The 57,671-nt window shown below is 72.1% G+C and carries 50 protein-coding genes (2 of these 50 running past the window's edge); 30 read left to right on the forward strand and 20 right to left on the reverse strand.

The window, feature by feature from the left end; translation table 11 throughout:
* Positions 1 to 1,153, reverse strand: the 5' portion of a protein-coding gene (locus tag O7629_RS12245; protein ID WP_278169276.1) for a D-arabinono-1,4-lactone oxidase. It extends 62 nt beyond the left edge of the window; the window shows 1,153 of its 1,215 coding nt (coding positions 1-1,153); its start codon is at positions 1,151 to 1,153; its stop codon lies beyond the left edge, outside the window.
* Positions 1,150 to 3,633: a glycogen debranching N-terminal domain-containing protein gene (locus O7629_RS12250; protein ID WP_278169277.1), complete on the reverse strand. Its 2,484-nt coding sequence runs from the start codon at positions 3,631 to 3,633 to the stop codon at positions 1,150 to 1,152. Before O7629_RS12250 ends, O7629_RS12245 begins: the two co-directional genes overlap by 4 nt.
* A gap of 204 nt (positions 3,634 to 3,837) precedes the next feature.
* Between O7629_RS12250 and O7629_RS12255 the strand changes: the two genes are divergently transcribed.
* Positions 3,838 to 4,629: an alpha/beta fold hydrolase gene (locus O7629_RS12255; protein WP_278169278.1), complete on the forward strand. Its 792-nt coding sequence runs from the start codon at positions 3,838 to 3,840 to the stop codon at positions 4,627 to 4,629.
* On the opposite strand, the gene O7629_RS12260 is transcribed toward O7629_RS12255, so the two are convergent.
* Together O7629_RS12260 and O7629_RS12265 are read right to left on the reverse strand one after the other, a co-directional pair.
* Positions 4,596 to 5,504, reverse strand: coding sequence for an NAD(P)-dependent oxidoreductase (locus tag O7629_RS12260; RefSeq protein WP_278169280.1), 909 nt, complete (start codon positions 5,502 to 5,504; stop codon positions 4,596 to 4,598). The two genes, O7629_RS12255 and O7629_RS12260, sit on opposite strands and share 34 nt — an antisense overlap.
* Positions 5,501 to 6,271 (reverse strand): sugar transferase, encoded by a 771-nt coding sequence (locus O7629_RS12265; protein ID WP_278169282.1) that lies wholly within the window; start codon positions 6,269 to 6,271, stop codon positions 5,501 to 5,503. The genes O7629_RS12260 and O7629_RS12265 overlap by 4 nt, the downstream gene beginning before the upstream one ends.
* Before the next feature lie 216 nt (positions 6,272 to 6,487).
* Between O7629_RS12265 and O7629_RS12270 the strand changes: the two genes are divergently transcribed.
* The 11 genes from O7629_RS12270 to ptsP all read left to right on the forward strand — a co-directional run bounded on the left by O7629_RS12270 (position 6,488) and on the right by ptsP (position 16,840).
* A complete protein-coding gene (locus O7629_RS12270; RefSeq protein ID WP_278169283.1) occupies positions 6,488 to 7,471 on the forward strand; it encodes an AraC family transcriptional regulator in 984 nt (327 codons plus the stop codon).
* A gap of 59 nt (positions 7,472 to 7,530) precedes the next feature.
* Positions 7,531 to 8,244: an alpha/beta hydrolase gene (locus O7629_RS12275; RefSeq protein ID WP_278169284.1), complete on the forward strand. Its 714-nt coding sequence runs from the start codon at positions 7,531 to 7,533 to the stop codon at positions 8,242 to 8,244.
* Positions 8,245 to 8,285: 41 nt separating this feature from the next.
* The gene (locus O7629_RS12280) at positions 8,286 to 9,734 is read left to right on the forward strand and encodes an amidase (RefSeq protein ID WP_278169285.1); all 1,449 of its coding nucleotides are present in this window, start codon (positions 8,286 to 8,288) and stop codon (positions 9,732 to 9,734) included.
* 350 nt (positions 9,735 to 10,084) lie between these two features.
* Positions 10,085 to 10,846 carry a DeoR/GlpR family DNA-binding transcription regulator gene (locus tag O7629_RS12285; RefSeq protein ID WP_278169287.1) on the forward strand — a complete coding sequence of 254 codons (762 nt, stop codon included), beginning with the start codon at positions 10,085 to 10,087 and terminating at the stop codon, positions 10,844 to 10,846.
* Positions 10,843 to 11,787, forward strand: coding sequence for a 1-phosphofructokinase (pfkB, locus tag O7629_RS12290; RefSeq protein WP_278169289.1), 945 nt, complete (start codon positions 10,843 to 10,845; stop codon positions 11,785 to 11,787). Before O7629_RS12285 ends, pfkB begins: the two co-directional genes overlap by 4 nt.
* A gap of 68 nt (positions 11,788 to 11,855) precedes the next feature.
* On the forward strand, positions 11,856 to 13,028 hold the full coding sequence (locus O7629_RS12295) for a PTS mannitol transporter subunit IICB (protein WP_278169290.1): 1,173 nt from the start codon (positions 11,856 to 11,858) through the stop codon (positions 13,026 to 13,028).
* 2 nt (positions 13,029 to 13,030) lie between these two features.
* The gene (locus O7629_RS12300; protein WP_278169291.1) at positions 13,031 to 13,339 is read left to right on the forward strand and encodes a PTS lactose transporter subunit IIB; all 309 of its coding nucleotides are present in this window, start codon (positions 13,031 to 13,033) and stop codon (positions 13,337 to 13,339) included.
* Entirely contained in the window at positions 13,332 to 13,799 is a 468-nt protein-coding gene (locus O7629_RS12305) for a PTS sugar transporter subunit IIA (protein WP_278169292.1), read from the forward strand. The genes O7629_RS12300 and O7629_RS12305 overlap by 8 nt, the downstream gene beginning before the upstream one ends.
* The gene (locus O7629_RS12310; protein WP_278169294.1) at positions 13,796 to 14,836 is read left to right on the forward strand and encodes a zinc-dependent dehydrogenase; all 1,041 of its coding nucleotides are present in this window, start codon (positions 13,796 to 13,798) and stop codon (positions 14,834 to 14,836) included. The genes O7629_RS12305 and O7629_RS12310 overlap by 4 nt, the downstream gene beginning before the upstream one ends.
* A 50-nt stretch (positions 14,837 to 14,886) precedes the next feature.
* On the forward strand, positions 14,887 to 15,198 hold the full coding sequence (locus tag O7629_RS12315; RefSeq protein WP_123601684.1) for an HPr family phosphocarrier protein: 312 nt from the start codon (positions 14,887 to 14,889) through the stop codon (positions 15,196 to 15,198).
* The gene (gene ptsP, locus O7629_RS12320) at positions 15,191 to 16,840 is read left to right on the forward strand and encodes a phosphoenolpyruvate--protein phosphotransferase (RefSeq protein WP_278169297.1); all 1,650 of its coding nucleotides are present in this window, start codon (positions 15,191 to 15,193) and stop codon (positions 16,838 to 16,840) included. The genes O7629_RS12315 and ptsP overlap by 8 nt, the downstream gene beginning before the upstream one ends.
* Positions 16,841 to 16,885: 45 nt before the next feature.
* Here ptsP and yidD read toward each other — a convergent pair whose 3' ends face one another.
* Entirely contained in the window at positions 16,886 to 17,110 is a 225-nt protein-coding gene (yidD, locus tag O7629_RS33635; RefSeq protein WP_347403726.1) for a membrane protein insertion efficiency factor YidD, read from the reverse strand.
* A gap of 258 nt (positions 17,111 to 17,368) precedes the next feature.
* Here yidD and O7629_RS12330 point away from each other — a divergent pair, with 258 nt between their 5' ends.
* Both O7629_RS12330 and O7629_RS12335 read left to right on the forward strand, forming a co-directional pair.
* Positions 17,369 to 18,115 (forward strand): SDR family oxidoreductase, encoded by a 747-nt coding sequence (locus O7629_RS12330; RefSeq protein WP_278169301.1) that lies wholly within the window; start codon positions 17,369 to 17,371, stop codon positions 18,113 to 18,115.
* A 106-nt stretch (positions 18,116 to 18,221) separates the two neighbouring features.
* Positions 18,222 to 20,045, forward strand: coding sequence for a metallophosphoesterase (locus tag O7629_RS12335; RefSeq protein WP_278169302.1), 1,824 nt, complete (start codon positions 18,222 to 18,224; stop codon positions 20,043 to 20,045).
* Between the two features lie 53 nt (positions 20,046 to 20,098).
* On the opposite strand, the gene O7629_RS12340 is transcribed toward O7629_RS12335, so the two are convergent.
* Positions 20,099 to 20,653 (reverse strand): snapalysin family zinc-dependent metalloprotease, encoded by a 555-nt coding sequence (locus O7629_RS12340; RefSeq protein ID WP_278169303.1) that lies wholly within the window; start codon positions 20,651 to 20,653, stop codon positions 20,099 to 20,101.
* Positions 20,654 to 20,874: 221 nt separating this feature from the next.
* Here O7629_RS12340 and O7629_RS12345 point away from each other — a divergent pair, with 221 nt between their 5' ends.
* From O7629_RS12345 to O7629_RS12355, 3 genes are all read left to right on the forward strand, one after another.
* Positions 20,875 to 21,228 carry a metalloregulator ArsR/SmtB family transcription factor gene (locus tag O7629_RS12345; RefSeq protein ID WP_278169305.1) on the forward strand — a complete coding sequence of 118 codons (354 nt, stop codon included), beginning with the start codon at positions 20,875 to 20,877 and terminating at the stop codon, positions 21,226 to 21,228.
* Positions 21,225 to 22,871, forward strand: coding sequence for a SulP family inorganic anion transporter (locus O7629_RS12350; RefSeq protein ID WP_278169306.1), 1,647 nt, complete (start codon positions 21,225 to 21,227; stop codon positions 22,869 to 22,871). The genes O7629_RS12345 and O7629_RS12350 overlap by 4 nt, the downstream gene beginning before the upstream one ends.
* A gap of 331 nt (positions 22,872 to 23,202) precedes the next feature.
* Positions 23,203 to 23,415: a hypothetical protein gene (locus O7629_RS12355; protein ID WP_278169308.1), complete on the forward strand. Its 213-nt coding sequence runs from the start codon at positions 23,203 to 23,205 to the stop codon at positions 23,413 to 23,415.
* Between the two features lie 46 nt (positions 23,416 to 23,461).
* Here the strand turns inward: O7629_RS12355 and O7629_RS12360 are convergent, their stop codons facing one another.
* Genes O7629_RS12360 through O7629_RS12380 form a run of 5 tightly spaced genes read right to left on the reverse strand, consistent with a single transcriptional unit; the run spans position 23,462 to position 29,136 of the window.
* A complete protein-coding gene (locus tag O7629_RS12360) occupies positions 23,462 to 24,304 on the reverse strand; it encodes a carbohydrate ABC transporter permease (RefSeq protein WP_278169309.1) in 843 nt (280 codons plus the stop codon).
* Entirely contained in the window at positions 24,294 to 25,211 is a 918-nt protein-coding gene (locus O7629_RS12365) for a sugar ABC transporter permease (protein ID WP_278169310.1), read from the reverse strand. Before O7629_RS12365 ends, O7629_RS12360 begins: the two co-directional genes overlap by 11 nt.
* Complete coding sequence (locus O7629_RS12370) at positions 25,211 to 26,470, reverse strand: sugar ABC transporter substrate-binding protein (protein WP_278169312.1); 1,260 nt, start codon at positions 26,468 to 26,470, stop codon at positions 25,211 to 25,213. Before O7629_RS12370 ends, O7629_RS12365 begins: the two co-directional genes overlap by 1 nt.
* Before the next feature lie 33 nt (positions 26,471 to 26,503).
* A complete protein-coding gene (locus tag O7629_RS12375; protein WP_278169314.1) occupies positions 26,504 to 28,108 on the reverse strand; it encodes an FAD-dependent oxidoreductase in 1,605 nt (534 codons plus the stop codon).
* The gene (locus O7629_RS12380; RefSeq protein WP_278169316.1) at positions 28,105 to 29,136 is read right to left on the reverse strand and encodes a LacI family DNA-binding transcriptional regulator; all 1,032 of its coding nucleotides are present in this window, start codon (positions 29,134 to 29,136) and stop codon (positions 28,105 to 28,107) included. The genes O7629_RS12375 and O7629_RS12380 overlap by 4 nt, the downstream gene beginning before the upstream one ends.
* 296 nt (positions 29,137 to 29,432) lie before the next feature.
* Between O7629_RS12380 and O7629_RS12385 the strand changes: the two genes are divergently transcribed.
* The 8 genes from O7629_RS12385 to meaB all read left to right on the forward strand — a co-directional run bounded on the left by O7629_RS12385 (position 29,433) and on the right by meaB (position 39,191).
* Positions 29,433 to 30,488 carry a hypothetical protein gene (locus O7629_RS12385; protein WP_278169318.1) on the forward strand — a complete coding sequence of 352 codons (1,056 nt, stop codon included), beginning with the start codon at positions 29,433 to 29,435 and terminating at the stop codon, positions 30,486 to 30,488.
* A 255-nt stretch (positions 30,489 to 30,743) separates the two neighbouring features.
* Positions 30,744 to 31,211 (forward strand): XRE family transcriptional regulator, encoded by a 468-nt coding sequence (locus tag O7629_RS12390; RefSeq protein ID WP_278169319.1) that lies wholly within the window; start codon positions 30,744 to 30,746, stop codon positions 31,209 to 31,211.
* A gap of 47 nt (positions 31,212 to 31,258) precedes the next feature.
* On the forward strand, positions 31,259 to 31,813 hold the full coding sequence (locus O7629_RS12395) for a hypothetical protein (protein ID WP_278169321.1): 555 nt from the start codon (positions 31,259 to 31,261) through the stop codon (positions 31,811 to 31,813).
* Positions 31,814 to 31,819: 6 nt separating this feature from the next.
* Complete coding sequence (locus tag O7629_RS12400; protein ID WP_278169322.1) at positions 31,820 to 33,052, forward strand: MAB_1171c family putative transporter; 1,233 nt, start codon at positions 31,820 to 31,822, stop codon at positions 33,050 to 33,052.
* A complete protein-coding gene (locus O7629_RS12405; protein WP_278169323.1) occupies positions 33,049 to 33,969 on the forward strand; it encodes an oxygenase MpaB family protein in 921 nt (306 codons plus the stop codon). Before O7629_RS12400 ends, O7629_RS12405 begins: the two co-directional genes overlap by 4 nt.
* Before the next feature lie 97 nt (positions 33,970 to 34,066).
* Positions 34,067 to 35,959 carry a methylmalonyl-CoA mutase subunit beta gene (locus O7629_RS12410; RefSeq protein WP_278169325.1) on the forward strand — a complete coding sequence of 631 codons (1,893 nt, stop codon included), beginning with the start codon at positions 34,067 to 34,069 and terminating at the stop codon, positions 35,957 to 35,959.
* Positions 35,956 to 38,160: a methylmalonyl-CoA mutase gene (gene scpA, locus O7629_RS12415; RefSeq protein WP_278169327.1), complete on the forward strand. Its 2,205-nt coding sequence runs from the start codon at positions 35,956 to 35,958 to the stop codon at positions 38,158 to 38,160. Before O7629_RS12410 ends, scpA begins: the two co-directional genes overlap by 4 nt.
* Positions 38,157 to 39,191, forward strand: a complete 1,035-nt coding sequence (gene meaB / locus O7629_RS12420; protein ID WP_278169328.1) for a methylmalonyl Co-A mutase-associated GTPase MeaB — start codon at positions 38,157 to 38,159, stop codon at positions 39,189 to 39,191. Before scpA ends, meaB begins: the two co-directional genes overlap by 4 nt.
* Positions 39,192 to 39,228: 37 nt before the next feature.
* On the opposite strand, the gene O7629_RS12425 is transcribed toward meaB, so the two are convergent.
* The 5 genes from O7629_RS12425 to O7629_RS12445 all read right to left on the reverse strand — a co-directional run bounded on the left by O7629_RS12425 (position 39,229) and on the right by O7629_RS12445 (position 47,448).
* Entirely contained in the window at positions 39,229 to 40,110 is an 882-nt protein-coding gene (locus tag O7629_RS12425; RefSeq protein ID WP_278169330.1) for a metallophosphoesterase, read from the reverse strand.
* A 109-nt stretch (positions 40,111 to 40,219) separates the two neighbouring features.
* On the reverse strand, positions 40,220 to 42,181 hold the full coding sequence (locus O7629_RS12430) for an AMP-binding protein (RefSeq protein ID WP_278169331.1): 1,962 nt from the start codon (positions 42,179 to 42,181) through the stop codon (positions 40,220 to 40,222).
* A gap of 290 nt (positions 42,182 to 42,471) precedes the next feature.
* The gene (locus tag O7629_RS12435) at positions 42,472 to 43,803 is read right to left on the reverse strand and encodes a cellulase family glycosylhydrolase (protein WP_278174511.1); all 1,332 of its coding nucleotides are present in this window, start codon (positions 43,801 to 43,803) and stop codon (positions 42,472 to 42,474) included.
* A gap of 106 nt (positions 43,804 to 43,909) precedes the next feature.
* Positions 43,910 to 45,709: an ABC transporter ATP-binding protein gene (locus O7629_RS12440; protein WP_278169333.1), complete on the reverse strand. Its 1,800-nt coding sequence runs from the start codon at positions 45,707 to 45,709 to the stop codon at positions 43,910 to 43,912.
* Complete coding sequence (locus O7629_RS12445) at positions 45,706 to 47,448, reverse strand: ABC transporter ATP-binding protein (RefSeq protein ID WP_278169334.1); 1,743 nt, start codon at positions 47,446 to 47,448, stop codon at positions 45,706 to 45,708. Before O7629_RS12445 ends, O7629_RS12440 begins: the two co-directional genes overlap by 4 nt.
* A 221-nt stretch (positions 47,449 to 47,669) precedes the next feature.
* Here O7629_RS12445 and O7629_RS12450 point away from each other — a divergent pair, with 221 nt between their 5' ends.
* From O7629_RS12450 to O7629_RS12465, 4 genes are all read left to right on the forward strand, one after another.
* Entirely contained in the window at positions 47,670 to 48,488 is an 819-nt protein-coding gene (locus tag O7629_RS12450; RefSeq protein ID WP_278169335.1) for an NUDIX hydrolase, read from the forward strand.
* On the forward strand, positions 48,485 to 49,492 hold the full coding sequence (locus O7629_RS12455) for a serine/threonine protein kinase (protein ID WP_278169336.1): 1,008 nt from the start codon (positions 48,485 to 48,487) through the stop codon (positions 49,490 to 49,492). The genes O7629_RS12450 and O7629_RS12455 overlap by 4 nt, the downstream gene beginning before the upstream one ends.
* Before the next feature lie 68 nt (positions 49,493 to 49,560).
* Entirely contained in the window at positions 49,561 to 50,529 is a 969-nt protein-coding gene (locus O7629_RS12460) for a hypothetical protein (protein ID WP_278169337.1), read from the forward strand.
* A gap of 17 nt (positions 50,530 to 50,546) precedes the next feature.
* On the forward strand, positions 50,547 to 51,821 hold the full coding sequence (locus O7629_RS12465) for an adenylosuccinate synthetase (protein WP_278169338.1): 1,275 nt from the start codon (positions 50,547 to 50,549) through the stop codon (positions 51,819 to 51,821).
* On the opposite strand, the gene O7629_RS12470 is transcribed toward O7629_RS12465, so the two are convergent.
* Both O7629_RS12470 and O7629_RS12475 read right to left on the reverse strand, forming a co-directional pair.
* Complete coding sequence (locus O7629_RS12470) at positions 51,799 to 52,767, reverse strand: hypothetical protein (RefSeq protein WP_278169339.1); 969 nt, start codon at positions 52,765 to 52,767, stop codon at positions 51,799 to 51,801. The genes O7629_RS12465 and O7629_RS12470 overlap by 23 nt on opposite strands.
* Before the next feature lie 93 nt (positions 52,768 to 52,860).
* On the reverse strand, positions 52,861 to 53,889 hold the full coding sequence (locus O7629_RS12475; RefSeq protein WP_278169340.1) for a hypothetical protein: 1,029 nt from the start codon (positions 53,887 to 53,889) through the stop codon (positions 52,861 to 52,863).
* Between the two features lie 193 nt (positions 53,890 to 54,082).
* Between O7629_RS12475 and O7629_RS12480 the strand changes: the two genes are divergently transcribed.
* On the forward strand, positions 54,083 to 55,510 hold the full coding sequence (locus tag O7629_RS12480) for an Nramp family divalent metal transporter (RefSeq protein ID WP_278169341.1): 1,428 nt from the start codon (positions 54,083 to 54,085) through the stop codon (positions 55,508 to 55,510).
* A 63-nt stretch (positions 55,511 to 55,573) separates the two neighbouring features.
* Here O7629_RS12480 and O7629_RS12485 read toward each other — a convergent pair whose 3' ends face one another.
* Positions 55,574 to 56,422: a hypothetical protein gene (locus O7629_RS12485; RefSeq protein ID WP_278169342.1), complete on the reverse strand. Its 849-nt coding sequence runs from the start codon at positions 56,420 to 56,422 to the stop codon at positions 55,574 to 55,576.
* Between the two features lie 322 nt (positions 56,423 to 56,744).
* On the reverse strand, positions 56,745 to 57,671 hold the 3' end of the coding sequence (locus O7629_RS12490; protein WP_278169343.1) for a DEAD/DEAH box helicase. Its footprint extends 1,221 nt past the window's final position; 927 of the gene's 2,148 nt are visible here — the last part of the coding sequence; the start codon falls outside the window, past its right edge; the stop codon is at positions 56,745 to 56,747.

The following is a 57,671-nucleotide window of genomic DNA, read 5'->3' on the forward strand; positions in this document are numbered from 1 at the left end:
CACGGACGGCGAGGAACCGGTCCGCCTGCGGGTAGCGGGCAAGCAGATCCCGGCCTTCCAGCCGGTGGATCTTCGCCCAGTGCGGCCGCCCATCATGGGCCAGGAAGATCGGTTCCACGTCGGCGAAGAACTCGCGGTACGGCAGCGTCGCGTTCTGGTGCACCGAGATGGTGATGCTGTCCCGACCGTACGCCGGGCTGAGGAACGCCTGATCGGCAGCCACATACCGGTAGAGCACCCGCCAGGCGGCGTGCTCCCGGTGCCGGGTCCGGATCCGGTGCCGGACCTCTCGGAAGCAGGCCGGACCGGCCGCGGCCGGAACGAAGTACTCGATCTCGTGGAAACGCAGGGACCGCCGCTTGATCAGCGCGGCGTCGCTGGAGCCGATCCGTTCCTCGGTGCAGCCGCTGCCGGGCAGCGTGTCCGGGCCGGGATCGTCGGTAACCGGGTTCACTGTCCGCAGGTGCGCGTCGTCACGCCGCGGATACCAGTAGAAGTCGACGTTGCGGTTGATTTTCAGCAGCTCGTCGAACGTGGTCAGGCACGCCTCCACCGGCAGGCCCCACTCCCGCCGCCGGGCCTGGAACGCGGGGACCAGCCGGGTCCGCAGCGCGGTGAACACACCCAGCACGCCGAGCGACACCTGGGCGGCCGGCAAGAGGTCGGGGTCGCTGTCGGCGTCGATCTGCACCGGTTGTCCGGCCGCGGTGACCAGTCGGACCCCGGTCACCTGGGCGGACAGGTTCGGCAGGCCCAGGCCGCTGCCGTGGGTACCGGTCGAGACGGCACCGGCGAACGCCTGGGTGTCGACGTCGCCGAGGTTCGGCATCGCGAGTCCGTGGTGGCGCAACTGGCGGCCCAGGTCGTGCAGCCGGGTGCCGGCACCGACCCAGATCTGCCGGTTGTGCGGCGGTTCGAGTACCCCGGCGGGCAGCCGGTCCAGGCTAAGCAGGACGTCCCCGGTCTGCACGAGCGGCGCGGACGAATGCCCGGCGCCAACCGGCCGTACCGTCACCGCCTGCTCGGCGGCGGCGCGCAGGACGCGGCACAGCGCGGCGACCGACTCCGGCCGGGCCACCGTGGCCGGCTCGAAGGTCAACCCACCGGACCAGTTGCGCCAGGTCGTGGTAGCGGTGACGGGCGGCGAGGTCATAGCGCCGCCCGCAGCGGATCACCGGGACGGCGGGTGCGGCGACGCGGCCGGGCCAGGTCACGCCGGCCCCGACCCAAGGCGTCGAGCAGGCCCCAGCGTCCCGGGATGTCGTGCAGCTCGATGTGCCCCATCCCCTCCGGAACGGCCGGGTCGATGATCAGGTCGCCGTCGTACGGGTCGAGACCGAGCAGCACCCGCAGGAACAGCAGCGTCGCGCCGGCCGAGGTGGCGTGCGGGCTGCCCGCGGCGGAGTACGGGACGGGGTACTTGGTCAACGACCGGTCGTAGCCGGCGAAGCACTCGGGCAGCCGGGCCCCGAAGTACTGCGACGCCTCCAGCACCGCCCCGGCCACCCGGGCCGCCTCCTCCCGGTAGCCGTACCGCCACAGTCCCCAGGCGATCAGCGAGTTGTCGAACGGCCAGACCGAGCCGGTGTGGTAGCCGACCGGGTTGAACCGCCGCGCCTCGGTGGCGAGGGTGCGGATCCCCCAGCCGCCGAACAGTTGCGGACTCATCAGATGCCGTACGACCGACCGTGCCTTGGTGGGTTCGGCGATGCCGCTCCACAGCAGATGACCGATGTTGGAGGTGAGCGCGTCGACCCGGCTGCCGTCGGCCTGCAGCGCGTGGGCGTAGTAGCCGCGGTCGGCGATCCAGAAGTCCCGGTTGAACCGGTCCCGCAGCTCGGCCGCCTGCTGTTCGAGCCGGTCCGCGAAGGCGTGGTCACCCCAGCAGGTCCGGGCCAGCCGGGCGCCACGCAACCGCGCGTCGTACACGTAGCCCTGGATCTCGCAGGTCGCCTGGGGGAAGGTCGCCTCCCGCCCGTCCTGGAAGCTGACCGCGCCCGGCGAGCACTTCCAGCTCTGGTTCAGCTCCCCGGTGCGGGCCGGCCGGGGCCCGTACCAGACGTATCCGGTGCCGACCAGATCCGCGTGCCGGTCGATCCAGTCCAGTGCCGCGCGGGCCTCGAATTCCATGTCACGTACCAGTGCGGTGTCGCCGGTCCACCGTTCGTACTCGTCGAGCAGCACGATGAACAACGGGGTGGTGTCGGCGGCGGAGAAGTCCGAGGCGTGCGAGACCTCGTTGAACAGCGCGGCCTCCGCGTACCGGCTCTCCTGGGGGATCTTGCCGGGCTGTTCGGCCCGAAACGGATCCTCGCGGGTGCCCTGCGCCAGCGCCATGATCGCTAACGCGGGCACGGTGGTGGCGGGCAGGAACGGTAGCGCCTGCAGGCAGCTGATCAGGCTGTCCCGGCCGAAGAACGTCATGAACCAGGGCATCCCCGCCGCCGGCAGCATGTCACGGAAGTTGACGCCCTTGTAGCGCAGCGCCGCCAGATCGACGACGCTCTGCTGGTACGCCTCCCGCAGCGGTTCATGGTCGCAGGTCAGTTTCGGTGCCCGGGCCATCCACTCGTCGAGTTCCCGGTGCACTTCGGGCTTGGGCCGCTCGGCGTAGCTGCGCAGGCTCTCGCGCAGATCGCGGTTCCCGGCCCCACGGACGAAGGTCTTCACCGTCAGATCGGTGCACCAGGTGTCGTGGGCGTCGAGGGCCAGCTCGAAGGTCAAGCCGCCGGGATCGATGCTGGCCGGCACACTGCTGGACAGGATCGTCTCACGGAAGTAGGTGCCCCGCTCGTAGCGGAACCGCAGCGCGTCAGGCTCGGCCGTAACCTCGATTTCGCGCTCGGTGTGGTAACCGTCCTTGACCTCCAGCACCTCGGCGAAGTCGGCCCCCGCGTCGATGCGCAGGCTCAGCCGGACGGGCTCCTCCCGGTGGTTGAACACGGCGATCTGCTCGGTGAACGCGTCGCCGATCCAGCGGTGCCGGAACACCGAGATGGTGGCGTCCACGTAGTGCGTCGGCTCGCCCGGCACCTGGAAGAACCGCGACTCGAAGTACTGCAGGTCGTCGATGGACAGGGTGTTCATCCGTTGTCCGTCGACGGTCAGCCGCCAGTAGGACAGGAAGCGGGTGTCGTAGAAGAACAAGCCGAACGGTGCGGACGGCACCGGTTCGATGTCGCCCCGGCGGTCGCTGACCATGAACAGGTTTCCGTAGAGGATGCTGACCGGCTTCGCGGTGGCCGGGCGGGCGCCGACCGGCTCGGCGACCGGCCGGGCCCTCGACTCCGCCCCGGCGCTGTCCGCGTGCAGCGGCAGCAGTCGGCGGAAGGTCAGGAACAGCGGCAGGTCGCCCCGGACCGACACGCCGTTGCGCAGCAGCAACGAGATGCTGTTCTCCCGGCCCTCGATCAGTGCCTGGAAGGTCTCCTCCGAGGTGTCGATGGTGCAGTCGACCTGCTCCGGGTCACGCTCGAGCACGGCATGGCCGTCCCGATACGTCACCGACCAGCTGCGGATACCGCCGTCCGGGGCGGTGAGGTTGAACCGGATCGTGCCGCTGACCGGCGGCGGCAGTCGACCGTCGCCGCGCGCCTGGAGACCGTCGAAGAACTGACCGATCACGTCGGTCATCGCCGCTCCCCTCAGTCGTCCTCCGTCGGTCCACCTGGCGCCAGCATGACCCGTCCACCACCCGCAGGGGATCACCCAGGGCGGGTGATCCGTGACCGGCAGGAGACGGACGGTAGACCACGGATGCCGAAAGTAACCAGATGAGGCACAATGATTACAGGCCGTATCGGGGGCACGGCATGTGCCGAAGCGAAGGAGGCCAACGTGAGTCACGACCGCACGGCCGCCGGGATGCGCTACTGGCAGACCGGCCGCGGCCGACAGGACGTCCTGCTCGTACACGGGTGGTGCTGTAACCACCGGTTCATGAAGCCACTCGCCGCCCACCTGGCCAGCTGGCGGCGGCGGATCATCTCGGTGGACATGCGGGGACACGGTGCAAGCCCCGCCGGAGACCGCGGCTTCAGCGTTCCCGAACTCGGTGCCGACCTGCGGGACCTGATGGTCGAACTCGAGATGGACGACGTCGTGCTGATCGGGCACAGCATGGGCGGGGTCTGGTCGTTGGCCGCGGCCGCGCAGGCGACCGACCGGGTCGCGGCGCTGCTGCTGCTGGACGCGTCGGTGGCCGTGCCGCCCGGCACCTCGGAGCAGGTGGCCGCGCTGGCGGAGTCCATCCGCGGCGCGGACCCGCGCCAGGCCCGGATCGACATCATCCGGTCGTTCTTCATTCCCGAGTCGGACCCCCGGCTGGTCGACTGGACGATCGACCAGATGCTGCGGCCGAGTGACACCGTCGCCGCCGCCACCCTCGACGGTCTCGCCGACTTCGTCGAGGCCGGTGGCGACGCCGCGCTGACCGCGTGGGGACGCCGGCTGCTCTACATCGGTGGCCCGGCACCGTTCGCCGACTACGGACGGCTCCGGGAGCTCGTGCCCGAGGCCGTGATCGGCCAGGTGGTGGGCTCGGGCCACTTCTTCCAGTTCGAGGTGCCGCGGCAGACCAACGCGATGGTCAGCCGCTATCTGCGGCTGTGGGGGCCACCGTCGTGGTGATCCGCAAGCAGGGCCTTCACCGAGTCCGTCAGGTCGTAGCTGGGTGACCAGCCGAGCACCTGCCGGGCACGGCTGATGTCCGCGCACATCCAGGGGACGGCGGCGGACCGGTTCACCGTCGGGGAAAACTCCCCCGTACCGAGTTCGCCGCTGTGACCAGCGGCCCGGGCCAGACAGGTGACCGCCTCCCGGACCCCGACCGGCCGCCCGCTGCCCACGTTGAACAGCCGGTGCGGCAGGCGGGTGGCGAGCGCGGCGGCGCGGACCGCGGCGGCGATGTCGCGCAGGTCGACGAAGTCGCGCACGGTGTCCAGCAGCCGCACCGCCAGCGGTGACCGCCCGCCGCAGCGCAGCAGAGCGGCCGCCCGCCCCAGCGCGCTGTCCACCGGCAGGCCCGGCCCGACCGGGTTGAACACCCGCAACGTGACGACCTCGACCCGTCCGTCGGTGCTGACCAGTTCGCCGAACTGGGTGGCGGCCAGGTGGCTGAACCCGTACGGGCTCACCGGCCTGGCCGGATCGTCCTCGCCCACCGGGCGGCCACTGGGCACGACGCCGTACTCGGCGGCGGAGCCGATCCGCACCAGCCGGGTGCCGGGCACGACGTCGGCCATCGCCTCGGCGAGCGCGGCCACAGCCTGTAGGTGGATCCGGATCAGCTCGGCGTTGTCACCAACGGTGCGGCCGGCGCAGTTGACCACGACGTCCGGCCGGACGGCCGCGAGCAGCCGGGCGAGTTCGGCCACGCCCGTCGTGGCGAGATCGCAGTCGGCCCGGGTCGGTGCGGTCACCACCGCGTCCGCCGTGAGCGCAGCGTGGATCTGCCGGCCCAGCAGTCCGGTGGAGCCGAAGAGCAGGATCCTGGTCCGGCTCAACTGCGGCACCGGCCGGCCAGGTCACCGCGGGGTCGACGGGAGGTTGCTGCCGAACCGTCGGGCGCGGCGGCCGGGACCGGGCCGGCCGCCGGGACCGGGTCCGGCGGCGTCGGGGTCCCGGTGAACTCGTGCCAGGTGACCGCCCCCGGCGCGGCGATCCCTTCCCGGCGCAGCACCACCCGGACGGTCTCGACCAGGATCCGCAGGTCGAGCCGGAGACTGCGATTGTCCACGTACTCGATGTCGTAGGCGAACTTGTCCTCCCAGGCCAGCTCGTTGCGGCCGCGGACCTGGGCCAGGCCGGTGATTCCGGGTCGCACCTCATGCCGTCGGGCCTGCCAGGGCGTGTAGATCTCCAGGTACTTCACCAGGTGGGGACGCGGGCCGACCAGGCTCATCTCACCGCGCAGGACGTTCCACAACTCGGGCAGTTCGTCGAGGCTGCTGGCGCGCAGCCAGCGGCCGACCGGCGTGAGCCGGTCGGCGTCGGTGACCAGGCCGCGGGCCGGATCCACCTTGAGCATGGTGCGAAACTTGACCATCTCGAAGAGTTCGCCGTCCCGGCCGGGTCGCACCTGCCGGAAGAACACCGGCCGGCCCAGCGTAGCGAGGATGAGCAGGGCGACCCCCGCCAACAGCGGCGCGCCGACGACCAGGGCGGTCGCCGCGCCCACGACGTCGAACACCCGCTTGACCCGGTCGTAGCGGCGGGGACGACTGGTCGGCATCGTCGGTTCGGCTGCGAGGCAGGCCGCTGGCGAGGTCATGGACGGGCCTCCAGAAGTAGCTACTCAACTGACAAAAGCTTTGTAACAGAATGAATACGACCAAGCGTGTCGTTCGCCGTAAATCGGAACATTGGTTGAGTCGTTGCCGTCGGCTCGAGTGACCATGGGACCCGGACCGGTACGCTGATCCGCAGGTCAGCTGGTCCGCAGGTCAGCAGGTCAGCAGCACCGACCGGGCCGGCAGAGGGAGGACGCGTGCCGCTGCGACGCCAGGGTTTCGACGGGCCGGCCGGGCTGCGCGAGTTCAACTCCGCGCTGCGACACACCCTGGTGCAGCAGACCGTCACGATCCGCGATCCGAGCCGGTTCCGTGCCCGCATCACCGAGGTGCCACTGGGACCCTTGCGGCTCATCTCCGCCGCGGTCGCCGCGCTGCACTCCTCCCGCCGACCGCACGACACCACCGGACCCGACGCCGCGGACGGGGTGTTCCTGCTACTCGGCCAGCGGGCCACCGGCAGCATCACGCATCGGGGCGGCACCGACCCGATCGGCCCGGACCGGCTGGTCGTCGTCCCCGGCTCAGAGGCGTTCGACGTCGACTACCCGGCACCGGCCCACGTGCTGTTCGTGGCGCTGCCCCGCGCACTCGTCACGGCCCGCTTCCCCGGCCTCGACGGGCCGGTGCGCTCCGCGGCGTTGGACCCGGTGGGCCGGGCGTTGTGCCGGCAGTTGCCGCACCTGATGAACGCTGCCGCAGCCGCCAGGGCCGGGCAGCGGCCAGCGGTCGCCGCCATGGTCGACACCACCCTCACCGCCACGCTGCACGGTGCCGGCGTCGCCGTCGACGCCGACCCGGTGGCCGCGCTGCGCACCGCGGCGGAACGGCTGATCGAGCACTCGCTGGCCGAACCGGCGTTGTCGGTGCCGTGGTTGGCCCGCCGGCTGGCGGTGTCCCCGCGGCAGCTGCACCGGGCGTTCGCCGCCGACGGCACCACCCCGCACCGCTGGATCCAGCAGCGTCGGCTGGACGCCTGCGCCATCGCGCTCGCCGGGTCCGACGTCCCGGTCGCGCAGCTCGCCCACCGGTACGGCTTCGCGTCGGCGTCGCATCTTGGAGCACTCTTCCGCACCCGGTACGGCGCCCCGCCCGCGCGGTGGCGCAGCGAGCAACGCGCCGGCCGACCGGCCGGCCACAGCGGGCAGGATCCCGACAGCGATCCGGCGCGACGGCGATAACCCGCCGTGCGCCGGCCGGCCTACCGTCGGGCCCACCGACCGCGACGGAGGCACCCGACATGCGTTTCGTTCTCGTCCACGGATCCTGGCACGACGGCAGCTGCTGGGACGGCGTCCGGCAGGTACTCACCGCCGCCGGACACGAGGTCCACGCGCCCACCCTGCCGGGCAACGGCGCCGCCGCCGACCCGACGGTGACCTTCGCACGCACCGCCGGTGCCGTCGCCGAACTGATCAGGCGGGCCGACCTGCGCGACGTGGTGCTCGTCGGACACAGCCTCGGCGGTGCGGTCGTGCAGGCCGTCGCGGTCGCCGTACCGGACCGGCTCCGCCGCCTGGTGTTCCACAACGCGTACGTCCTCGCCGATGGCGACACCATCTTCCAGCATGTGCCGCCGTCGGCCGCCGCCGCCTTCACCAGCCTGGCCACCCCGGAAGGCACCCTGATGCTGCCGTACGAGGCGTTCCGAGCGTTCATCAGCGACGCCGACGAGCAGACCGCCCGCGCCGCCTACGCGCGGCTGACCCCGGAGCCACTGGCCCGGGCCGCGGAACCGGTCGCGCTGCCCGGGTTCGCCGACCTGCCGGTCCCCCGTTCGTACCTGTACGCGGTCGACGACGTCGCGTTCCCGCCAGACGAGTTCCGTTGGCATCCCGGCCAGTCGCAGCGGCTCGGCGAGTTCCGGCTGGTCGAGATGCCGGGTTCACACGAGGTCCTGTTCACCGATCCGCAGTCGCTGGCGGCGAAGCTGGTCGAGGCGGCGGCGGACTGACCACCCGTCGACCGGGTGGGGCTCGAACGGGAGGCGGGGCATTGGAGCTACTGGACGGGTCGATCATCGAGCTGACCGCCGCCGTACGGTCCGGCCGGGTGCACGCCCGGGAGGTCGTCGAGGCGGCGGTACGCCGCATCGAGGAGCGTGACGCCGGGCTCAACGCGGTGGTGGCGGTCGACTCCGAACCGGCGCTGCGTCGCCTGGCCGCCGCCGGTGGCCGACCGGTCGGACCGCTGGCCGGGCTGCCGTACCTGGTCAAGGACCTGCACGCCGAGGTCGCCGGCTTTCCGCTGACCCGGGGTAGCCGGCTGGCCGTCGGCCTGGCACCGGCCGGTACGAGCACGTTGCTGCGCCGCCTGGAACAGGCCGGAGCGCTGATCATCGGACGGACCAACTCGCCGGAGTTCGGGCTGAACATCACCACCGAGCCGGTGCTGCACGGGCCGACCCGCAACCCGTGGCGGCCGGACCGGTCCGCCGGTGGCTCCAGCGGCGGCGCGGCCGTGGCGGTTGCCGCGGGGATGGTGCCGGCGGCGCACGCCAGCGACAGCGGCGGGTCCATCCGGATCCCGTCGGCCTGGTGCGGCGTCATCGGCTTCAAGCCGACCCGAGGCCGCAACCCGGCCGGGCCGTACCGGGTGGACGACTGGTCGGGGCTCAGCCACGAGCACGCCATCACCCGCACCGTCGCGGACTCCGCGTTGTTGCTGGCCGTCAGCAGCGGGTTGGCCGCCGGCGAGCCGTACCCGGTGGACGGTGTCCAGTGGACTGGTGCGGTCGGTTCGACGGGTCCCGGCCGGGCCCTGCGGGTCGGGCTGCTCACCGAGGCACCCGACGGCACCCCGGTACATCCGGCGTACCGGGGTGCCGCCGAGTCCGTCGCAGCCGAGCTGGCCGCCGCCGGTCACCGGGTGGTCCCGGTCGGGCCGGTGGAGCCGGCCGGCCGGCTCGGCCCGGTGCTCGGTGCGGTCATCGCCGGCCACCTGGCCACCGCGGTCGACGACATCTGCGCCGCCACCGGACGGTACGCCGGGCCGGACACTCTGGAACCGGCGGTGCTCGACCTCGTCGAGCGGGGCCGGCGGGCCGATGCCCGTACCCAGGTCCGGGCGACGATGGCACTGCGCCGGCTCGCCGGTGAGCTGGCTGCCGTCCTCGACGGCGTCGACCTGCTGCTCAGCCCGACCACCGCGCGGCCGGCACCACCGCTCGGGCAGCTGCACACCGACCGGCCGGCCGGCGAGCTGTTTCGAGAGATCTTCGCGATCTCGCCGTTCGTGGGAATGTTCAACGTGACCGGCGGGCCGGCGATCAGTCTGCCCTGGGGGCGCGACGACGCCGGGATGCCGATCGGGGTGCAGCTCGGCGCGCGGCCGGGCGACGACCGCACCGTCCTCGCCGTGGCGGCGGCGTTGGAGGCGACCCGGCCCGACCTGGTCAGGCCCGGCCCCGCCCCGGCGGGCACGGGTCACGGCGACCCGGCCTGACCCCCTGGCCCGCCGGCACCCCAGCCTGACCCGCCGGCACCTCAGCCTGACCCCCTGGCCCGCCGGTGTCCCGGCCTGACCCCGGTCGACCGGCGTCGCCGGTCAGACCTACCCCATTCGCTGCGGCCGGCGCAGCCAGGCAGACAGCCATGTTCGGGTGGGCGACCGGCGGACGGCCGGTGGATGAGCGGATTCCCGGTTGCGGCCGACCTACCGGCCAAGGAGCGGCACCGCCAGTTCCGCAGGTCAGCCGAGCGGCCAAGATCCAAATTCGTTCGCCGCCCCTCTTGACATCCCACAAGCTCGGGCGTAAACAAACCTGAAGCAAAACGAAACGGCGGTGAAACCACATGTACGCCGAGGAACGGCAGCAGGAGATCGTCCGGCTGGCCCGGGCCGACGGGCGGGTCGACGTGACCGCGCTCGCCGAGTCACTCAACGTGACCGCCGAGACGATCCGGCGCGATCTCACCACCCTCGAGCGGGCCGGCGTACTGCGTCGGGTGCACGGCGGTGCGATCCCGGTCGAACGGATCGGCTTCGAGCCCGCGCTCGCCACCCGGGACGCGGTGCTGACCACCGAGAAGGAACGGATCGCCAAGGCCGCGCTGGCCGAGCTGCCCCACGAGGGCGCGATCATCCTGGACGCCGGCACCACCACCGCCCGGCTGGCCGCGATCCTGCCGGCCGACCGGGAACTCACGGTCGTGATCAACTCGCCGGCGCTGGCCACCGTCCTCGGTGCCCGCAGCAACCTCAACGTCCTGCTGCTGGGCGGCCGGGTACGCGGTCGCACGATGGCCACCGTCGACGACTGGGCGCTTCGTCCACTCGCCGACGTGTACGTCGACGTGGCCTTCATCGGCACCAACGGCTGTTCCGTCGAGCGTGGTCTGACCACACCGGACCCGGCCGAGGCGGCGGTCAAGCGGGCCATGATCGGCGCCGCCCGCCGGTCGGTCGTGCTGGCCGACCACACCAAGATCGGCAACGACTACCTGGCCCGGTTCGGCCGGCTCGCCGACATCGACACGCTGATCACCGACAACGGCCTCAACGCGGACCTCGTCGCCGAGGTAGAAGCGGCCGGGCCACGGGTGGTACGGGCATGATCCTCACCCTCACCCTCAACCCCAGTCTGGACCGCGCCGTCGAGATCGACGACCTGGTCCGCGGCGAGGTCATCCGGGCCACCGGTGCCCGCCTGGACCCCGGTGGCAAAGGCGTCAACGTGTCCCGGGCGCTGCTCGCCAACGGCGTACCGTCGGTCGCCGTGCTGCCCTGCGGCGGCGACGAGGGCGGTCAACTCGTCCGGCTGCTGGCCGCCGAGGGGGTCGAGGTGGTCGCCGTGCCGATCGCCGGGCGGACCCGGTCCAACATCACCCTCGCCGAGCCGGACGGCACCGTCACCAAGGTCAACGAGCCCGGGCCGACCCTGAGCCGGGAGGAGTTCGACGCGATCACCGCCCGGCTGCTGGACACCGCGCACCAGGCCGACTGGGTGGTGGTCTGCGGCAGTCTGCCACCGGGACTGCCGGTGGACGGGTTCACCGCGCTGTGCCGGCAGTTGCTCGACGCCGGGCTCCGGCTCGCCGTCGACACCAGCGGCCCACCGCTGCGGGCCGCCGCCGAGGCCGGAGCCGATTTGGTCAAACCCAACCGGGAGGAGCTGGCCGAGGCCGTCGGGCGGCCGCTGGACGGCCTCGGCGACGTGGTCCACGCCGCCCGACAGGTCCGCGCCTGGGGTGCCGGCACCGTGCTGGCCAGCCTCGGGGCGCAGGGTGCCGTGCTGGTCGACGCCGACGGGGTGCGCACCGGCGACTCCCCCGTCGACCAGCCGCGCAGCACGGTCGGCGCCGGTGACGCGCTGCTCGCCGGTTTCCTCGCCGCAGGTGCCAGCGGGCCGGACGCCCTCGCCGAAGGGCTGGCCTGGGGGGCGGCGGCGGTCAGCCTGCCGGGCAGCCGGATGCCGGGGCCGGCCGACCTGCGCCGGCACACCGTACGACTGCACCCCCGACCGGATGACCTGCAACAACTCGTCACCCAAGGATGACCCGTCACCTCGATACCCCAGACCGATCGCCTACTCCCTACCCCCGCACATAGAAGGAGCAGCAGACCATGGCCACCGACTACACACCCCAGGTGCAGGGCACCGGGGTAAAGGCCACGATCCAGAGAATCGGCGGCTACCTCGCCGGCATGGTGATGCCCAACATCGGCGCGTTCATCGCCTGGGGTCTGATCACCGCGCTGTTCATCCCCACCGGATGGATCCCCAACGCGACCCTGGCCGAACTCGTCGACCCGATGATCCTGACGCTGCTGCCGGTCCTGATCGGCTACACCGGTGGCCGGCTGGTGCACGGCCAGCGCGGCGCGGTGGTCGGCGCGGTCGCCACGGTCGGCATCATCGTCGGCGCCGACATCCCCATGTTCCTCGGTGCGATGATCATCGGCCCGCTGACCGCGTACCTGCTGAAGCTCTTCGACGGCCTGATCGAGGACAAGATCCCGGCCGGCTTCGAAATGTTGATCAACAACTTCTCCGCCGGCATCATCGGCGGTGGTATGGCGCTGGTCGGCACCTGGGTGATCGGCCCGGTGGTGCAGACCGTCACCGACGCCGCCGGATCCGCGGTGGACTGGATGGTCAATCACAGCCTGCTGCCGTTCGTGTCGATCCTGGTCGAGCCGGCCAAGGTGCTGTTCCTCAACAACGCGATCAACCACGGCGTGTTCGGTCCGCTGGGCGTCGCCGAGGCGGCCACCGACGGCGACTCGATCCTGTTCATGATCGAGTCGAACCCCGGCCCGGGTCTCGGCCTGTTGGTCGCCTTCCTGCTGTTCGGCCCCCGGCTGCTGCGCGCCAGCACCCCGGCAGCGATCATCATCCACTTCCTCGGCGGCATCCACGAGATCTACTTCCCGTACGTGCTGATGAAGCCGCGGCTGATCCTCGCCATGATCGCCGGCGGCGCGGCCGGTGTGTGGACCTTCATGGTCACCGGTGCCGGTCTGGTCGCCACCCCGTCGCCGGGCAGCATCTTCGCCTACTTCGCGGTCACTCCCCGGGGCGGCTGGTTCGGCGTCCTGCTCGGCGTGATCATCTCCGCGGCGGTCTCCTTCGCGGTCGCCTCGGTGCTGCTCGGCTTCGGCCGCGGCGAGGGCAAGGAACCGGTCGAGGAGAACACCGGCCCGCAGGCCGTCACCACGGACACGCCCGCCGGTGCGCACGCGTACCACGCCACCCCGACCGCCGGTACCCACCGGCCGACCGCCACGGAGGCATGACGATGGCCACCATCGACGCCCAGAGCATCCGCAAGGTCGTCGTCGCCTGCGACGCCGGCATGGGCAGCAGCGTCATGCTCGCCAGCCAACTGCGCAAGCAGCTCAAGAAGCAGCAGGTGACCGTCGAGCACACCCCGGTCAACTCCATTCCGGCCGACGCCGACGTCATTGTCTGCCACCAAGGGCTGGCCGACCGGGCCCGCGTCAGCGCACCCGGCAAGGTGGTCGTCCCGGTGCAGATCTTCCTCGGCGACCCGGCCGTCGCCCGGCTGGTGGCCGCAGTGCAGCAGGGCGGCCAACTCGATGGCTGAACCGCAATCGGACCCCGGCGCTCTGCTCGAGCGCCGGGCCGTCCGGCTGACCGAACAGGCCGGCGACCGGGTCGCCGCCGTGCGCCGCTGCGGCGAAGTGCTGGTCGAGCTCGGTGCGGTCACCGAGGAGTACATCGCCGCGATGCTGCAGCGCGAGCAGTCCATCTCCACCTACGTCGGGGAAGGTGTGGCGATCCCGCACGGCACCCTGGCCGGCAAGGAAGCGGTACGCCGCGACGCGCTCGCCGTGCTGCGCTTCCCCGACGGGGTGGACTGGGCCGGATCCCCGGTCACCGTCTGCGTGGCGATCGCGGCGCGCGGCGACGGCCACGTGGAGCTGCTCGCCGCCCTCGCCCAGATCCTGCTCGACCCGGAACAGGCCCGCGAGTTGCGGGAGGCCACCGAGATCGACGACGTGCTCCGGCTGCTCGCGCCGGTAGGAGAGGAGAGCTCCACATGAAGGTCGTCCGGTTCCACTCCCCCGGCGACGTCCGGATCGAGGAGGCACCGCAGCCGCAGCCCGGCCCCGGCGACGTGTTGATCCGCGTCCGGGCCTGTTCGACCTGCGGCACCGACGTCAAGATCCGCAACTACGGTCATCACCACATCGCCCCGCCCCGGGTGATGGGCCACGAGATCGCCGGCGAGGTCGTCGAGGTCGGCGCCGAGGTCACCGGGTGGCAGGCTGGCGACCGGGTCCAGGTGATCGCGGCCATCCCGTGCGGCACCTGCGGCGAGTGCCGGCGCGGCCGGATGACGGTCTGCCCCAACCAGGAGTCGATGGGCTACCACTACGACGGTGGGTTCGCCGAGCACATGGTGGTCCCGGCCAAGGTGCTCGCCGTCGACGGGCTCAACCGCATCCCGGACGGGGTCAGCTACGCCGAGGCGTCGGTGGCCGAGCCGCTCGCCTGCGTACTCAACGGGCAGAACCTGGCCCGGGTCGGCCCGGGCGACGACGTCGTCATCATGGGCTCCGGCCCGATCGGCTGCCTGCACGTACGGCTGGCCCGCTCGCGCGGCGCCGCCCGGGTCTTCCTGGTCGACGTCAACCGGGAGCGGCTCGACCTGGCCGCCGCGCTGGTGCATCCCGACGCCACCGTCTGCGGTGCCGAAACCGACGTGATCGACGAGATCAAGAAGTTGACCGACGGACGCGGCGCCGACGTGGTGATCACCGCGACCGCCGCCGGTGTCGCCCAGGAACAGGCGTTGCAGATGACCGCCCGGCAGGGCCGGATCAGCTTCTTCGGCGGTCTACCCAAGGACAAGCCGGTCATCGCCTGCGACTCCAACCTGGTGCACTACCGGGAGCTGACCATCGTCGGCGCCAACGGCTCCAGCCCGTCGCACAACGCCGAGGCGCTCGCCCTGATCGCCAGCGGCGCGGTACCGGTCGCCGATCTGATCACTCACCGGCTGCCGTTGGACCGGGCCCTCGACGCCTTCGACGTGGTCGCCCGGGGCGAAGCCATCAAAGTCACCATCGAGCCCTGACCCAGGAATCCATCGAGCCCTGACCCCCACCAGGGACAAAGGAGGCAGCCATGCCTACCCGTACCGTCACCGTCGGCTCCGCCAGCGGACTGCACGCCCGGCCCGCCGCGTTGTTCGTCGCCGCCGCCGCCACCGCGCCGGTGCCGGTGATGATCAGCACCGCCGGTCGGCCGGCGGTGCCGGCCCGCAGCATGCTCTCGGTGCTCTCCCTCGGCGCGAAGCAGGGTACCGAGGTGACCCTGGAAGCCGACGGTGACGGCGCCGACGCCGCGCTCGACGAGCTTGCCGCGTTGCTCGCCCGCGACCTCGACGCCGAGCCCGGCGGTGACGGCGCCGGTGCCACGGCGGCCGGTCGTGGCTGAGCTGCACACCGGGCTCGGCGTCAGCACCGGGCTGGCCGCCGGCCCGGTGCACCGGGTGGCCGAGGCGCCCCGGCTGCCCGCGCCGGTGCCGGTCGACGACTCGGCCGCCGAGGCGGACCGGGCGGTCGCCGCCCTGGTGGCGGTCGCCACCGAGCTGGGCCGGCGGGCCGGCACCGCGACCGACCCGACGGCGGCGGAGATCCTGCGGGCGCAGGTGATGATGGCCGAGGACCCGGTGCTGCACGAGGCGGCACGGGCCCGCGTGGCCGCCGGTGCCGACGCGCCGCACGCCATCGACGCCGCGCTCGCCGAGCACCGGGCGGCGTTCGCGGCCGCCGGCGGGTACCTCGCCGAACGGGTCGCCGACCTGGACGACCTGCGCGACCGTGCGGTCGCGGTCTGCCTGGGCGAACCGATGCCCGGCGTGCCCGACCTGGGCGTGCCGTTCATCCTCAGCGCCCGGGACCTGGCCCCGGCCGACACCGCCGGGCTCGACCCGGCCCGGGTGCTCGCCCTGGTCACCGCAGCCGGCGGGCCGACCAGCCACACCACCATCGTGGCCCGGGCGCTCGGGTTGCCGGCGGTCGTACGGTGCCCAGGCATTCTCGACGTACCGGACGGCACCCTGGTCACAGTGGACGGCACCACCGGCGACGTCACCGCCGGTGTCGACGACGACACCGTCGCCGAGACCCGCCGGCGGGAACAGCAACGCCGGGCGGAACTGGCGGCGACCAGCGGCCCGGGACGCACCGCCGACGGACATCCGGTGACCCTGCTGGCCAACGTCGGCTCCGCCGCCGACCTCGTCGACGACGTGGAAGGCGTCGGCCTGTTCCGCACCGAACTGCTCTACCTGGACCGCGCCGAGCCGCCCGGTCACGACGAGCAGGTCACCGCGTACGCGAAGGTGTTCACCGCCGCCGGTGACCGCAAGGTGGTGCTGCGGACCCTGGACGCCGGCGCGGACAAACCGTTGCCGTTCCTGCACGCCGGCGAAGAGCCGAACCCGGCGCTCGGCGTACGCGGGCTGCGGACCGCCCGGCGCCGCCCCGAGGTACTGCGCACCCAGCTCGACGCGATCGCACAGGCCGCTGGGGCCACCGGCACCGAGGTGTGGGTGATGGCACCGATGGTGACCACGCCGGCGGAGGCGGCCGAGTTCGCCGAGCTGGCCCGCGCGGTCGGGCTACCCACAGTGGGCGTGATGGTGGAGGTCCCGGCGGCCGCGCTGCGGGCCGAGGCGCTGCTGCGGCACGTCGACTTCCTCAGTATCGGGACCAACGATCTGAGCCAGTACGCGTTCGCCGCCGACCGCCTCTGCGGCGACCTGGCCGACCTGCTCGACCCGTGGCAGCCGGTCCTGCTGGAGCTGATCGCCGCCTGCGCGCGGGCCGGTGCGGCCGCCGGCAAACCGGTCGGGGTCTGCGGTGAGGCGGCCGCCGACCCGGCCCTGGCCGTAGTGCTGACCGGGCTCGGGGTGTCCAGCCTGTCGATGTCGGCCCGGTCGGTGCCGGCGGTGCGGGCCGCGCTCGCCGCGCACACCCTGGAGGACTGTCAGCGGCTGGCCCGGGCCGCGCTGGCCGCGCCGGACGCGGCGGCCGCCCGCGCGGCGGCCTCGGTCGGCCCGGCCGCCGGCTGACCCGCTGGCCGGCGGCACCGTTCAGCTGGCCGGTCCTACGCGGCGTCACCGGGTGCCGTGCGGCACCGGATCGACGGTGCCGTACGGCACGTCGGGGCGGCAGCGGCGCAGCCGGGCGGCGGCCAGCCGGCCGCCGATACCGAGGCCGTGGGTGCGCACCGCAGCCAGGCCGTACGCACTGCAGGTGGGCGTGAACCGGCAACGGCCCGGCCAGTACGGCGACAGCCAGCGCCGGTAGCCGCGGATGGCCGTCTCCCCCGCCCGGTCCAGCAGGGGTGCCCGGGTGGCGGTCGCCGCCAGCGCGCCGACGGTCAACAGGGTCGAGAACAGTCCCAGGTCGCAGCAGTCGCAGCCATCCCAGCAGCCGTCGACACTGCGGGAGCGGGCCGACCTGCGCCGCTGGCGGCGGTTCTCCCGGGCGTTCGCCCAGCGTTTCAGGACCATGCTGTTGATCATCGACGACGCAGGCAACAGCGACGCGAGACGGTCGTCGTTGACGTGGCAGTGGACCGGCCGCAGGATCAGCTCATGAATCGGACGATCCTGGTTACCGGGGCCCGACGCGGCATCGGCGCGGCCCTCGCGACCGGTCTCGCCGCGCCGGGGACGACCCTGGTGCTGCACCACCTGGCCGCCGCCGACGAGGCGGAGGCCGTCGCCGGACGGTGCCGGGCGGCCGGCGCGCACGCCCGGATCGTCGAGGCGGACCTGTCGGTCCCCGCCGAGGTGCTGGCCCTGGCCGAGGCGGCCGGACCGGTCGACGTACTGGTCAACAACGCGGCGCGGGCGTCCAATGTCTGGATCGACGAGTTGCCGCTGGCCGAATGGGAGGCGACGTTCGCGGTCAACGTCACCGCCCCGATGCTGCTCAGCCAGGCGTTAGCGGCGGGGATGCGGGACCGTGGCGGCGGCCGGATCATCAACGTCACCTCGGCCACGGTCCGCCTGGGCGGCCCGTCCGGGCCGTCGTACGTGTCGAGCAAGGCGGCGCTGGTCGGTCTCACCCGTTCGCTGGCCCGCGCGTTCGGGCCCGACGGCACGACGGTCAACGCGATCTCGCCGGGCGCGATCCGTACCGAGGGCGAACGGGAACTCGCCGGGAACGCCCCGGTCGACGAGGCCGCGGTTGACGCCGCGATCCTGCACCGGCAGGCGGTGCAGCGCCGACTCGACCCTGACGACATCGTCTCCACCGTCCGCTTCCTGGCCAGCCCTCACTCCGGTGCGGTCACCGGTCAGGTGATCGAGGTCGGTGGCGGGCTGGTACACCGCTGACCCGCCGGGTACGGGCGTTCATCCGCTGGTCAGCCTCCCTCGACGGTGCTGTTCACCTGTGCCGGCGATGCTCCGGCTCGTCTGATCCCCGCAGCGTGGAGGCATCGTGTCCAGACCGATCTGGCAGTTCACCGCGATCGTCGCGGTCCTGACCCTACTGATGGGCGCGGCGGCGCCGTCCGGGGCGAGCGCCGGCACCGGCGCCGACCCGGTCCTGCTCACCGAACCGTTCCTGCAGTCCCCGGCGAAGAACTCCGTCCGGGTCGTCTGGTTGACCGAGTTCGCCGGTCGGCACCACGTCGTGGTGGTCGGCCACCGGGCCGGCGAGCTCAACCGGGCCGAGCTGCGGGCCGCCGCCACCGGCGGCAAGATCCGGGGGGTACGGGTGTTCCGGGCCCGGACCGGCGAGTTGTCCCGGGTGGCGGAGGACACCGCCTCGCAGATCCCGGACCCGCCGACGCAGATCACCCGGCGGCACATCTGGCGGCACGAGGCGACCGTACGCGGGCTCGGCGTGGGCAGCCGGACGCCGTACCGGGTGGTGTCGATCGAGCGTGGCGCGCTGGTCGCTTCCGACACGTACACCCTGGCGCCGGCCGCCGCCCCCGGCCAGGCGCAGCAGATCCTGCTGACCAGCGACCACCAGTCGATGCCGAACACCCCGGCGAATTTGCAGAAGGCGGTCGAAACGGTCGGCCGGATCGACGCGGTGTTCCTCGCCGGCGACCTGGTGAACGTCCCGGACCGGGCCTCGGAGTGGTTCGACGACCAGCGCGGCGGGGCGTTCTTCCCGGCGCTGCAGGGGCGGGCGTCGCGGACGGTCAACGGGGTCACCTGGACCGGCGGTGAGATCCTGCAGCACGCGCCGATCTTCCCGGCGATCGGCAACCACGAGGTGCAGGGCCGCAGCGGCCTGCCGACGCTGAACGAGTCGTTCAACGCACCGGTGCCGCGTGAGGTGGCCGAGGCGGCGTACCGCAAGGTCGCCCGGCAGGTGAACCCCCGGAACAACCGCAAGATCAAGGAACGCTGGATCCTGGAGAACTCGTTCAACACCGAGACCTACGAGGAGATCTTCTCCCTGCCGACCAGCGGACCCGGCGGGGAGCGCTGGTACGCGACGACCGTCGGTGACGTCCGGCTGATCTCGCTGTACGCCACCCGGATCTGGCGGGGCACCGGCATCGCCGCCGACCCGGCGAACTGGCAGCGGACCCGGTACACCGAGGCTCCGGCGACCACCGACGACCTGCTCGCCCAGGGCTGGGGTTCGCACATCTTCGAGAAGATCGGCATCGGCAGCCGGCAGTACCGGTGGTTGCAGCGTGAGGTGGCCAGCCGGCAGTTCCGGGACGCGAAGTACACGGTAGTGATGCTGCACGAGGGCCCACACGGGCTGGGCGACAACGTCAACCCGCCGTTCACCGACCCGGTGCGCACCGAGGAGACCGACGCCGCCGGCAACACACTGGTCCGGTACGACTACCCGCGCGCGGACAACGTGCTGACCCGCGACGTCGCCCCGCTGCTGGAGTCCGCCGGGGTGGACCTGGTGCTCAACGGTCACTCACACCTGTGGAACCGGTTCACCGCCGCCTCCGGCACCCACTACCTGGAGACTTCCAACGTGGGCAACTCGTACGGCGCGTTCCACCCGCTGTCGGGCCGGTCCCGGCCGGTCCCGCCGGCGCCGTGGAATCCGGACAACTACCTGGCCCAGGGCAACCCGGGCGGGCTGGAGCCGCAGGTGCCGACGGTCGCGCCGCTCACCGACCCGGCCGGTACGCCGTTGCCGTTCGTGCAGAGCAACGACTACTCGGTGTTCAGCGTCCTGGACACCGGCACCGGCGAGGTGACCAGCTACCGCTACGACATGCGTACCCCGGATGTTGCGCCGGTCGTGCTGGACCGGTTCCCGCTCGGCGCCTGATCGGCGACGGTCCCGCTACCGGCCGGGCCGGTGGCGGGACCGCAGGTCGTCGTTCAGTTGCCGGCCCAGACGTAGGACCGGCCGGCGGTGGAGGCGTCGGTGACCGTCGCGGCGGCGCGGGCGAACAGTTGGTCGACCCGGGCCGCCTCGGCGGCACTCGGGTAGGCGTTGCGGCAGGACACCGGCGCGCTGCTGCCGGACATCAGGTCGGAGCACAGCCCGGTACGCCGGTCCGGCAGCCCGAGGATGTGTCCCCACTCGTGGGTGGCGATCCGGGTCCGGTCGTAGCCCTGGTCCACCGCCTGGGTACCCATGTAGATGCGGCCGGCGCCCAGCCGGGTGACGTACGCCCGGGGCCAGCCGCTGTCGACGTAGATCACGACCGACGCCGGGCTGCCCGGCTGCAGCCGGACGTTGTCCACGCTGCTGTTCCAGATCTGCGCGGCCTGGGCGAAGTTGGTCGCGAACTGGCCGGCGCGGCTGGCGTCGTAGTAGATCGTGGTCATCGCGGCCGAGGCCGGCGCGGTGGCCACGACCTGGACACCGATCAGCGAGAGGATGGCGGTGACCGTCGCGAGGATCGCCCGGACGGTGCCTTGTCTCGGCATGGCATGGCTCCTTGGGAACGGGCCGCGATACCGGTTGGTATCGACTGGTATCGCTCACCGTAGGCCAACTTAATCGATACACACCTATCCCATTTCACTCATAGCGCGACCCGCTGCTTGAGCCTCGCGGCGCACCCGGCAGGCCGGACCCGACGTGACGACTCGCACAGCACGGACCCCCGGCAGCGGATGATGACTTGAAGAAGTCTTCAATTGCACACATGCCAGTACCGCTGTACCAGAAGAAGGCCGAGTTCTTCCGGATGCTCGGCCACCCGGTGCGGATCCGGGTGCTCGAACTACTCGGCGAGCGCCCCCGCCAGGTCCGCGAACTGCTCGCCGAGATCGACGTCGAGGCGTCGAACCTGTCCCAACAGCTCGCGGTGCTGCGCCGGGCCGGGATCGTGGTCTCCAGCCGGGACGGCTCCGCCGTCACCTACGCCCTGGCCGGGCCGGACGTCGCGGACCTGATGCGGGCGGCCCGGCGAATCCTCACCGAGATGCTGGTCGACCAGACCGAGTTGCTGGCCGAACTGCGGGACGCGTCGGCCCACGCCCCGTCGAGGCGCGGATGAGCGCCGTGGCCGGGGCGCGCCGGCTGCTGCCGCAGGCCGCCGATTGGCGGGCGGTCCGCCGGCAACCGGGCCGGGACCTGCTCGCCGGACTCACCGTGGCAGTCGTGGCCCTGCCACTCGCCCTCGGCTTCGGTGTCGCCTCCGGCCTGGGCGCCGCCGCCGGGCTGATCACCGCTGTCGTCGCCGGTGCCCTCGCGGCGGTCTTCGGCGGGTCGAACCTGCAGGTCTCCGGACCCACCGGGGCCATGACGGTGGTGCTGGTGCCGATCGTGGCGCAGTTCGGTCCGGGCGGGGTGCTCACCGTCGGGCTACTGGCCGGGCTGATCCTGATCGTGCTGGCCTTGGCCAGAGCCGGACAGGCTGTCCGCTACCTTCCGGCCCCGGTGATCGAGGGCTTCACTGCCGGCATCGCCGGGGTGATCCTGCTGCAGCAGATTCCGGCCGCGCTCGGCGTGGACGTCCACGGCGAACGGGTGCTGACGCTGGCCGGGCAGGCGGTGGCGGCGTTCGTCAGGCAACCACAGTGGCCGTCCCTGCTGATCGCCCTCACCGTGGCCGCCGCGATGCTGGCCGGCGCACGGTGGCGCCCCACCGTGCCGTTCTCCCTGCTCGCGGTCGCGGTGGTGACCCTCGCGACAGTCCTGTCCAGGCTACCGGTGGCGACCATCGGCGCCTTGCCGGCCACCCTGCCCGCGCCGTCGCTGGCGTTCCTGGACCCGGCGGCGGTGCCAGCGCTGGCCAGTGCCGCGATCGCGGTCGCCGCGCTGGCCGCGTTGGAGAGCCTGCTGTCGGCCACCGTCGCGGACGGCATGTCGGTCGGGCAACGACACGATCCGGACCGGGAACTGTTCGGCCAGGGCGTGGCCAACCTGGTCACGCCGCTGTTCGGCGGCGTGCCGGCCACCGCGGCGATCGCCCGGACGGCGGTCAACGTCCGGGCCGGGGCCGGCTCCCGGTTGGCCGCGCTGTCGCACGCGCTCATCCTCGCCCTGATCCTGCTGGTGGCGGCCCCGCTGGTCAGCCACATACCGCTGGCCGCGCTGGCCGGGGTGCTGATCGCCACCGCCATCCGGATGGTCGAGGTGAGCGCGCTGGCCGCGCTGGCCCGCGCCTCGCGATCCGACGGGCTGGTGATGGCGCTCACCGCGGCGACCACCGTACTGCTGGACCTGGTCACCGCGGTGCTGGTGGGCCTGGTCGTGGCCGGCGGGCTGGCGCTGCGCAGGATCGCCCAGGCGGTACGGCTGGACCGGGTGCCGCTGGACACCGGCGACCACCACGCCGAGGAGCAGGCGCTACTGGCCGAGCACATCGTCGCGTACCGACTGGACGGGCCGTTGTTCTTCGCCGCCGCGCACCGGTTCCTGCTGGAGCTTTCCGAGGTCGCCGACGTCCGGGTGGTGATCCTGCGGATGTCCCGCGTGTCCACCATCGACGCCTCCGGCGCGTTGGTGCTGCGCGACGTGGTGCAGCGGCTGGAGCGGCGGGGCATCACCGTCTACCTGTCCGGGATCCGGGACGGACACCACAAGGCGCTCACCGCGTACGGGCTGCTGCCCCGGCTGAGCGGACTCGACCGGATCTTCCGCGACACGCCGGAGGCCATCGCCGCCGCCCGGCAGATCATCGGGGCGGACCGATAGCTCCGCATGACAGTCGGGCCGGTCGCGCAGTTGGGAGCCGGGTGTCCGCTGCGTGATCAGGCGGCTTCCGCGCGGAGACCGGTAAGCATCCAGACACGTACATTACCTCGGAAAAGCGAAATGCACGTGCAGCGGCACGTGCGGATGCAGTTGCATCCGATCGCCCGCGCATGCATGATTCCCCTATGTCGACCTCACGCTCACAACACGTGACGATCCATGATCAACGACAGGGCCTTCGGGCCGACCTCGCTGACCGTCTTGGGGCGTACTGGTGATCAGCCAACAGCCTGACGGCCCTCGCGTGCAGCACTCCATAGGCTCACCCGTAGTGGCACTGCTGCTGGGAATCGAGCTACTTCTGGTCGGGTTCTCCATCGGTGCCGTCCTGTTGGATCAGACAGCGCTCGCCGCCATGGCTGGTACAGCGTCGATCACCCTGGCCGGCGACATCGTCCGCCGGATATTGTCCGCAGCGCCTGAACGAGATGGTCGTGCGGGTCACCCGGAATCGGCAGAGGTGGCCACTCCACCAGAACCGTGACCGGGCTCAAGATCCCTCGGGGACTGGCCGTTGAGCCCGGTGGGGACTAACCCTTGAGGCCGGTGTGTGCCAGGCCCTCGATGAACTGCCGCTGGGCGATGACGAAAACGATGAGCACCGGGATCGCGGTCAGCGACGCCGCCGACAGCTGCACGTTCCACATCGGCCCGCCGTACGCGTCGACGAACTGGGTCAACGCCTGCGGCAGGGTGAACTTCTCCGGGGTGGACAGGAACACGATCGGCTCCAGGTAGAGGTTCCAGCTGTGCAGGAAGGTGAAGATCGCCACCGCACCCAGCGCCGGGCGGGCCAACGGCAGCGCGATCCGCCAGAAGGTGGCGAACCGGCCGAGCCCGTCGACCCGGGCCGCCTCCTCCAACTCGCCGGGCAGCGCGATGAAGAACTGCCGCATGATGAAGGTGGCCAGCACGCTCGGTGCGCCGAAGATCGGCACCAGGATCAGCGGCCAGTGGGTGTCGATCAGGCCCAACCGGTTGAACATCTGGAACAGCGGGACGATCGTCACCTCGCTGGGGATCAGCAGGCCGAGCAGCACCAGCAGGAACAGCGCGTGCTGGCCCCGGAACCGGATCCGGGCGAACGCGTAGCCGGCCAGCGACGACACAGCCAGGGTGCCGACGGTGACCACGGCGGCGATGTAGGCGCTGTTCCAGTACTGCCGGGCGAACGGCTGCAGGGTGAACACGTCACGGTAGGCGGCGAAGCTGATGTCGGTCGGCCACAGCGCCGGCGGAAAGGCGAAGATCTGGCTCACCGGCTTCACCGACGAGGTGACCATCCACCAGGTGGGGAAGACGAACGGCACGGCGAGGACCAGCAGTACGCCGTACAGGGCGAGCTTCGCCCGCGGCGAGAGGCTACTGCTCATGGAACACCCATCTCCTACGCATCTGCCACTGCACCACGGTCAGGACCAGCACGATGCCGAACAGCAGCACCGACAGGGTCGCCCCGTAGCCGAAGTGATGGAACTGGAACGCCTGCTGGTAGAGGTAGTAGACGAGGACCGTGGTCGAGTTGCCCGGCCCGCCCTGGGTGAGCACCGCGATCTGCGCGAACACCTGCAACGACCCGACCACCGTGATGATCGAGGTGAGCAGGATGGTCGGGCTGATCAGCGGTACGGTGATCCGCCGGAACCGGGTCCACTGACTGGCGCCGTCGACCCGGGCGGCCTCGTACAGTTCGCCCGGCACGCCCTGCAGCGCGGCCAGAAACAGCACCATGTTGAGTCCGACGTTCTTGACCACCTGCACGACGATCACCGCGATCATCGCGGTGGCCTCGCCGCGCAGCCAGTTGGGCCCGTCGACGCCGATCGTGTCGAGCACGCCGTTGACGCCGCCGTCGGCCTGCAGCAGGAACCGCCAGACGATGGTCCAGGCGACCAGTGACACCACCACCGGCGAAAAGAACAGCGTCCGGAACACGACGGTGCCGCGCAGCCGTTGGTTGAGCAGCACCGCGAGCAGTAGCGCCAGGCTCAGATTGACCAGCACCAGGCCGACCGAGAACAGCACGGTCGCCCGCAGCACGCCGGGCAGGCCGGGGTCGTCGGCGAGCTGCCGGTAGTTGGCCGCTCCGGTGAACTCGAACGTGCCGGCCAGCACGTTCCACTCGTGCAGGCTGTACCAGCCGACCAGGCCCAACGGCACCAGCACGAACAGCGCGGTGCCGATCAACTGCGGGGTGACGAACAGGTAGCCGGCCGCCTGGTCCCGACGCCGGGTGGTCCACCAGGCGGGCCGGGCCACCGCCGTCGACCGGGCCGGCATCACCCGGCCAGCAATGGTTCGATCGCCGTGCAGACCCCGGCGAGGACGCCGGCCACGTCCGCGTCGGCCTGCCACAGCGGGTCGAGCGCGGAGCGGACCGCCTGGTTGATCTCGGCGCTGTCGGTGTGGCTGGGCTTGACCACGCCGTCCGCGATGCCGTCGATGACGACCTGCTGCAGCTGCTGCGGGGTGAGCAGCGGGTTGGTCTGCGCCAGGGTGTCGGCGGTCAGCAGCGACTGCCGGGGCGGCGGGAAGAACTGCGCCAACTTGGCCGAGTTCTCCGGGTTGGTCAGGAAGCCCAGGAAGTCGGCGGCGACCTCAGGGTGGGGACCGCGCTGCAGCGCCGCGACCCCGGCCTGGCCGATCACCGCGTACTCGCCGGCCGGGCCGGCGGGCAACGGCAGCAGATCCCAGTCGAATCCGTCGTCCTCCAGCAGCGAGGCGCGGGAGATCTGGGTGACGGTCAGCGCGGCCTCGCCAGCGAAGAAGTCCGCGCTGGTACCCGGACCGGGCAGCGCGCCGGCGGTGAAGATCGCCTCGTGCAGGAAGGTCATCGCGTCGACCATCGCCGGGTCGGTGAAGCCGCACTCGCGCCCGTCGTCACTCCAGGCCTCGGCGCCCCAGCCGGTCCACAGCGTCGACAGGTTGTCCCAGCCCTGGTAGTCGAAGTCCCGGATGACCAGGCCGGCGCGGTCGGTGGCCGAGTTGACCGCGGCGGCGGTGTCGATCGCGTTGGCCCAGGTCCATTCCCCCGCCGCGAGCTGCGCGGCCGGGTCGGGCCGGCCGGCCTCGGCGATCAGGTCGCGGTTGACGAACACGCCGAACGGCGACGTCGAGAACGGGTACGCATAAAGGGTGTCCCCGTCGCGCCACAGCGCGGTAGCCGAGTCGACCAGGTCGTCGGCGTCGGTCACCACCTCGTCGAGCGGGGCGAGCGCGCCGGAGGTAACGAAGTCCGGTGCCGAGCTCTCGAAGATCCAGGCCAGGTCCGGCGGGTTCCCGCCGGCGATCTGCGTGGTCAGCGTGGTGGTGTAGCTCTCGAACGGCAGCGGGTCGAAACTGATCTCGGCGACGTCGGGATGGTCGGCCAGGTAGGCGTCGGCGATCTCGTCGAAGAGGGCGAGGTGCGCCTCGTTGGCCGACCAGATCGTCATCCGCAGCGACACCGGCCCGTCGGAGCTGTCGGTGTCACCGCCACCGCAGGCGGCGACGCCGAGCAGGCTGGCCGCCAGGGCCGCGGTCGCTATCCGGTTCCTCATGTCGTGGGGTCCTTCCTCAGGTGACGGGTGAGGTCAGTAGCCGGTCACGTCCGGCCAGCGCCGTTCGACACCGGCGGCGTCCAGCTGGGCGGAGAAGTCGGCGAGCAGGTCGGTGTCGGCGCGCACCGTGTGGGGCTCGACCCGCCGGTCCAGGCAGTACGCGGCGAGGGCGCCGGCGACCTCGCCGACGTTCCACTCGACCGGGTGCAGCCGGTACGCGCCGTTGGTGATGTGCGTGGTGCCGATGTTCTTGCCGGCCGGTAGCAGGTTGCGCATCCGCTGCGGGAGCAGCGCGCCGAGCGGGATCTCGAAGGGACACGCGGCGACGTCGACGTAGTTGTCACCGCCGGTGGAGGGGTGCAGGTCGATGCGGTACATGCCGACACCGACCGGGTCGGGGTAGCGCACCGCGCCCTTGTCGCCACGTACCGCCAGCGACAGATCCTGTTCGACGACGGTGTACTCGGCCCGGATCCGGCGGGACTCCCGGATGTAGGGGGCCTGGGCGAGGCCGTCGGTGCCGCCGGTGACGTCGCCGCGCAGCCGCAGCCCGGGGAAGCCGGTGCCGCCGTCGGGGCGGGGTGCCTCGGTCTGCAGCCAGTAGAGCACGCTGCGGGACAGCTCCCGGGCGGCGGCGAGGTGGTGCGCCGGGTCGGGCACGTCGATCACCGGCGACTCGAAGTAGTCGATCATCGGCCAGTTGACCAGGCAGATGTCGCTGGCGTACGCCCCGGGGCGGAACATCCGACGCGCCGCGATCCGCCGGAACGTCCACAGGTTGCCGTCGCCAGGGCTGAGCCGCTGGTCGGCGACGACGGCGAGCGGGTCGTCGTCGGGGTTCGGGGTGAAGCTGCGCTGCCCGATCTGCAGGGTACGGGGGTTGGGTGAGCGCCACGACAGCATCCGGTCGCCCCAGAACGGCGGCTGGTAGTCGCGCCAGAACCCGTACCGGGCCGGCCGGTCGACAGTATGGTCGCCGTCGACGTGGTCGATGGCGAAGCACACCGACACGGCCTGCATGTTGGTGGGGTCGGCCACGTCCGGGGCGCTGGGTTCGCCGGTGTCGGCCCGCGACTCGAAGCCGGTGACGTACTCGGTTCCGGTCAGTGGCAGCAGTTCACCGGTCTCCGTCGCGTCCAGCACGTACGGCGCGGTCAGGGTGATCTCGCCGCCACCGTCGCGGTGTGCGACGGTGACCGCGGTGACCCGGTCGCCGTCGGTGTCGGCGGCCACCGGTCGGTACGGCTGCAGTACCCGCAGCTGTCCGGATCCCCGGTACGGCGCCAGCATCGCCTCGATGACCGCGACGGCCACCCGGGGCTCGTGGCAGAGCCGGCTGACGTGACCCCCGCCAGGGTTCAGTTCGGGGTGGGCACGGGCCGCCTCGGTCAGCGGGTAGTGCCGCCGGTAGTAGGCCCGGATGCCGTCGCGCAGCGCGCGGTAGCTGGCGGTGACCCCGAACCGTTCCACCCAGGAGTGCTCGTCCGGCGGGACGGCCTGACTGGTCAGCTGCCCGCCGAGCCAGTCGTGTTCCTCGGTGAGCAGCACCGTCCGGCCGGCGCGCAGCGCACCGAGCGCGGCGGCGACCCCGCCGAGTCCGCCGCCGACGACCAGGATGTCGCAGCCGTGTTCCGTCACTGTGCCGGGTTCCTTCCGGTTGGCGGCGCCAGGGTGGTGCCGGGTACCTCTTCGCAGGGCAGCAGCCGCTGCACCGGCCCGGAACCGCCGGAACCGCCGATCAGTCCGGTAAGGACCTCGACGGCCTGCCAGCCCATCTGCTGGCGGGGAATCCGGAAGCCGGTGAAGTCCAGGTCGGTGCTGGCCGGGCGGGTCGGGTCGCCGAGAGCGACGATGGACAGATCACCCGGAACGTCCAGACCGCGGTGCCGGGCCTGGGCGGCGATCGCGACGCCGTCGGCGTACTCCTCGACGAAGACCGCGGTGGACGTGCCGGCCATGACCGTGTCGAGCACGGCGCCCGGGTCGCGGCCGGCGGTCTGCTCGTGCCGCCATTCGGCACCGGCGGCGACGGCGGCGGCGCGGAAACCACGCATCCGGTCGGCGTGCGATTCCGGCCCCTCCCCCTGTCCCAGGTAGGTCAACCGGCGGTGGCCCATCGCAACGGCACGTCGGACGAGCCCGGCGGTGGCCGCGGGGTAGTCGGCGCCGACACACGGCACCGGGCCGCCGGCGTCGTCGCGGCGGCCGACGGAGACGAACGGCGGCCCGTCGGCCAGCAACCTGGTCAGTTCGGCTCGGTCGAGCTGGCGGCCGAGCAGGATGGCACCGTCGGCCAGCCGCAGCCGGTTGTCCTGGTGGAGCAGCCGACGGCGCCCGTCGACGACCGGCGCGCTGGTGAGCAGCAGCAGATCACAACCGAGGTGCTCGGCGCTCTGTTCGATGCCGAGCAGAAACAGGTGGTAGAAGTCGCCCGTACTACTGGGGAAGACCGGCTCGGAGGTGAACACACCGAGGATTCGGTTGTGCCGGTCGGCGAGCCGGCGGGCGACCGGATCGGCGACGTAGCCGGTAGCGCGGATGGCGGCGAGTACCCGCTCGCGGGTCTCCGGGGCGATGCGCACGTCGGCGTCGGCCCGGCCGTTGAGGACCAGGGACACCGTCGCCTGGCTGACGCCGGTCATCCGGGCGATGTCCTGCTGGGTCACCCGCCTACGGGATCCGGTCACGTTGAGTACCCGTCCATTCTCTGCTAATACGCATTAGCGGCTGTCGTGGGTCACAGCCTGGACCCTGCCAGGCACTCACGTCAACCCCTGATGAATAGATCGTCGAGTATCGAAGTTGCGGTGATAATTCGTATTAGCTCCTTGACGCCACACCGTAGGCCACACCAGACTCAAGCCACCCGAGGGCCCGGCCGGCCGTCCCGCCTCACCTGACTGCCAGTAACGACGCCATGGACTCCCCCGGTCCACGGCCCACGTGTCGGAAAGGCCACCCCATGCGTCCGCACCCTCACCGGCAAGCCTCGCCCGGGTCGACACCACCAGACCTGGGCGGCATCGACCGCCGCCGGCTGCTACGCGGCGCGAGCCTGCTCGGCGCCGCGACCCTGTCCGGTGGCGTCGGCGCGCTCGCCGCCACCGCCGGACCCGCGGTCGCCGCGCCCGCCGGATTCCCCAGCTACTCCTATCTCGGACAGCCGCTGGACCACGCCAACCTGCGCTACAACCCGACCGGTGAGCTGATCTTCCCCTGCGTACGGGGGGTGTACGACCGGATCAGCGGCGGACTGGCCCGGTACTACCTCTACTACGCCCCGCACGACAGGCCCGGCGGGATCTGCCTGGCCTACGGCAACTCACTCGCCGGCCCGTTCACCGAGTACGCCGGCAACCCGATCGTCCGGCGCGACTGGTCACCGCACTACTCGGTCGAGCACGTCTCGTCACCGCACGTGCTGTGGAACACCGCGACCCGGCAGTTCTACCTCTACTTCCACGGCGACAACGACACCACCCGGCTGGCGATCTCGAACGACGGCGTGCACTTCACCTACTACGGGGTGGTGCTGTCCACGGCGATGGTCCCGAACATCACCGAGTCGTCGTACGCCCGGGTCTTCGAGCACAGCATTCCCGCCCTGGGCAGCCGGTACGTCATGGTCTACATGGGATACCACCAGGTCCGACCGGGCTACCGGAAGATCTTCTGGGGCTGGTCGGCCGACGGCCGCAGATGGCAGTTCGACCCGCAGCCGCTGATCAGCCCGGCCGGCGACGGCGAGAGCGACCTGAGCGGCGCGCACCTGCTGCACCGCAACGGCACCACGTACGTGGTGTACCACGGCGGGTCCGGCCGGATGTACCTGACCGAGGTGGGCAACAACTTCGACCGGGAGATCCACCTCGGGGTGTTCCACGCACCGTTGACCGGCGCACCCGACAACCGCCGATCGGCGGCGCCAGCGTTCGGCACCGACCGCGGCCGGTGGTACATGTTCTACGAAGCCGGCCAGCGGGGCAGCACCAGGATCGCGGTGGCCCGGGCGATGTGACAGCCGTCCAGGGCGACCGCTGGCTGGTGGGGTGAGGGGCGCCCCCGTTCCGCGCCCCTCACCGCACCAGCGGCATCGAGGTCGGCCACTCCAACGGGTTGGTCAACCTCAAGTCGTGATCGTATACTGACTCGGCGTATGGTCGTCAACCGATATTAACCGACAGCGCCAACGTGGCTAATCTTAGCTGTAGTTCCCAACCAGATCTTAGCTGTAGTTCCCCAGATCTCAGCTGCACATCCGACGGAGGTAGCCGTGACGGGCGGCACCACCCCCCCTGGCGGATCGGGATCCAGCCTGGCCGACAAGCTCAACCTGCTCTTCGAGACGGTCCGGCCGGCCCGCCGCGACCCGTACACCTCACGGGAGGTGGCCGACGCCATCCGGGACCGGGGCGGCTCCATCTCCGACGTGTACATCTGGCAGCTGCGCACCGGGCGGCGGACCAACCCGACCAAGGAGCATCTGGAGGCGCTCGCTGACTTCTTCGACGTGGACCCGGCGTACTTCTTCGACCGGCGCCGCTCCGGCGAGATCGAGCGGGACCTGCATGCGCTGCAGGCGATGCGCAACCTCAAGGTACGCGCGGTGGCGACCCGGCTGAGCGCGCTGCCCGAGGCGCAACTCGACGCGGTCGGCGACATCCTCGACCGGGTGGTCCAGGCGCTGGAGAACCGTCACGCCGAGGGCGGCCACGGCGCCGACGGACGGCAGAACCTGTGATCGTCATGCAGTGGCGACGGACGGACCAAGCTGAGGGAAGCACGGACATGAAGTCATCCCCGCTGCGCCGGACCTGCCGCGACCGGCTGCGTCAGCTCGAGGAACAGGGCCTGCGGATGCCCCGGCCGTTCGACGCGCCACAACTGTGCCAGCGGGTCGGTGCGGTGCTCGGCCAGCGGATCACCCTGGTCGGCGTACCGATGCCCGCCGGTGCGCCGTTCGGGCTGACCTTCTTCACCGACGCGGGTCACGTCGTCGCCTACGAGGAACGCACCAGCCGGGTGCACCGGGACCACATCATCGCCCACGAGATCGGCCACATCCTGCTCGGCCACCGCGCCCTCGCCCTCGACGACCAGCAGGCCAGCCAGCTGCTGATGCCGGCGCTGCGCCCCACCCTGGTGCACCGGGTACTCGCCCGCACCGGGGTGTACAGCCGGGGCGAGGAGCAGGAAGCCGAGATGATGGCGACCATCCTGCTGGAGGCCGCCGCCCGCGAGACCGACCTCGGATCGGCACCCGCCCGCGACGATGCCGGGCCGGTCACCGACGCCGCGCTGGAGGCCCGGCTGCGGCACGGGCTCGAACCACCGCCCCGGTGAGCGCCGATGGACATCCCGCTGTACGCGGTCTGTGCCGCCGCCGGCTGGCTCGCCTTCGGCTACAAACTGGGTGACCTGCGGCGGGACCGCGACAACCGGGTGCTGCGGGCGATGGTGTACGCCTTCTGTTCGTTCGCCGCCGGAGTGACCGTCGCCGTCCGCCCGGTCGCCGAGGCGGTGGACCGGGTCACCGGGCTGCCGAACCTGGCCAAGCTGCTAGCGCACGCCGGAGTGATGGGGGTCGCGGCCAACTCCGAAATCCTGCTGCTGTTCCTGGCCCTGCCGCCGGCGGTCGCGGCCCGCCGGGTCCGGCGTCGGGTGATCGCCTCGATGACCGCGTTCGGGCTGCTCACCGTACTATGGGCGACCACGTTGGCCGGTGCCGCACCGGTCCGGTTGGTGGTCGAGGACGCCGCTCATCCGGCGGTCGCCGGCTACTTGGTCGTCTACCTGATCGTCTTCGTCTGCTACGCCGCCGACCTGGCCCGGCTCTGCTGGCGCTTCTCCCTGGTCACGCCGCGTCGGTGGCTCCGCCGTGGACTGCGGATCACCGCGTTCGGCGCGGCCGCCGCACTGCTGTACTGCGCCACCAAGGCCGGTTACCTGGTCGCCTACCGGGTCGGCCGGGAACCGGCCGGCGAGCCGCAGATCGCGGCGGTCCTGGTGACCGTCGGCGCGCTCAGCATGCTGATCGGTCTCACCCTGCCGACCTGGGGTCCCACCGTGGACACCGGGCGGGCCTGGTTGCGGCGGCACCGGTCGTGGCGCCGGTTGGCGCCACTGTGGCGGGCGGTCAGCAGGGCGCAACCGCACCTGGTTCTCGACGACCGGGCCCACCACCGGCGGGTGGCGCTGCGCGACATCGACTACGCGCTGCACCGCCGGATCACCGAGATCCGGGACGGCCGGCTGGCGTTGCGCCCGTACATCGATCGCCGGATCGCGCCGACGGCCGACCGGCTGGCCGCAGCCGCCGGCCTGACCGGCCCCGACTGTGCGGCGCTGGTCGAGGCGGCGATGATCGCCGCCGGAGCGCGGCAGGCAGCAACCGGCACGCCGGTGCGGGAGCCGGACTTCTCCGAGCCGCACGATCCGCCGAACGGCTATCCTGGCGAGGTCGCCTGGTTGGGTCGGGTGACCGAATGGTTCAGCCGCTCCCCGCTGGTCGACCAGGTGCTGGCCGCCGCCGCGTCGTCGCCCGAGCCACGGCCCGCGCCACCGCCGCCACACCGATCGTGAACGGGGCCTTCGTGCAGCCGCACCGCTACGCCAACCTCCGACGTGACCGATACGCCAACTTGCGGCGGATCCGCACCCTCGACCCGCAACTCGACTACCTCGAGATCTATCAGACGATGGTGCGCTACGAGTTTCCGTGGGACAGCAAACTCGGCCTGAACCTGGCGTTCAACCGGTCCTTCTCACTGCCCCGGGTCGCCGCCGTGCACGTGCGCACCGGGGAGCTGCTGCACCACACCCGCAAGCGGATCGACGACACCGGACTGCTGATGTACGAGATGATGCTGCACGGTCTCGACGCCCCGCGCGGTCGCGACGCGATCCGGCGGACCAATCAGATCCACCGCCACTACGACATCGCCGACGACGACTACCGCTACGTCCTCGGCTGCCTGGTGGTCGTCCCGATCCGCTGGCTGGAGCGGTACGGCTGGCGGCGGCCCTGCTGCCACGAGCGGACCGCCGCCTACCACTACTATCGGGAGCTGGGTCGACGGATGGGTATCCGGGACATTCCGGGCTCCTTCGACGAGTTCGCCGCCTGGTTCGACGACCACGACCGGACGCATCTGCGCTACAACGACGACGCCGCGTCGATCGAGCGGGCCACCCGGGCGCTGCTGCGCGGCAAGATCCCGCGACCGCTCGCGCCGGTCGGTGACACGCTGGTCGCCGCCCTGTACGACGACCGACTGCGGGCCGCGACCGGGGTGGCCACGCCCAACCCGGCGGTACGCGCGGGTCTGCACGCCGGGCTGCTGCTGCGCGCCGCGCTGCTGCGCTGGGCCGGCCGACCGCGGCGGACCCCACTGTTCGCCGACGGTATCCGCACACCCACGTATCCGGACGGGTACGAAATATCCTGGCTCGGCCCGGTCACGACGGGACCCGGCCACCCCACCGAGGAATCGTCGTAGTCGAGCAGACACGCTTAGTCGACCACGTTCGGTGGATGTGGTCACAGTCCGGGTACGGGTCCGACCATCAGCGCGACGCACCCTTAACATCCCGTGCATGACGGTGCCATCCGAGAGCCTCGACCCGGCCGTTGGATTCCCGCCGGCCACGCCGGACGACTGGCGACGGCTCGCGCTCGGCGTCCTGCGCAAGTCGGGCGCCGCCGGCCCGGACACCCCGGCCGAGCATGTGGACGAATTGCTGGCCACCACCACCTACGACGGCGTCCGCCTCGCCCCGCTGCACACCCGGCCGGCGGCCCCACCGGACGTCGGGGTGCCCGGGACCGCACCGTACGTGCGCGGGGCCCAGGCCCGACGCGACGGCGGCGGCGCGGGCGGCACCGACCCGGCCGAGACGGTGGCCGGCTGGGACGTCCGGCAGCGGTACGCCGACCCGGATCCGAAGGCGGTCCGGGAGGCGATGCTGACCGACCTCGCCAACGGTTGCACCTCGGTCTGGATCGACCTGACCGCCGGTGGCCTGCACCCGACCGACCTGCCGGAGATACTCGACGGGGTCCACCTCGAGCTGGCCCCAGTGGTGCTCGACGCCGGCGCGGACAGCGTCGCCGCGGCCAAGGCGCTGCTCACGCTCGCCGACGACCGGGGCGTCGAACGCGGCGCCCTGGCCGGCTGTCTGGGCGCCGACCCGCTCGGCTGGCAGGCCCGCACCGGCCAGCCCGGTGACCTCGCGCAGCTCGGCGTCCTAGCCGGGTACGCCGCCCGGTCACCGGGCCTGCGCGCGGTCACTGTGGACGTGACCGCATACCACGACGCCGGCGGCAGCGACGCCCAGGAAATCGGCTGCGCCCTCGCCACCGGGCTGGCCTACCTCCGGGCCCTCACCGACGCCGGCCTCGACCTGCCGGCCGCCTTCGGGCAGCTGGAGTTCCGCTTCGCCGCCACCACCGACCAGTTCGCCACCATCGCCAAGCTGCGCGCCGCGCGGCAGGCCTGGGCCCGCGTCGGACAGCTCTGCGGCGTACCCGAGGCGGGTCGGCAGCGGCAGCACGCGGTCACCTCCGCCGCGATGATGACCGCCCGGGACCCGTGGGTGAACATGCTGCGCACCACAGTGGCCTGCTTCGCGGCCGGGGTCGGCGGGGCGGACGCGGTCACCGTCGCGCCGTTCGACGCCCGGTTGGGGCTGCCGGACGGCTTCGCCCGGCGGATCGCCCGCAACACCCAGTCGGTGCTGCTGGCCGAGACGCACCTCGGTCGGGTGCTGGACCCGGCCGGCGGGTCCTGGTACGTCGAACAGTTCACTTCGGACCTGGCGGCGACCGCCTGGGACTGGTTCACCGAGATCGAGCGGGCCGGCGGTGCCGCCGCCGCGCTGTCCGCCGGGCTGATCGCCGACCGGATCGACGCGACCTGGCAGCGCCGGGCCGACAATCTGGCGCACCGGCGGGACCCGGTGACCGGGGTCAGCGAGTTCCCCAATCTGGACGAGCGGCTGCCCGCCCGTACCCCGGCGCCCGTACCGCCCGGCGGCGGCCTGCCACGACGGTTCCACGCCGGGGGGTTCGAGGCCCGGCGGGACCGGGCCGACGCGTACCTGGCGGCCACCGGCGTCCGGCCGAGTGTCTTCCTGGCCACCCTGGGGCCACTCGCGGCGCACAGCGCCCGCGCCGGGTTCGCCGGCAACCTCTTCGCCGCCGGTGGGATCGCCACCACCCGGGGTGGCGACCCGGCCGACGACCCGGCGGCGATCGCCGCCGCCTTCGCCGCCGATCCGTCCACCGTGGCCTGCATCTGCGGCACCGACGCCAGCTACCCGGCGGCCGCCGGGCCGCTGGCCGCCGCGCTGACCGCCGCCGGGGCCCGGCGGGTCTGGCTGGCCGGCCGGCCCGCCGGCCACGACCACGTCGACGGCTACCTGTACACCGGCTGCGACGCGACGGCCGTCCTCGACGCCACGTTCGACGACCTGGAGGTCCCCCGATGATCCCGGACTTCTCGCAGGCCACGCTGCTGCCGCAGGACGGTCGGGGCAACGCCGGCGGGCCGGCCGCGACACCGGGCCCGCAGCCGCCCGGGCCGACCTGGCACACGCCGGAGGGGATCGAGGTCGCGCCGCTGTACACCGCGGCGGACACCGCCGACCTGACCTTCCTCGACACGGTGCCCGGCGTCCCGCCGTACCTGCGCGGACCGTACCCGACGATGTACACCACTCAACCGTGGACGATCCGCCAGTACGCCGGGTTCTCCACCGCCGAGGAGTCCAACGCCTTCTACCGGCGCAACCTGGCCGCCGGGCAGAAGGGCCTGTCCATCGCCTTCGACCTGGCCACCCACCGGGGGTACGACTCCGACCACCCCCGGGTCGCCGGGGACGTGGGGATGGCCGGGGTCGCGGTGGACTCCATCTACGACATGCGGCAGCTGTTCGACGGCATCCCGCTGGACCGGATGAGCGTGTCGATGACCATGAACGGTGCGGTGCTGCCGGTCCTGGCGCTCTACATCGTCGCCGCCGAGGAGCAGGGCGTACCGCCGGAGAAACTCACCGGGACCATCCAGAACGACATCCTCAAGGAGTTCATGGTCCGCAACACCTACATCTACCCGCCGGGGCCGTCGATGCGGATCATCTCCGACATCTTCGCCTACACCTCGGCACGGATGCCCCGGTTCAACTCGATCTCCATCTCCGGCTACCACATCCAGGAGGCCGGGGCGACCGCCGACCTGGAGCTGGCGTACACCCTCGCCGACGGCGTCGAGTACCTGCGGGCCGGGCAGACCGCCGGGCTGGCAGTGGACACCTTCGCGCCCCGGCTGTCGTTCTTCTGGGCGATCGGGATGAACTTCTTCATGGAGGTCGCCAAGTTGCGGGCCGCCCGGCTGCTGTGGGCCCGGCTGGTCCGCGACGCTGGCGCCACCAACCCGAAGTCGTTGAGTCTGCGCACCCACTGCCAGACCTCCGGCTGGTCGCTGACCGCGCAGGACGTGTTCACCAACGTGGTCCGCACCTGCGTCGAGGCGATGGCGGCCACCCAGGGGCACACCCAGTCGCTGCACACCAACGCGTTGGACGAGGCACTGGCCCTGCCCACCGACTTCTCCGCCCGGATCGCCCGCAACACCCAGTTGCTGCTGGCCCAGGAGTCCGGGACCAACCGGGTGATCGACCCGTGGGGTGGCAGCTACTACCTGGAGCGGCTCACCCACGACCTGGCGCACCGGGCGTGGCAGCACATCCAGGAGGTGGAGGCCGCCGGTGGCATGGCCCGGGCGATCGACGAAGGGTTGCCCAAGCTGCGGATCGAGGAGGCCGCCGCCCGCACCCAGGCCCGAATCGACTCCGGCCGCCAGCCGGTGATCGGCGTCAACCGGTTCCGGCCGGACGCCGACGAGCCGATCGAGGTGCTCAAGGTCGACAACACGGCGGTACGGGCCGCGCAGCTGGACAAGCTGCGGCGGCTGCGCGCCGAGCGGGACGGGTCGGCGTGCGACGCGGCGCTGGCGGCGCTGTCCCGCGCCGCCGACGCCGGACCCGACGCCGGCGGTGACGGGCTGTCCGGCAACCTGCTCGCGTTGGCGGTCGACGCCGCGCGGGCCGGTGCCACCGTCGGGGAGATCTCCACCGCGCTGGAGCAGGTGTACGGCCGGCACGCCGCGCAGATCCGTACCATCAGCGGGGTGTACCGACAGGAGGCGGGCGCGGTGGCCGGGATCGACCGTGCCCGGGCCGCAACCGACGCGTTCGCCGTCGCCGAGGGACGCCGGCCCCGGATCCTGGTCGCGAAGATGGGCCAGGACGGGCACGACCGGGGGCAGAAGGTGGTCGCCACCGCCTTCGCCGACCTCGGCTTCGACGTCGACGTGGGTCCGCTGTTCCAGACCCCGGCCGAGGTCGCCCGACAGGCCGTCGAGGCCGACGTGCACCTGGTCGGTGTCAACTCCCTCGCCGCCGGGCACCTGACCCTGGTGCCGGCGCTACGCGACGAACTGGCCGCCCTCGGCGGGGACGACATCATGGTGATCGTCGGCGGGGTGGTGCCGCCGCAGGACTTCGAGGCGCTGCGCGCCGCCGGTGCGGCGGCGATCTTCCCGCCCGGCACGGTGCTGGCCGACGCCGCGGTGGACCTGCTCGCCGAGCTGTCCCGTCGGCTGGGGCACGACACCGCCGAGGCCGGATGACCGGCGGACGACGCGCGCCGGCACCGGTGGCCGACTACGTCGCCGGAGTGCGGGCGGCGGCACCGGCGTGGCTGGCCCGGGCGATCACCCTGGTCGAGTCGACCCGGCCGGACCACCGGGCACACGCCCAGCAGGTGCTGGTGGCGCTGGCCCCGTACGCCGGGCAGGCCCGGCGGGTCGGGGTGACCGGCGTACCCGGGGTCGGCAAGTCCACCTTCATCGACGCGCTCGGGTCCCGGCTGACCGGCGACGGGCACCGGGTCGCGGTGCTGGCGGTCGACCCGTCGTCGGCCCGCAGTGGCGGCAGCATCCTCGGTGACAAGACCCGGATGGCTCGGCTGGCCGCCGACCCGGCCGCGTTTGTCCGCCCGTCGCCGACCGCCGGCACGCTCGGCGGGGTGGCCCGCGCCACCCGGGAAGCGATGGTGGTGGTGGAGGCCGCCGGCTACGACGTGGTGCTGGTGGAGACCGTCGGGGTCGGACAGTCCGAGACCACCGTTGCCGAGATGGTCGACACCTTCCTGCTGCTGACGCTGGCCCGCACCGGTGACCAACTGCAGGGCATCAAGAAGGGTGTGCTGGAGCTCGCCGACGTCGTGGTGGTCAACAAGGCCGACGGCGCGCACGCGGCGGAGGCCCGGTCCGCCGCACGTGAGCTGGCCGGGGCGTTACGGATGCTGCGCGGCGGGCACGACGACTGGGCCGTCCCGGTGCTCACCGCCAGCGGCCGGGACGGGACCGGGCTGGCCGAGGTGTGGCAACAGGTGACCGCCCACCAGGACCGGCGGCGGGCCAGCGGTGAGCTGGACCGGCACCGCCGGCAGCAGCAGCTGCGCTGGGTCTGGGCGATGGTGCGCGACGGGTTGCTGGACCAGCTGCGCGGGCATCCGGCGGTGGTCGCGCTGACCCCGCAGACCGAGAAGCGGGTGCTCGCCGGGGAAATCACCCCCGCGCAGGCCGCGGCGCAACTGCTGGCGGCGTTCACCGGCCCGGCCGGCGGCGGCACCGACCGGTCGAGCGGCCAAGGCTGACCGGACGCTGAGCAGCCCCGGGCTGACCGGCGGCTGATCAGGCCGGCTGCGGGCCGGGCAGGATCCGGCGCAGCTGGCCGGGCACCGCCAGGCGGCGACGCCACTCCCGGGGGTAGCCGACCGACACCTCCTCGAAGCGCACGCCGTCGTAGACGGTGGTGCGCGGGATGTGCAGGTGTCCGTAGACCATCACCGCCGCCCGGTACCGCAGGTGCCAGTCGGCGGTCCGGTCGGTGCCGCACCACATGGCGAACTCCGGGTAGCGCAGCACGTCCATCGGCGTCCGGACCAGCGGGTAGTGGTTGATCAGGACGGTGGGCAGTTGCGGTCCCACCTCGGCGAGACGCTCTTCGGTCTCCGCCAGCCGTCGCCAGCACCACTGCTCCCGGGTCGGGAACGGGTCCGGATGCAGCATCGCCTCGTCGGTGCAGACGATGCCGGTGCGGTGTGCGTACGCGAGCCCTTCCGCCTTGGTGCTGGTGCCCGGCGGCAGGAAGCTGTAGTCGTACAGGGTGAACAACGGTGCCACCGCCGCCGGTCCGCCGGGACCGGACCAGATCAGGTACGGGTCCTCCGGGGTCCGCACGTCGAGCGACCGGCAGAGGTCGACCAGGTGCGCGTAGCGCTCCACACCGCGCAGCTGTACCGGGTCATGCGCGGTGGTCCACAGTTCATGATTGCCCGGCGACCAGATCACCTCGGCGAACCGCTCGCGCAGCGTGGCCAGCGCCCACCGCACGTCGGCGATCGTCTCGGCGACGTCGCCGGCGACGATCAGCCAGTCCTGCGGCGCCGGCGCCGCCAGGTCGGCGACGATCTGGCGGTTCTCCGGGTACGCGATGTGCAGATCGCTGATCGCCCACAGCGTCGGTGCCGTCCCCGTGGCCTCCCCGTCGCCGCCGGTCTGCCGTACCGTCACCGTGGCCACCCTCCCGTCCGCGTTCCGTGTCCGGTCCACCACCGGTGTCGATCATCCGGTACGCGGCCGCCGAGCGGTAGCCCGCCCGCCGATCGATGTCGGCGGGGGGTCACCCCGGCCCGGGGCCGCCACCACGACCGGCGACACCCGCGCTGGCCGCCACCACCACCCGGTTCTCGCCGCGCAGCCGGACGTCGGGCTCCGGCTCGGCGACCCGGGTCGCCCCGGACCGCTCGGGTGTCTCGTCGCCGTCGGTCCGGCGGTCACCGCGGCCGACCAGATGCAGCCGGCCGTCCTCGTCGAAGCGGCCCAGGTCCCCGCTGCGGTAGAGCAGCTCACCCGGGATCTCCGGAAACGGGTTGGCGACGTACCCAGCGGCGGCGCGCCATGGCGTGCCGTGCCGGCCGGCGCCGACACCCGCCCCGCCGATCAGGATGGCGCCGGTGGCACCGGGCGGCAGCAGCCGCAGCCGGTCGTCGGCGACGAGCAGGTGGCAGTTGTCGACCGGCTGGCCGACCGGGATGGCGTCGCCGTCGGTCTCACCCACCCGGTGGTAGGCGACGGCGGCCGTTCCGACCGGGCCGTACCCGGTGCTGACCTCGACCTGCGGCAGCAGGCGTCGCAGTCGGCGGGCACTGGCCGGCCGCAGCCCCGGACCCGGCACCACGACATGGCGCAGGCTGGCGAGACGCCCGGCGACCGCGGCGTCCCGCTCGATCGCCGCCACCATCGCGTCGAGCGTGTCCGGCTCCGTGTCGATCATCGTCACCTGCTCGGCCGCGACAACGGCGACCATGGTGGACAGATCCGGCCGGCCGGAGACGGGGGACGCCAGCACCAGCCGCCCGCCGGTGGTCAACGGCCAGATGAGGTTGCCGACCGACGGAGCAGGCCCGGGGCCGCCCGGCAGCACGACCTCACCGCCGGTGGCGGCGAAGAAGCGGGTCATGAAGTGCACCCGGTCCGTCAGGGCGACATGCCGACTGACGGTGCACCGCGGTACCCCGTCCGCGTCGGCGGTGACCAGGGCGTGCGCCAGGTCGTCGGGCGTACCCGCCGGTTCCGGGCGCCGGCGGGATGAGGGGACCTGACCCGGCCGTACGTCGATCACGCGGGCGCCGGACAGCACTGGATCCCCGGACGGCGCGGCGGCGAGCACAGGGGCACCGGGTACCGATGCCAGCACGGACCGTAGTCTGGCCGGTGACCAGCGCGGATCGACGGTGACATGGACGGCCCCGATCTTGAGCAGCGCGAGACTGGCCACCGGCAGCGCCGGACCGGCGGCGAGCAGTACCGGCACCGGGTCGCCGGGCCGGACGCCGACCTCGGCCAGGGTCGCAGCCAGTCCGTTGGCGGCGTCGTCCAGTTCACGGTAGGTGAGGCGGCCTCCCGCGCCACTGACCGCGACCCGCTGGGGATGCCGGTCCACCGCCTGCTCGACCAGCAGGTGCAGCGGACGGAACGGCCCACGGTCCACCCGACGACCGGCGTACCGGTCGAGCAACAGGTCACGAGAGGTACCGCTGATGCCGGCGGTACGCCAGCTGGCCTGGCCGGGTTCGTCGACCAGTTCGCGCAGCACCTCCGCGTACAGCTCGGCGACCGCCGGCAGGCAGCGCCGCCACGGGTCCCCGCCGGGGCAGCTGGCGTGGATGGTCAGGTGGTTCGCGGTGACCCGCCAGTCGATTCGGGCCGTGGGCGGGCCGGGCGGAGCCGCCACCCCGGTGGTCGCCCGCACCAGCAGGGTGTCCCGCCGTTCCGGCAGCAGGTCCACCGGGCGCAGCCGCCGGGACAGCCAGGAGCGGACCGCCGGGCCGGCCAGATGGCGCAGCTGCTCAGGGGGGTCGACCAGGTCGAGGCCGAGCGTCGTCGTGGTCGACCGGATCGGCACCGGCCGGTCCAACCGGGCGGCGGTCTCCAGCGCGGCGAGCGCTCCGAAGACGACCGCCTGGGCTTCGTCGATCGACGTCCGGGCGCCGACACAGGACGTGCGGTAGGTCGCCACGGTCGGGGCCACCCGGGTGGACGCCGCCGTCCCGTCGCTGGCCTGGACACGTTCGGATGCCATTCCGCTGTCCTCCCCTGGCGACGGCGCGCTGCCGATCGACCACGAACGCAAAACTCACCGCGATCGGACCATCACCCAGAGAGGTTATGTCAAATAGGCAGAAGTGAAAACATCTAACTTTGCGTGACGACGATTTCCGACAACAGGTACTCCCGCTCCCCTACGCCGCATAGTTCCTATGCGGCACATGCCGGAAAGGTGGCGGGGTGCCGTGCCGACCTTCCGGTTCGGCCGTCACGGCACCCCACCGACCGACGCGAATACTCCCACTCGGTGGCTAATGCCGGCTTTCAGTGGGTCGGGAAGTCGTCCGCACTGCGAATCCGTTCCCGAATCCAGACACCCGCCTCCTTGAGCGGGGCGGTACCGGCGTAGGAGCCGCTGCCGCACACACCGGTTCGGAAGACCGCCCCGGACCGGAAGTCGTCGGAATAGTTCCAGTTCACCCAGCTGATTTTGCGCGATTCCAGCAGGTCGATCCACAACTGGGCGTTGACCAGATCGTTGGCCCCGTCGCCGGTGTAGGTCTGGATGCCGAACTCGGTGACGAACATCGGCAGCTGGTCCGCCGCCCGCGACAGCGCCGAGCGGTACGCGTCGTGATGCGAGCCGGCGTAGAAGTGGAAGGTGTACATGATGTTGGTCGCGTTCACCGGATTGGCGATGACCTCGGCCTCGCTGCCGCCTTCCGACACACCCAGCGACGACCAGGCCCGGGTGCCGACCAGCACGATGCCGTCCGGGTCGGCCGCCCTGATCACCGGGATGACCTGCTCGGCGTAGCTCTTGATACCGGCCCAGTCGACCCCGTTCGGCTCATTGGCGATCTCGTAGAGCACGTTCGGCTTGCCGGCGTGCCGCTGGGCGATCTCAGCGAAGAAGGTCTTGGCCCGGTCCAGGTTGTAGTTGGGGTCACCCGGGGTCAGCATGTGCCAGTCGACGATGGCGTACATGCCACGGGCGGTCGCCTCGTCGATCAGTCCGTGCACCCGGTCGGTGAAGCCGCGCGGATCGGTCTCGTAGCCGTCCTCCTGGATGTACATCGAGATCCGCAGGACGTCGGCCCGCCAGTCGGTGGCGAGCGTGTCCAGCGAGGCATCGTCGAGACAGTGGGCGTACCACTGCAGACCGTGCGTGCTCATGCCGCGCAACTGGATCGGGTGGCCGTGCTGGTTGCACAGGTTGACCCCGCAGACCCGCAACTGACCGTTGACCGCGACCGGCGTGGTGCCGGTCGGCGGCGGGGTCGTCGGCGGAGCCGTCGTCGGCGGCGGGGTGGTCGGGGCCGGTCCGCCAGCGCAGTCGGCCCCGTTGACCGTACAGTTGCCGGGTGTTCCGCTGCCGACGACGATGAACCCGAACGTGGTGCTGCCGCCGGCCGCGATGGTGCCGTTCCAACTGGCGTTGTCGAACGTGTACCGGTTACCGACGGCGGCCGACCGTGCGTTCCACGACGAGCTGACCCGGCTGCCGGCCGGCAGGTCGAAGCTCACCTGCCAGGAGGTGATGGTGCCGGCCGTGTCGTTGGTGACGGTGAACCGGCCCTCGTAGCCGCTGCCCCAGTCGTTGACCTTCACGAAGGCCGCGGTGGCGGCGCTGGCCGACGGCGCGAGCAGGGCCACCGCCCCGACGACGGCCGCCGCGAGCCCTCCGGCTGCGACGACGAAACTCCAACGGCGCACGACGCCCTCCCTCAGGTCAGCGGGCACAACATATCGACGTGCGACGTTAAACAAGATTTTCAGTAAGGTCAACCGTCGAGGTGGGACCACCGGTCCAGCTGTCCCACAGCCGCCGGTAGTCGCCGCCGGCGGCGATCAGCTCGTCGTGCGTACCCGAGGCCACGACCCGGCCGGCGTCGAGCACCACGATCCGGTCGGCCCGCCGGGCCTGGGTGAGCCGGTGCGCGACGATCAGGGTGGTCCGACCGGCGGTCGCGGCGAACGCGGCCCGTTCCAGGTCCCGCGCGCCGGCGCTGCCCGCCTCCGCCGTCGCCTCGTCGAGGATCGCCACGTCCGGATCGGCCAGCACCAACCGGGCCAGAGCGAGCTGCTGTGCCTGGGCGGCGGTCGGCTGGTGACCGCCCTCCCCGACCACACTGTCGACGCCGTCGGGCAGCGCCCGGACCCAACCGAGCGCGCCCACCGTGGCCAGCGCGTCGGTGATCTCGTCGGTGGTGGCGTCGGCGCGGGCCAGCCGCAGATCCTCGGTCAGCGGACCGGCGAACACGTGCACGTCCTGACTGACCAGCGCGATCCGACCGGCGAGCCCCGGGTGACCGGCACGGTCCGCCCCGGCGACCGGCACCCCGCCGAGCCGGACCGTGCCCGCGGTCGGCTGGAGCAGCCCGGCGACCACGCCGGCCAGGGTGCTCTTGCCGGCGCCGCTCACCCCGACCAGCGCCACCCGTTGCCCCGGCTCGACACGCAGCGTCACGTCGCGCAGCACCAACGGGCCGTCGTCGTACCGGTGGCTGACGCCGTCGATCTCGAGCCCGGTGCCGGCTGGCACGACCGTCCCGGTCACGGCCGGTGCCGGGGGCAGATCGGCCACCCCCACCAGGCGCGCCAGGCTGGCCCCGGCCTGCTGGACCTGGTCGAACTCGGCGACCAGCGCGCCGAGAGGATTGAACAGCCGGTGAAAGTACAGCGCAGCGGCCGTGGTAGCCCCGACCGTCACCAGGTCCGCCCGCACCAGCAGGAAGCCGACCACCAGCACCGAGGTCAGCCCGACGCACTCGGCCCGGTTGAGCCGGGAGCCGAACCGGGTGAACATCCGCAGCACGGACACCGACAGGTCGCGCGACGCCGCCGAGCGCTGCTCGATCGCGGCGAGGTGTGCCGCCTCCAGCCGGTACGCGCGGACCGTCGCCGCGCCGCGCAGCGCGCCGATCATCGCCTGGGACCGTTCCCCGGTGACCACCCGTTCCCGCGCGTAGTACGGCCCCGAGCGGGGCAGGTACCAGCGCAACGCGAGCAGGTACATCGGCACCGCGGTCAACCCGGCCAGGCCGAGCCGCCAGTCCAGCGCGAACAGTCCGGCGACGGTGAGCCCGACGGTCAGCAGCGCGGACACCAGCACCGGCGCGGTGTCGGTGATGACCCGGGTCACCACCGACACGTCGTCACCGACCCGGGCCAGCAGGTCGCCGGTGCCGGTGCGGTCCAGCGTCCGTTCGGGCAGGTGCAGGGCCCGGTCGAGCACCCGTTCGCGCAGCCGGGCCAGCACGGTCTCCCCGGTCCGGGCGGCCAGCGCGGCGCCGAGACCGGTCAGTACGGCGCCGACGGTGGCCGCGAGCACGATCAGCACCACCGAACGGACCACCTGCCCGGTGTCGGCACCGGCCCGAATGTCGTCGACCATGACGCCGAGCACCCAGGGCGCGACCAGCCCACTGGCGCTGGCCGCCAGGACGGTCACCAGCGCGGATCCACTCAGCACGCCGGCGCGGCGCAGCTGCCCGCCGAGCACCACCCAGGTGCGCCCGCCGGTGGCGGTCGGCAGCCGGTCGCGGGCGGGGCCGGTCATCGCAGCACCGCCGCTCGGTAGGTCGGATCGGTCCGGACAAGGTCGTGGTGCGGCGCGGTGCCCACCACCCGGCCGGCGGCCAGGACGCAGACCCGGTCGGCCCGGCTGAGCAGCGCCGGGCTGCTGGTCACCACCAGGGTGGCCCGGGCCTCTGCCGTGACGGCCGGGCTCACCGTACGGCCGTGGCGGGCCGCTCGCAGACCGGCCGCCAGCCGTTCCTCGGTGGTCGCGTCGACCGCCGTCGTCGGGTCGTGCAGCACGAGGATCGGCGGGTCGGCGGCCAGCGCCCGGGCCAGCCCGATCCGCTGTCGCTGGCCGCCGGAGAGACTGGCGCCCCGGTCGGTGACCGGATGGTCGAGCCCGGCGGGATGCGCCGCGACGATGTCGTCCGCGCCGGCGGCGCCGATCGCCGCCGGTAGCGGGTCCGCTGCCGGGCCGGGCCGGACCAGCAGGTTGGAGCGCAGCGTACCGGCGAACAAGGCCGTGTCGTGCGGTTCGACCAGGAGGCGTTCACGCAGGCCGTCGAGGGTCAGCTCGGCGACCGGTACGCCGTCCACCGCCACCGTTCCCCGATGGTCGTCGGCGGCGACGGCACCGCGCAGCAGGTCGAGCAGCGCTTCGGCGTCGCGCGGCTCGTACGCCACCACTGCGAGCAGCTCACCCGCTGTCAGCCGCAGGTCGACGTCGCGCAGCGAGCGGTAGCTGACCGCGGTCAGTGTCAGGCGCACCGGCTGCGGCCGGGGCGCCGGACGCTGACCGGGCAGTACGGCGGGCGGTGCGGCGAGCACCCGGGCGACCCGCGCGGCCGAAGCCCGCACGGCGGCGGCGAGCTGACCGCAGAAGCCGAGGGCACGGACCGGCTCGGCGATGAACTGGGCCAGACCGACCACGGTGATGAACTCACCGACGCCGATCCGACCCTGGACCGCCATCACGCCGGCCGCACCGGCGACGCCGGCCAGGAGCAGCCCGCTGGCACCGGCGGTGATCCCCTGGTAGACGCCGGCCATGGTGGTCGCCCGCAGGGTCACCTGGAGGGTGTGCCGGCTCGACTCGCGGTAGCGCCGGGCCGCGTTGCGCTGCGCGCCGAACCCGCGCAGCGCGCGCAGCCCGTCGACCAGGTCGGTGGCGAGCGCGGTGGTCGCCCCGGCGGCGGCCTGCTGCGCGCCGGTACGCCGGGTGACCACCGGGGCGAGCGCCTGCAGGGCCAGCACCAGCGCCGGCACGCCGAGCAGGACACCGAGGCCGAGCGGCACGTCGATGGTGAGCAGGACCACGGACGAGACCGCCAGCGCCGCCACCGCGGCGACGGCGACAGTGGCGGCCCGGATGATCAACGCGGTCCGTTCGGCGTCGGCGGCGGCGATGGCGAGCAGCTCGCCGGAGCGCAGCCCGGTGCGGTGCCCGCGCGGGTCGAGTGCCCGCCCGGCGACCTCCACCCGGAGCCGGTGGGTTTCCCGGTGGATCGCGGTCTCGGTCAGCCGGGCACCGAACCGCCAGGCGAAGGTGAGGACGGTGAACAGGGCGGCCAGCCCGGCGACCGAAACCGCGAGCGCGGTCCAGTCGCCGGTCGCGACGGCCTGCTCGACGATCAGTCCGATGGCCAGCGGTACCGCCGCTTCGGCCGCCTGGTGCAGGCTGAGCAGTGCGACGCCGGCGGTGAGTCGGCCGCGGTGCCGGCGCAGGGTGCGCCGCAGCAGCCGGGCCGCGGTCAGCGGGGCGGGACGGGGTACGGGCACGGCAGGTCTCTCTCCGGCGGGGTCGGTGGCGGGTCCGGCTCACCGACCGGCTACCGGTGAGCAGAGGCTAACCTAAGCCGCGACCGGGCTCCATCATCGATCACCGGCACCGGACATGACGGTCGCCACGTTGGGGGTGACATCCGGTCCACCATGAGATAAGTTCTTCTCAGGTTGAGTTGTTCTTAGTTAGAGATTTTCTAGCAACGAGAAGGATCGCGATGTCGGAGGCCGAGTTCCTCGCCAGCTACGACCCTCGGGCGTTCCCGCCGGTCGCCGTCACCGTCGACGTGGTGGCACTGACCATCCGCGACGCGCGGCTGCACGTGCTGCTCGTGCGGCGGGGCGCGCCGCCACACGAAGGGGCCTGGGCGCTACCCGGCGGCTTCGTCCAGCCCAATGAGGACCTGCCCACCGCCGCCGCCCGGGAGCTCGCCGAGGAGACCGGGCTGGACACCCGGCCCGGCCGGGCCGCCGCGATGGACCGGGTGCACCTGGAGCAGCTGGCCAGCTACGGCGCACCCGAGCGGGACCCGCGGATGCGGATCGTCTCCGTGGCGTACCTCGCCTTCGCGCCAGAGCTGCCCGACCCGGCGGCCGGCAGCGACGCCGCCGCCGCGGCCTGGGTGCCGGTGGACGCGCTCGGCCTACCCGAGCAGGCCGACCCGGACCGGCCGGTACGGCAACTGCCCGGCACCAGCCGGCGGCTCGCGTTCGACCACGCCCGGATCGTCGTCGACGGTCTGGACCGGGCCCGCGCCAAGCTCGAGTACACCCCGCTGGCCACCCGGTTCGTCGGCGACGAGTTCACCATCAGCGAGCTGCGCGGCGTCTACCAGACCGTCTGGGGCGTCGAACTGCACGCCGGCAACTTCCACCGCAAGGTGCTGTCCGTACCCGGCTTCCTGGAAAGCGTCGGCGCCACCACCGAACGCGGCGGCCCGCGCGGCGGACCCCGGTCGCGCATCTACCGGGCCGGCGACGCCCGGCTGCTGCACCCGGCGCTGCTGCGCCCCGCCCGGGAGGAGGAGGTCAGGTGACCGTGACCGAGGCGATCGAACTCGTCCTGACCGCGCACCACCCGGCCGAGGTGTTCGGCACCGACCAGACGACCCGGCGCTACCACCAACTGGCCCGGCTGCTGCACCCGGACACCGCCGCGACGGCCGCACCCGACCGGCGCGCCACCGCCGCGTTCATGCAGCTGACCGAGCTGTGGCGGCGACACCTCGCCGACGGCCGGGACACCGTCACCATCGACACCGGACGGCACCGGTACGTCGTGGACCGAACCGCCCGCTACACCGGCGACCTCGCCGACCTGTACCGGCACGGCGACGACCAGTTGGTGAAGGTGCCCCGGGACCCGGCCAACAACGACCTGATCGCCCGGGAGGCGACCGCGCTGACCCGGCTCGCCGAGCGGGGCGACCCCCGCTACCTGCCGTACGTGCCCCGGGTGGTGGACGAGTTCCGGCACCGGGACACCGGCACCGGCGCCGTCCGGCAGGTCACCGTGCTGGGCACCGCCGCCGGGCTGCGCAGCCTCGCCGAGGTCCGCCGGGCGTACCCGGACGGGGTTGACGCCCGCGACGCGGCCTGGATGTGGCGGCGGCTGCTGGTCGCGCTCGGCTTCGCCCACCGCGCCGGGCTGGTCCACGGCGCCGTGCTGCCCGACCACGTCCTCATCGAGCCCGACCAGCACGGCGTGGTGCTGGTCGACTGGTGCTACGCCAGCATCGACGCCGCGCCGGTGCCGGCGCTGGTCCCGGCGTACGCCGACTGGTACCCCGACGAGATCCGCCGACGCCGCAGTCCCGGCCCCGGCACCGACCTCACGATGGCCGCCCGCTGCCTCGACTGGCTGACCGGCGGTCAGGCGCCGAAGCCGATGCGCCGGTTCACCGACGGCTGTCAACTGGCGTCGCTGCGGCACCGGCCCGACGACGCGTGGCGGCTGCTCGCCGAATTCGACGACCTGCTCGAACGGCTCTGGGGCCGCCGCCGGTTCCGGCCGTTCACCATCCCCGACCCCAACCAATGACCCGCCGACCGAACCAACGAGCCGGCAACTGAGCTGGCGACCCACCCCGACTGAGAAGGAGCCCCGACATGGGCAGTGGAGCCTGGTCGACCGACGTCTACCGCGCAGCCAGCGCCTACCGCAAGGCCACCGGCGCCAGCGCGTTCGCCTACAGCGACGGCGGCGCCCGCACCGTCCACCCGACCCTCGACCCGCGCGGCGTCGCCGCCCGGGAAAGCCGCGACTCGACCGAGCACCCGCAGTCGCTGGCCGTCGCCGTCCTGTTCGACGTCACCGGATCGATGGGCGGCGTGCCCCGGACGCTGCAGCAGAAGCTGCCGCAACTGCTCGGCCTGCTGCTGCGCAAGGGCTACGTCACCGACCCGCAGATCCTGTTCGGTGCGATCGGCGACGCGACCTGCGACCGGGTGCCGCTGCAGATCGGCCAGTTCGAGTCGGACAACCGGATGGACGACCACCTGGGCAACATCGTGCTCGAAGGCGGTGGCGGCGGGCAGATGATGGAGTCGTACGAGCTCGCCATGTACTTCATGGCCCGGCACACCTCGATCGACTGCCACGAGCAGCGCGGCAAGCGCGGCTACCTGTTCGTCATCGGCGACGAGATGGCGTACCCCAAGGTCAAGGCCCGCGAGGTCCGGAAATTCATCGGGGACGACCTCGACGAGGACGTCCCGCTGCGCGCCGTCGTCGACGAGGTCCGTCGCCGGTGGGACACCTACTACCTGATGCCGGCCGGCAGCCACTACGCCGGCAACCGCCGCATCCTCGACTTCTGGCGGGACCTGCTCGGGCAGAACGCCGTCGAACTCGACGACCTGGACGCGGTCTGCGAGACCATCGCCACCACCGTGGCGCTCGGCGAAGAGGCCTGCGACCTCGACACCGCCCTGGCCGACCTGCGCGACGTCGGTGCCGGCGACGCCGCCACCACCGTGTCGCGGGCGCTCGCCCGCATCGGCACCGGCCGCACCCCCGCGGTACGCGGCACCCTGCCGGCCGCCTCGGGCCACGCCGACCAGGTGACCCGGCTGTGAACCGGGTGGCCAGCAGCATGACCGGGGACGGAACCGACCGGCACATCGCCGTGGTCGACCTCGGCTACGGCGACGCCGGCAAGGGCACCGTCGTCGACTGGCTGTGCGCGAGCAGGCCGGTTGACGCGGTCATCCGGTTCAACGGGGGCGGGCAGGCGGCACACAACGTCGTCCTGCCCGACGGCCGGGCCCACACCTTCGCCCAGTTCGGCGCCGGCACCTTCCACGGCGTACCGACGCACCTGTCCCGGTTCGTGGTCGTCGACCCGCTGGCGTTGGCCGGCGAGGCGACGCACCTGGCCGGGATCGGGGTGCCCGACGCACTGGACCAGGTGACCGTCGACCGGGAGGCGCTGCTGGCCACCCCGTACCACCGGGCCGCGAACCAGGCCCGGGAGATCGCCCGTGGGGCCGACCGGCACGGCTCCTGCGGGATGGGGGTGGGCGAGAGCGTACGACATGCTCTCGCCCACCCCGACACCGCGCCCCGGGTCGGCGACTGCCTCGACGAAGGCCTGCTGCGGCACCGACTGAGGCTGCTGCATGACCGGCTCACCGCCGAACTGGGGCCGCTGGACGCCCCACCGGTGGCGGACACCGTCACCGCGTTCACCGCGTTCGCGCGGCGGGTGTCGATCGTCGACCGGTCATGGACGGCCCGACTACTGCGCGCCGGAACCGTCGTCTTCGAAGGCGCCCAGGGGGTGCTGCTCGACGAGTGGCACGGCTTCCACCCGTACACCACGTGGAGCACCACGACGTACGGCAACGTCGACACGCTGCTGGCCGAGGCGGGCATGCCCGGTACGGCGACCCGGCTCGGGGTGCTGCGGGTGGTCACCCCCCGGCACGGGCCTGGCCCGCTGGTCACCGAGGACCCGACGCTGCGGCCGCCGGAACGGCACAACGGCACCAACGCCTGGCAGGGCCGGTTCCGGTTCGGCCACTTCGACGCCGTGGCCCACCGGTACGCCCTCGACGTCACCGGCGGCGTCGACGCCCTCGCGTTGACCCATCTGGACCTGGTCGGCCGACACCGGCTACGGCTGTGCGACCGGTACGACTGGACCGACCGGTTGCCGACCGGGCCGCCCGGTGACCTGGACCGGCAGGCGGCGCTGACCGCGAAGCTGCTCGCCAGCCAGCCGAGCTACGCCGCCGACCCGGAGCCGGACCCGGCAGCATGGATGGCGGCGGTCGAGACGGCGCTCGGCGTACCGGTGCGGTTGACCTCGCACGGCCCGGCGGCCGCCGACAAGGTCGCTCGGCTCACTGCGGCGGCAGGAAGGTGACCTCGGTAGGCCCGCCGCCGGTGATCACTACCGGCGTCGCGCTGTCGAAGTCGGTGCCGCCATGCCAGCTGGTGGTGCCGCCACACAGACACTGAATCTTGACCTGCTGCCCCAGCACGACCCGGATCCGCACCTTGGAGCCGGAGCCGAGTGATCCGACGCCCACCGACTCACCGGTGGTCACGTTGCGCAGCACCACCCGGTTGTCCGAGCCCGTCGGCGGGTCAGTGAAATTGACGATGGCGGATACCCCACGCTTGACAGTGAAGTCGATAGGCGAACCACCCGGTACTGCGGCCTGGATCAGATCAGCCCGCAGTCGGTTGCCACCACCCCCGCTCCACTGGTCCGCTTGGCCGGGGATCCGGAACAGCAGCGGCCACTCGTACGGGCCGAGCCAGTTGATATTGAAGCTGCCGTCGTAGTAGATCGGACTGGATATAGGCGGAAGCCGATACTCGGGCTCCGGAGCGGAGATCCCGACGGTGCCACGCTGCCCCGGAGGCGGGACCGGATCCGGCGCCGGGAGCTTCCCCCTGATCGATACACTTCGGTCAATGAAGATCGTCGGCGCCGTCTTGGTCTCACCCGGCACCGACACGGTAATCTGCCGAGCCGACTGTTGCGTTCCGGTGCCGCCGGACGGCCCCACCCACTGCGACCCGTACCCGGTGTAGCCAGGCGCACGCGCAAAAAGGTTGTACGAGCCCGGCACCGACACCTGTACCCTGACCCGCCCCAGCCCGGTCGACGAACTGCAGAGCTCCTGCAAGTTGAAGGTGCCGCGCGCGGGAACGGCGAAGATGCAAACGCCCTTCATCGGCAGTCCGGTGTCGCGGGCGTACACCCAGGTCTTGATGTACGCATCGGTGGACTGCGCCGCGGCGGCACGCGCCGGTGGCCCGCCGACAATGGTGACGACGAGGACGGCGATCACGACCGCCACACCTGCCATCCGGAACCAGGCTGTCACCTGACCCTGCCGGCCGTGCACCTGACCTGACGATCTCCTACTGCTGCCTGCCATGTCGACTCTCCCCTACCGCATGTCGATGTTGATGCCGGCGTAGTAGGCGGCAACGACTGGCGTGGCGTCGGCGAAGTCGGTACCGCCATACCAGCGTGTCCCGTCAGGGCACTGACACTCGATCTTGACCTGCTGCCCACCGATGATGGTCGCTCCGGCCGAGTTGTGCGACTCATCGAACTCGCCGACCCCCATCACGTCCCTGGTGGCACTGTTGTAGAAGACCACCCGCCCCGGCGGGCCGATCGACAAACTGCGCACCTGGACTCGAATACCCGCTCCCCTGAACCGCAACGTGCGGAACGTGTACCGGTCGGCCGAGCCGTCAACGACCGCCGGAACCACCTCGGCGATCAACCGGTTGCCGACCCGCCCGCTCCACTGTGCCGGACCGTCCTGCGGCCGGAACAGCACCGGCCACTCGTACGGGCCGACCCAGTCGATTTCGAAGGTACCGTCGACGTTCACCGGCACGGACCGTTGCTCCCGGTGCACGTCCAGCTGGATCGGCGCGACGGAGACCAGCCCGGAGGGGTCCCCCGCCCAGTGGTCCACCCGACCGCTGATCGTGGCGCGGGGATCCAGCAGGATCTGACTCACCCGCTTGGTCTCACCGGTGGTGAGAGTGACCCGCCGGGCATCCTGCTGGCGACCGGTGCCGCCGTCCAGGCCCACCCACTGGGCACCGTACGGGCTGTCCAGCTTCGGCAGGGCGAACAGGTTGTACTGACCAGGCCCCGGCACCTCCACCGTCACCCGGCCACCACCACCGCTACGGGACGGGCACGTATTCGGCAGGCTGAACGTCAGCACCGGCATGGCCAGCACACAGACGCCCTTGACCGGCTCCCCGGTGGCCCGGTCGAACACCCGAGTGGTGATGGCAGCGCCAACGTCGCTCTCCGAGGCTGGCACCGCCGCCGCGCCGCTGGTCATCACCACTGCCAGCGCTGCCCCGGCCGCAGCCGACAACAGCCACCGAGGGTGGCCGGAGCGGACGCCCGACTGGGCGTCCGGAAACCACTGCCTACTGCTCGTCACTGCCCGCCTGCCGATCCTTCCTGGACGTGGAGTAATCAAATGCCTACCACGCGCATGGATGATCGTCGGGGACGCTGGGGCCCGGACAGCCGGCGTGTCGACGAGTGTCCGTCATCCAGGTGTCGCCGACCGGTGCGTGGGTAGGTCCGGAGAGGTCCGGCCTCCGCTCGAACACGACCCAGGGAAACTCACCGTGCCGACCACCTTCCGTCTGCGCCAACAGCCCACCCCCGCTCCGTCCGGCCGTGGCCAGCTCCGCTGGTACGGGCCCGGCCTGCTGTGGATGGTGTCGTCGGTAGGTTCCGGCTCGGTGCTGTTCACCCCCCGGGTCGGCGCGCGGTACGGCTACGAACTGCTGTGGCTGGCGCTGGTCGTGACCGCGCTCATGTGGATCATGGTCCGGGAGGCCGGCCGGTACAGCGTGGCCACCGGCCGTACCCTGCTCGACGGCTTCCGCGACGTACCGGGACCGGCCAACTGGGCGATCTGGGTGATCTTCGTACCGCAGGTCGTCGCCGGGGTGGTCACCATCGCCGGCATCGCCGCCCTGGTCGGCAGCGCGCTCATGGTGGCGCTGCCCGGCGGACAGGCGGTCTACGCCAGCGTCGTCATCCTCGGCTCCGGGACGCTGGTGCTGGCCGGCCGTTACCAGGGCGTGGAGCGGATCACCGCGATGATGGCGCTGGTGCTGGTGGGCGCGGCCATCACCGCAGCGGCCAGCACGATCAGCGGCGACATCACGACAGGCCTGGTACCGGGCGTACCGGACGACCTCGACCTGTACTTCGTGCTGCCCTGGGTCGGATTCATCCTCGCCGGTGCCGTCGGCATCATGTGGTTCTCCTACTGGGTGTCGGCACGTGGCTTCGGCGGGCCGACCGGCCCGTCCTCGTCGACGGATCAGACCGACGACGGGGCCCGTGACGACGTGCCTTCGGGCGGGCAGATCGGCCACGACGAGCGGATCGAGCGGGTACGCGCCTGGACTCGGACGATGAGCCGGACCGCCGCACTCGGCGTCGCCGGCGGTGGACTGGTCATCGTCTCCTTCCTGGTGCTCGGCGCCGAACTACTCGCCCCGCAGGGGCGGGTACCCGACGGCGTCGACGTCGCCCGCGACCTGACCGCGCTGCTCGGCGACCTGTGGGGCACCTTCGGTGAGGTACTGCTGCTCACCTGTGTGGTGGTCGCGCTCTGGGGCACCATCTTCGCCAACCAGGACGGCTGGGCGCGCACCTACGCCGACGCCACCCGACTGATCACCGCCGGCCGGTCCGACGACGAGCCGGCTGATGACGGGGAACAGGCTGGCAGGCTGGCCCGGCTGATCCGCCGCCCACGGGCGGTCTACCTGACGTATGTCGCGGTCGCCATGACCCTCGCCCCGCTGGTGCTGTTCCTGCTGGTCCGCAACCCGGTCGAGATCCTGTCGGTCGGCGGGATCATCGCCGCCGCGCACACCCCGGTCGTGGTCGGCCTCACCCTGTACGTCAACCGCCGGCTCCCCGTACAGGTACGGCCCTCGCGGACCAGCCAGGCGGCGCTCGGCACCGCCGGGCTGTTCTTCGGCGCCTTCGCCGTCGTCTACCTGCTGAGCCTGCTTGGAGTCCGAATCGGATAACCCGAGCCCGGTCCACGGGCGATCTCGTCGGCCGGCACCCGGAGCCAGTCGCCCGGCACCGGCTCACAAGATCAGGTTCAACCAGTCCCGGTGACGAACCCGTACCGAGGTGGCCGTCGCGAAGTCCGAACCGCCGTACCAGCGGTCGCCACCCGTACAGCGACACTGGATCTTGACGTGCTGTCCACCGCTGACCCGCAGATACCCCCAGGTCGCGTCGTCGCCGATCGCCACGGACCCGACATGCTCGCCGGAACCGGAGTTGTACAGGATTAGCTGCCGGCCGACGCTCGTCGGCTCGTCGAGGATGTGAACGGTCAACTCGCCGCCGTGCCGCAGCCGGTAGGTTGCCGGCTCCGGGGTGCCGACGACCGCCGGGACGAGGTCTGCCTGGGCACGACCGGCGACACCACCGCTCCACTGCACGGCGAGGTTGTCGCCCCGGAACACCAACGGCCAGTGGTACGGGCCGACCCAGTCGATGGTGAACGCACCGTCGTCGTCGATCGGCGTTTCACGCGCGCCGTGGTAGGCACCGGGCGGCGGGGCGGCGACACCGACCACACCGCCGACGATCTCCCCTTTCCTGGGCACCATGTACCCGGTGATGGTGGCCCGCAGGTCGAGCAGGACCGCCGGCACAGACTTGATCTCGCCGGCCGCCACGGTGATCCGACGGGACTCGGACTGGACACCGGTTCCGCCGTCCGGTCCAACCCACTGCGCACCGTACGGGCTCCCCGGGGCCGGCAACGCGAAAAGGTGGTAGGAACCGGGCCCCGGCACATCGATCGACACCCGACCGGTACGGCCGCTGTTCGGCCGGCACTGCGCCGGGATGCTGAACACCCGGACCGGAGTCGCGAACACGCAGACGCCAGCCACCCGGGCACCAGTGTTGCGGTCGCGCACCCACGTATCGATCCTGGCAGTGTCCGCACTGGCGATCTCCGCACTGGCGGTCTCCGCCGTCCGCGGCCGGTCGCCACGATCGGCGTACGCCGCGGAAGCAGAGACAACGGTGGCGGAGGCAGCTACCAGCGCCATAACCGTCACGGATCCGAACCCGGCCACTCTCATGGTCACCTCTTGAACTCGACCTTTGGGGCGGCTCCGCTCGTCATGTCTCCACTCCGCCCGGTTTTCGCTCATTCTTGCCGGCCGCATGATCGGATGCGCCCCAGCTGACCGTCTCCGGCGTGTCACGTCGATGAGACGCAGTGGATCATGGGGGCTACTGGTGCCAGTGGACAAAACGCACCGGCTCGGCCAGCACAGCCTGGGCGGATGGCACGTCGGCCAGCCGGGCCGCCAGGGTCGCTTCGGCCAGCCGGCGCGGCAACGCGGCGCTGAACTTCAACCCGTGCAGGGCCTTCTCGTCGATCTCGGGCAGGCAGATGCGATCCGCCGCGTCGCTGGTCGCCGCCAACCAGCCGGACCGGTCGACGCCGTCGCGCAACCGGATGCTGGTGTCGTCGGGCCGCTGCGTGGGATCCGCCAGATCGCCGATGGTCGCCGCCAGTGTGGCGTTGGCCCGGAACCCGGCCCAGGTCCACCAGCGCAGCTCATCGTGTCCGTCGATGGCGACGACCGTACCACCGGGGTGCACCAGCCCGGCCGCACCGTCGCGAGCCTCGGCGAGCCGGGAGGTCGCCCGTCGGGTCAACTGGACCGGCGGCACCGCGCCGAGCAGCACCTCCCGCATCGCCTGTACGAGCCGGTACGACAACCCCTGGGGGGCGCCACCAGCCAACCAGAGTGCCCGGCCGCCGCGTTCGGCCGGCTCCACGAAGCAGCGACGCCGACGCCAGTCGATGTGGGTGACCCGCCAGCTACGACCGCCGAGCAGCAGCAGCCGTGGCCCGATCACCCGCTCGGTCAACAGGTACGGGTCGGTGCGGCCGATCTCGGTACGGCCCAGCAGGACGGTGAACTGCGGCGGCGCGGTGAACACCGCCATCATGTCCATGAAGTGGCGCCGGCCGAACCGCAACTCGGCCTCGGGTCCGATGTGCAGCATGCCGCCGTCGTCGTCGAGATAGCCCTCACTGACCAGATGCCTCAGGATCACCTCTGCGCCGGTGTCGAATGGGGCAAGGCCGTTCCACTCCTGCGCCCACTGCCGGTCACCGACACGGTGCCGCTGCAGGCAGAGCGCCAG

It is taken from the genome of Solwaraspora sp. WMMD792 (assembly GCF_029626105.1).
Lineage (GTDB): Bacteria > Actinomycetota > Actinomycetes > Mycobacteriales > Micromonosporaceae > Micromonospora_E.

Bases quoted from the DNA above. Each gene is read 5' to 3' on its own strand.
- O7629_RS12250 (WP_278169277.1), bottom strand. From the start codon at position 3,633: ATGACCGACGTGATCGGTCAGTTCTTCGACGGTCTCCAGGCGCGCGGC.
- O7629_RS12265 (WP_278169282.1), bottom strand. From the start codon at position 6,271: ATGACCTCGCCAGCGGCCTGCCTCGCAGCCGAACCGACGATGCCGACC.
- O7629_RS12275 (WP_278169284.1), top strand. From the start codon at position 7,531: ATGCGTTTCGTTCTCGTCCACGGATCCTGGCACGACGGCAGCTGCTGG.
- O7629_RS12285 (WP_278169287.1), top strand. From the start codon at position 10,085: ATGTACGCCGAGGAACGGCAGCAGGAGATCGTCCGGCTGGCCCGGGCC.
- pfkB (WP_278169289.1), top strand. From the start codon at position 10,843: ATGATCCTCACCCTCACCCTCAACCCCAGTCTGGACCGCGCCGTCGAG.
- O7629_RS12295 (WP_278169290.1), top strand. From the start codon at position 11,856: ATGGCCACCGACTACACACCCCAGGTGCAGGGCACCGGGGTAAAGGCC.
- O7629_RS12300 (WP_278169291.1), top strand. From the start codon at position 13,031: ATGGCCACCATCGACGCCCAGAGCATCCGCAAGGTCGTCGTCGCCTGC.
- O7629_RS12305 (WP_278169292.1), top strand. From the start codon at position 13,332: ATGGCTGAACCGCAATCGGACCCCGGCGCTCTGCTCGAGCGCCGGGCC.
- O7629_RS12310 (WP_278169294.1), top strand. From the start codon at position 13,796: ATGAAGGTCGTCCGGTTCCACTCCCCCGGCGACGTCCGGATCGAGGAG.
- O7629_RS12315 (WP_123601684.1), top strand. From the start codon at position 14,887: ATGCCTACCCGTACCGTCACCGTCGGCTCCGCCAGCGGACTGCACGCC.
- O7629_RS12330 (WP_278169301.1), top strand. From the start codon at position 17,369: ATGAATCGGACGATCCTGGTTACCGGGGCCCGACGCGGCATCGGCGCG.
- O7629_RS12340 (WP_278169303.1), bottom strand. From the start codon at position 20,653: ATGCCGAGACAAGGCACCGTCCGGGCGATCCTCGCGACGGTCACCGCC.
- O7629_RS12345 (WP_278169305.1), top strand. From the start codon at position 20,875: ATGCCAGTACCGCTGTACCAGAAGAAGGCCGAGTTCTTCCGGATGCTC.
- O7629_RS12350 (WP_278169306.1), top strand. From the start codon at position 21,225: ATGAGCGCCGTGGCCGGGGCGCGCCGGCTGCTGCCGCAGGCCGCCGAT.
- O7629_RS12360 (WP_278169309.1), bottom strand. From the start codon at position 24,304: ATGAGCAGTAGCCTCTCGCCGCGGGCGAAGCTCGCCCTGTACGGCGTA.
- O7629_RS12365 (WP_278169310.1), bottom strand. From the start codon at position 25,211: ATGCCGGCCCGGTCGACGGCGGTGGCCCGGCCCGCCTGGTGGACCACC.
- O7629_RS12370 (WP_278169312.1), bottom strand. From the start codon at position 26,470: ATGAGGAACCGGATAGCGACCGCGGCCCTGGCGGCCAGCCTGCTCGGC.
- O7629_RS12385 (WP_278169318.1), top strand. From the start codon at position 29,433: ATGCGTCCGCACCCTCACCGGCAAGCCTCGCCCGGGTCGACACCACCA.
- O7629_RS12395 (WP_278169321.1), top strand. From the start codon at position 31,259: ATGAAGTCATCCCCGCTGCGCCGGACCTGCCGCGACCGGCTGCGTCAG.
- O7629_RS12400 (WP_278169322.1), top strand. From the start codon at position 31,820: ATGGACATCCCGCTGTACGCGGTCTGTGCCGCCGCCGGCTGGCTCGCC.
- O7629_RS12410 (WP_278169325.1), top strand. From the start codon at position 34,067: ATGACGGTGCCATCCGAGAGCCTCGACCCGGCCGTTGGATTCCCGCCG.
- scpA (WP_278169327.1), top strand. From the start codon at position 35,956: ATGATCCCGGACTTCTCGCAGGCCACGCTGCTGCCGCAGGACGGTCGG.
- meaB (WP_278169328.1), top strand. From the start codon at position 38,157: ATGACCGGCGGACGACGCGCGCCGGCACCGGTGGCCGACTACGTCGCC.
- O7629_RS12430 (WP_278169331.1), bottom strand. From the start codon at position 42,181: ATGGCATCCGAACGTGTCCAGGCCAGCGACGGGACGGCGGCGTCCACC.
- O7629_RS12440 (WP_278169333.1), bottom strand. From the start codon at position 45,709: ATGACCGGCCCCGCCCGCGACCGGCTGCCGACCGCCACCGGCGGGCGC.
- O7629_RS12450 (WP_278169335.1), top strand. From the start codon at position 47,670: ATGTCGGAGGCCGAGTTCCTCGCCAGCTACGACCCTCGGGCGTTCCCG.
- O7629_RS12460 (WP_278169337.1), top strand. From the start codon at position 49,561: ATGGGCAGTGGAGCCTGGTCGACCGACGTCTACCGCGCAGCCAGCGCC.
- O7629_RS12465 (WP_278169338.1), top strand. From the start codon at position 50,547: ATGACCGGGGACGGAACCGACCGGCACATCGCCGTGGTCGACCTCGGC.